At 41.6% G+C, this 57671-nt stretch carries 43 protein-coding genes and 1 pseudogene (2 of these 44 running past the window's edge); 11 read left to right on the top strand and 33 right to left on the bottom strand.

The genetic code is table 11. The features are described from left to right. Together EXA13_RS07380 and EXA13_RS07375 are read right to left on the bottom strand one after the other, a co-directional pair. Positions 1-194: the 5' end (the start) of an RNase H family protein gene (locus tag EXA13_RS07380; RefSeq protein WP_238132598.1), read on the bottom strand. 244 nt of this gene lie to the left of the window's left edge; only the first 194 of its 438 coding nucleotides appear in the window; its start codon is at positions 192-194; its stop codon lies beyond the left edge, outside the window. 115 nt (positions 195-309) lie between these two features. Further along, on the bottom strand, positions 310-963 hold the full coding sequence (locus EXA13_RS07375) for an inovirus Gp2 family protein (protein WP_238132597.1): 654 nt from the start codon (positions 961-963) through the stop codon (positions 310-312). A gap of 368 nt (positions 964-1331) precedes the next feature. Between EXA13_RS07375 and EXA13_RS07370 the strand changes: the two genes are divergently transcribed. Continuing rightward, a complete protein-coding gene (locus EXA13_RS07370) occupies positions 1332-2327 on the top strand; it encodes a hypothetical protein (protein WP_238132596.1) in 996 nt (331 codons plus the stop codon). 508 nt (positions 2328-2835) lie between these two features. Here the strand turns inward: EXA13_RS07370 and EXA13_RS07365 are convergent. The 5 genes from EXA13_RS07365 to EXA13_RS07345 all read right to left on the bottom strand — a co-directional run bounded on the left by EXA13_RS07365 (position 2836) and on the right by EXA13_RS07345 (position 8598). Continuing rightward, positions 2836-4206, bottom strand: a complete 1371-nt coding sequence (locus EXA13_RS07365; RefSeq protein ID WP_238132595.1) for a Fic family protein — start codon at positions 4204-4206, stop codon at positions 2836-2838. A 339-nt stretch (positions 4207-4545) separates the two neighbouring features. Further along, complete coding sequence (locus EXA13_RS07360; RefSeq protein ID WP_238132594.1) at positions 4546-5703, bottom strand: glycoside hydrolase family 5 protein; 1158 nt, start codon at positions 5701-5703, stop codon at positions 4546-4548. Between the two features lie 151 nt (positions 5704-5854). Beyond that, the gene (locus tag EXA13_RS07355; RefSeq protein WP_238132593.1) at positions 5855-7045 is read right to left on the bottom strand and encodes a carbohydrate porin; all 1191 of its coding nucleotides are present in this window, start codon (positions 7043-7045) and stop codon (positions 5855-5857) included. A 164-nt stretch (positions 7046-7209) separates the two neighbouring features. Further along, positions 7210-7857 carry a hypothetical protein gene (locus EXA13_RS07350; RefSeq protein WP_238132592.1) on the bottom strand — a complete coding sequence of 216 codons (648 nt, stop codon included), beginning with the start codon at positions 7855-7857 and terminating at the stop codon, positions 7210-7212. 42 nt (positions 7858-7899) lie between these two features. Beyond that, complete coding sequence (locus tag EXA13_RS07345; protein WP_238132591.1) at positions 7900-8598, bottom strand: family 16 glycosylhydrolase; 699 nt, start codon at positions 8596-8598, stop codon at positions 7900-7902. Positions 8599-9052: 454 nt separating this feature from the next. Here EXA13_RS07345 and EXA13_RS07340 point away from each other — a divergent pair, with 454 nt between their 5' ends. Next, the gene (locus EXA13_RS07340; protein WP_238132590.1) at positions 9053-11383 is read left to right on the top strand and encodes a glycoside hydrolase family 9 protein; all 2331 of its coding nucleotides are present in this window, start codon (positions 9053-9055) and stop codon (positions 11381-11383) included. A gap of 58 nt (positions 11384-11441) precedes the next feature. On the opposite strand, the gene EXA13_RS07335 is transcribed toward EXA13_RS07340, so the two are convergent. Both EXA13_RS07335 and EXA13_RS07330 read right to left on the bottom strand, forming a co-directional pair. Beyond that, entirely contained in the window at positions 11442-12461 is a 1020-nt protein-coding gene (locus tag EXA13_RS07335; RefSeq protein ID WP_238132677.1) for a LacI family DNA-binding transcriptional regulator, read from the bottom strand. A gap of 112 nt (positions 12462-12573) precedes the next feature. Further along, the gene (locus EXA13_RS07330) at positions 12574-15654 is read right to left on the bottom strand and encodes a GH116 family glycosyl hydrolase (protein WP_238132589.1); all 3081 of its coding nucleotides are present in this window, start codon (positions 15652-15654) and stop codon (positions 12574-12576) included. 67 nt (positions 15655-15721) lie between these two features. Here EXA13_RS07330 and EXA13_RS07325 point away from each other — a divergent pair, with 67 nt between their 5' ends. Next, positions 15722-16666 (top strand): aldose 1-epimerase, encoded by a 945-nt coding sequence (locus EXA13_RS07325; RefSeq protein ID WP_238132588.1) that lies wholly within the window; start codon positions 15722-15724, stop codon positions 16664-16666. A gap of 35 nt (positions 16667-16701) precedes the next feature. Here EXA13_RS07325 and EXA13_RS07320 read toward each other — a convergent pair whose 3' ends face one another. From EXA13_RS07320 to EXA13_RS07285, 8 genes are all read right to left on the bottom strand, one after another. Further along, positions 16702-19119 carry a GH36-type glycosyl hydrolase domain-containing protein gene (locus EXA13_RS07320; RefSeq protein WP_238132587.1) on the bottom strand — a complete coding sequence of 806 codons (2418 nt, stop codon included), beginning with the start codon at positions 19117-19119 and terminating at the stop codon, positions 16702-16704. A 79-nt stretch (positions 19120-19198) separates the two neighbouring features. Further along, positions 19199-20290 (bottom strand): ABC transporter ATP-binding protein, encoded by a 1092-nt coding sequence (locus EXA13_RS07315; protein ID WP_238132586.1) that lies wholly within the window; start codon positions 20288-20290, stop codon positions 19199-19201. Continuing rightward, positions 20290-21639, bottom strand: a complete 1350-nt coding sequence (locus EXA13_RS07310) for a GH1 family beta-glucosidase (protein ID WP_238132585.1) — start codon at positions 21637-21639, stop codon at positions 20290-20292. Before EXA13_RS07310 ends, EXA13_RS07315 begins: the two co-directional genes overlap by 1 nt. A gap of 20 nt (positions 21640-21659) precedes the next feature. Then, positions 21660-22556, bottom strand: coding sequence for a carbohydrate ABC transporter permease (locus EXA13_RS07305; RefSeq protein ID WP_238132584.1), 897 nt, complete (start codon positions 22554-22556; stop codon positions 21660-21662). 1 nt (position 22557) lies between these two features. Beyond that, positions 22558-23544, bottom strand: a complete 987-nt coding sequence (locus tag EXA13_RS07300; RefSeq protein ID WP_238132583.1) for a carbohydrate ABC transporter permease — start codon at positions 23542-23544, stop codon at positions 22558-22560. Positions 23545-23602: 58 nt separating this feature from the next. Continuing rightward, positions 23603-24847 (bottom strand): extracellular solute-binding protein, encoded by a 1245-nt coding sequence (locus EXA13_RS07295; RefSeq protein ID WP_238132676.1) that lies wholly within the window; start codon positions 24845-24847, stop codon positions 23603-23605. A gap of 17 nt (positions 24848-24864) precedes the next feature. Beyond that, complete coding sequence (locus EXA13_RS07290; RefSeq protein ID WP_238132582.1) at positions 24865-25872, bottom strand: LacI family DNA-binding transcriptional regulator; 1008 nt, start codon at positions 25870-25872, stop codon at positions 24865-24867. A gap of 293 nt (positions 25873-26165) precedes the next feature. Next, positions 26166-28175, bottom strand: coding sequence for a methyl-accepting chemotaxis protein (locus tag EXA13_RS07285; protein WP_238132581.1), 2010 nt, complete (start codon positions 28173-28175; stop codon positions 26166-26168). A 596-nt stretch (positions 28176-28771) separates the two neighbouring features. On the opposite strand from EXA13_RS07285, the gene EXA13_RS07280 reads away from it, so the two are divergent. The 3 genes from EXA13_RS07280 to EXA13_RS07270 all read left to right on the top strand — a co-directional run bounded on the left by EXA13_RS07280 (position 28772) and on the right by EXA13_RS07270 (position 33209). After that, positions 28772-30655: a beta-glucoside-specific PTS transporter subunit IIABC gene (locus EXA13_RS07280; RefSeq protein ID WP_238132580.1), complete on the top strand. Its 1884-nt coding sequence runs from the start codon at positions 28772-28774 to the stop codon at positions 30653-30655. An 8-nt stretch (positions 30656-30663) separates the two neighbouring features. After that, positions 30664-32109, top strand: coding sequence for a 6-phospho-beta-glucosidase (locus EXA13_RS07275; protein WP_238132579.1), 1446 nt, complete (start codon positions 30664-30666; stop codon positions 32107-32109). Positions 32110-32192: 83 nt separating this feature from the next. Then, positions 32193-33209 (top strand): LacI family DNA-binding transcriptional regulator, encoded by a 1017-nt coding sequence (locus EXA13_RS07270; protein WP_238132578.1) that lies wholly within the window; start codon positions 32193-32195, stop codon positions 33207-33209. Between the two features lie 47 nt (positions 33210-33256). On the opposite strand, the gene EXA13_RS07265 is transcribed toward EXA13_RS07270, so the two are convergent. The 6 genes from EXA13_RS07265 to EXA13_RS07240 all read right to left on the bottom strand — a co-directional run bounded on the left by EXA13_RS07265 (position 33257) and on the right by EXA13_RS07240 (position 40207). Further along, a complete protein-coding gene (locus tag EXA13_RS07265) occupies positions 33257-34396 on the bottom strand; it encodes a glycerate kinase (protein ID WP_238132577.1) in 1140 nt (379 codons plus the stop codon). 28 nt (positions 34397-34424) lie between these two features. Then, the gene (gene dmsD / locus EXA13_RS07260) at positions 34425-35006 is read right to left on the bottom strand and encodes a Tat proofreading chaperone DmsD (protein WP_238115559.1); all 582 of its coding nucleotides are present in this window, start codon (positions 35004-35006) and stop codon (positions 34425-34427) included. 68 nt (positions 35007-35074) lie between these two features. Then, on the bottom strand, positions 35075-35920 hold the full coding sequence (locus EXA13_RS07255; RefSeq protein WP_238132576.1) for a dimethyl sulfoxide reductase anchor subunit family protein: 846 nt from the start codon (positions 35918-35920) through the stop codon (positions 35075-35077). A gap of 1 nt (position 35921) precedes the next feature. Continuing rightward, on the bottom strand, positions 35922-36536 hold the full coding sequence (locus tag EXA13_RS07250) for a DMSO/selenate family reductase complex B subunit (RefSeq protein WP_078925723.1): 615 nt from the start codon (positions 36534-36536) through the stop codon (positions 35922-35924). 15 nt (positions 36537-36551) lie between these two features. Beyond that, the gene (locus tag EXA13_RS07245) at positions 36552-38999 is read right to left on the bottom strand and encodes a DmsA/YnfE/YnfF family dimethyl sulfoxide reductase (protein WP_238132575.1); all 2448 of its coding nucleotides are present in this window, start codon (positions 38997-38999) and stop codon (positions 36552-36554) included. A gap of 404 nt (positions 39000-39403) precedes the next feature. Further along, entirely contained in the window at positions 39404-40207 is an 804-nt protein-coding gene (locus EXA13_RS07240) for a MetQ/NlpA family ABC transporter substrate-binding protein (protein WP_430794474.1), read from the bottom strand. A gap of 228 nt (positions 40208-40435) precedes the next feature. Here EXA13_RS07240 and EXA13_RS07235 point away from each other — a divergent pair, with 228 nt between their 5' ends. Then, positions 40436-40777 carry a carboxymuconolactone decarboxylase family protein gene (locus EXA13_RS07235; protein ID WP_238105604.1) on the top strand — a complete coding sequence of 114 codons (342 nt, stop codon included), beginning with the start codon at positions 40436-40438 and terminating at the stop codon, positions 40775-40777. Between the two features lie 261 nt (positions 40778-41038). Continuing rightward, the gene (locus EXA13_RS07230; RefSeq protein ID WP_238132573.1) at positions 41039-42640 is read left to right on the top strand and encodes a BCCT family transporter; all 1602 of its coding nucleotides are present in this window, start codon (positions 41039-41041) and stop codon (positions 42638-42640) included. A 43-nt stretch (positions 42641-42683) separates the two neighbouring features. On the opposite strand, the gene EXA13_RS07225 is transcribed toward EXA13_RS07230, so the two are convergent. The 6 genes and pseudogenes from EXA13_RS07225 to EXA13_RS07200 all read right to left on the bottom strand — a co-directional run bounded on the left by EXA13_RS07225 (position 42684) and on the right by EXA13_RS07200 (position 49731). Further along, on the bottom strand, positions 42684-44561 hold the full coding sequence (locus EXA13_RS07225; RefSeq protein WP_238132572.1) for a methyl-accepting chemotaxis protein: 1878 nt from the start codon (positions 44559-44561) through the stop codon (positions 42684-42686). A 243-nt stretch (positions 44562-44804) separates the two neighbouring features. Then, positions 44805-46286, bottom strand: a complete 1482-nt coding sequence (locus EXA13_RS07220; protein ID WP_430794477.1) for an AGE family epimerase/isomerase — start codon at positions 46284-46286, stop codon at positions 44805-44807. A gap of 145 nt (positions 46287-46431) precedes the next feature. Next, the gene (locus EXA13_RS07215; RefSeq protein ID WP_078925717.1) at positions 46432-46845 is read right to left on the bottom strand and encodes a VF530 family DNA-binding protein; all 414 of its coding nucleotides are present in this window, start codon (positions 46843-46845) and stop codon (positions 46432-46434) included. A gap of 110 nt (positions 46846-46955) precedes the next feature. Then, entirely contained in the window at positions 46956-48326 is a 1371-nt protein-coding gene (gene mgtE / locus EXA13_RS07210) for a magnesium transporter (protein ID WP_238132571.1), read from the bottom strand. A gap of 18 nt (positions 48327-48344) precedes the next feature. After that, positions 48345-48845, bottom strand: a complete 501-nt coding sequence (locus EXA13_RS07205) for a hypothetical protein (RefSeq protein ID WP_238132570.1) — start codon at positions 48843-48845, stop codon at positions 48345-48347. A 562-nt stretch (positions 48846-49407) separates the two neighbouring features. Then, positions 49408-49731 (bottom strand): annotated as a pseudogene (locus tag EXA13_RS07200) (DOPA 4,5-dioxygenase family protein). Between the two features lie 257 nt (positions 49732-49988). Between EXA13_RS07200 and EXA13_RS07195 the strand changes: the two are divergent. Next, positions 49989-51497, top strand: coding sequence for an alanine/glycine:cation symporter family protein (locus tag EXA13_RS07195; RefSeq protein ID WP_238132569.1), 1509 nt, complete (start codon positions 49989-49991; stop codon positions 51495-51497). Between the two features lie 57 nt (positions 51498-51554). Here EXA13_RS07195 and EXA13_RS07190 read toward each other — a convergent pair whose 3' ends face one another. From EXA13_RS07190 to EXA13_RS07175, 4 genes are all read right to left on the bottom strand, one after another. Beyond that, positions 51555-52151 (bottom strand): acetate uptake transporter, encoded by a 597-nt coding sequence (locus tag EXA13_RS07190; protein WP_238132568.1) that lies wholly within the window; start codon positions 52149-52151, stop codon positions 51555-51557. Positions 52152-52356: 205 nt separating this feature from the next. Further along, a complete protein-coding gene (locus EXA13_RS07185; protein WP_430794473.1) occupies positions 52357-53808 on the bottom strand; it encodes a chitinase in 1452 nt (483 codons plus the stop codon). Positions 53809-54061: 253 nt separating this feature from the next. Next, a complete protein-coding gene (locus tag EXA13_RS07180) occupies positions 54062-55120 on the bottom strand; it encodes an ATP-binding protein (protein WP_238132567.1) in 1059 nt (352 codons plus the stop codon). Further along, complete coding sequence (locus tag EXA13_RS07175; RefSeq protein WP_238132566.1) at positions 55120-55881, bottom strand: response regulator; 762 nt, start codon at positions 55879-55881, stop codon at positions 55120-55122. Before EXA13_RS07175 ends, EXA13_RS07180 begins: the two co-directional genes overlap by 1 nt. Positions 55882-55982: 101 nt before the next feature. On the opposite strand from EXA13_RS07175, the gene EXA13_RS07170 reads away from it, so the two are divergent. Both EXA13_RS07170 and EXA13_RS07165 read left to right on the top strand, forming a co-directional pair. Then, positions 55983-57149, top strand: coding sequence for an efflux RND transporter periplasmic adaptor subunit (locus EXA13_RS07170; protein ID WP_346346946.1), 1167 nt, complete (start codon positions 55983-55985; stop codon positions 57147-57149). A gap of 21 nt (positions 57150-57170) precedes the next feature. Further along, positions 57171-57671, top strand: the beginning of a protein-coding gene (locus EXA13_RS07165; RefSeq protein WP_238132565.1) for an efflux RND transporter permease subunit. The gene runs 2613 nt beyond the window's last position; 501 of the gene's 3114 nt are visible here — the first part of the coding sequence; the start codon lies at positions 57171-57173; the stop codon falls past the right edge of the window.

The following is a 57671-nucleotide window of genomic DNA, read 5'->3' as shown; positions in this document are numbered from 1 at the left end:
TCAAATGCGTAGCGTAAAGCCTCGACAATAGCAGTAAGCTCTAACTCCGTACTATCAACGTTACGATCCACCAGCACAGTATAACTATCAGCTAATTGATGTTCCTCATCGTAAATAGCCACTCCGACTGCTCCTTGAGTTTTATCTTTATTGACTGAAACACCAATATAAAGCGTGTAATGTGATTGAATCATGACATGTACCTTCTTAACTTAATGAGTCACGTTATTGCTTCTCTTCAACAGATAAGAACCTGAGGTAAAAAAAGAAGGTACTGAATGTTTGAACTGGGATATTTGATAGGATTATTTATCGTAGCGAGTAACCAAAATTTCTTCGTCTATCTCCGATCTTTTTGGTATCGGTTTTTGCGAAATAACTGAGACGTTTAAATACTTGGTTAAAAACATCATCAAAGTTATTAGCTCGGCGATCCAACCAATATTTACTATTATCAGGAAAATGAACCAAGGCCCCACCTTCATCAACATCTAAATCAAGGGCACTACACCATGCTCTTTTAATCCGATAAGCTAGGTTATTAGTATTCGTAAAACGGCCGAGATACATATACACATCCTTATTAAAGAATAGTGCTACATGATAATGGTCATTAAGCGAAAGGTTATTTTCTCTTGCCCACACATAACGAACGTTACAATCGGGAGTTCTTTTCCCTTCTTTACGTTTTTTTTTGATGTCTGCATTAATTTGTGCAGATAGAGAGCTAATAAAGCGTTTCATGACTTGGGCAATTTCATACTTAATCGTACAAGGAAATTTAAGATCTACTCGAATAACTGTTGTTCTTGGATGGTCACTGATAGCTTTATCCATCACATCATCAATTCTATCTAAGTACTCTTTAAACATGTCTAAGGTTTTATTACGTTTACCCTTACACAATTCTCTTCCCAAGTAAGTCGATTTAGCAATCGTTGTAAGATGTTTGGTTTGTTTCATTATCTATACCTCTTAGTTATTTAGGTATAGGAAGGGAGTGTGATGTTAATTAAAATATAAGATCAATATAACTATAACCAAAACTTAATTTTACAACATCTAGTTACTTTTTAAAGTAATATAGTGTTTTCATGAAAAAATAAGACATCCCACCCCCAAAGAAACTGGTTATTAATAGAAAATCTCGAACCAGTACAGACAACAAACTAAGACATTAACTACTACCACTCTAAGTTAATGCCAATAAAATTGATAAAAACCCATAAAACCAGCTTGGAATCACATAAAATCAAACCAGTATACTCTATGATAAGTCGACATAAACAACACTAAAAACAAACATAAAACCAACCATGTAGATAATATAAATGAATAATGAAATAAATGACACTTTGAAAAAGATATCATCTTATAACAATAATAAAAAACAACATATTATATCAATGTTACACAAACATTATTACATCTCAGAAATTGATAGTTACAGCATTAAAGACCAACATATTAACGAAAAAATTCTATCTGCACTTACAAATAGACATAAAGATGACATCAAAGAAATAAATAATACTCTAGATAAATTCGTAATGACTTTAATTGATAATTATTACATTTCTCTACTTTTAAATGATAAAGTATTTTCAATATTTTGTTATATCCACCTTTCCAACAATGATGTTTTCAACGTAAATGAAAAATATATATTTAATAAATCAGAAAAAGTAATGCACACTATTTATAGATTCAACAGTTATTCATCATTATCACAAACCTATACTATTTTAAAAGCCACTAATGATATTATAGATTTTTTAAATAATATTGAATGCTCAAATATAGATAAAGAAAATTATCTAAAATACTTGTTAAATAAATATAATCAATCCAAAAAAGAAAACTCATTCAATTGGCTACAAACTAAAGACAAAGGATTGGATAGATGGTGTATTGACTATTATAGTAAAAATGAAACTATAGAGAATAAATGTAAACGCATACCAAGTTTATTTAGAGATGAAAGAAACTTTAATGTAACCATTCCTGCCATATTTCATGCTCTTGAAATAAGTAATGCTGAAAAACAACTATTCTTAATCAATATGAAAAAAGCTTGGGGGCAAAAAAAATATAGAGAAAAAATAAAACAGGATAATAAAAAGACCTTGAACTTGGTTGTTGATGGAATAATAGATAAAAAGCTCAAGCATTTATCGAAAGAGTTTGATGAACCTGTCAATAAAATCGTATCGATGATGACCATTTACTTGGCTGATAAATATGAAGAAATAAAAGAGTTAGAAAAAGAAAATAAAAAGAAAAAAAGAAAAATATTAAAAAGTTATGTGAATGATGAGCCGTACTAATGCAAGCCCGACTTTGTTGCTTACTTGAAATAGTCTGAATGCAATCTGTTAGTTTTGTTACCTCTACTCGACTAGATCTAACAGGTTGCCTTAAACGGTTCTGTCGAGTAGACGACACCTGTTACCAAATGATCCGCACCACCAGTTTTGGACAATGAGTTAAGTGGGTACAATTACTAACGAGGTGAACCATGACAAATAGGCTTTGTTGCGTAAAAGAATAATCCACTTCACCAGTCATTCCTCAAGAGAGGATAAGCCCACTAAAACCTTATGACTTGGTAGATAGATGAAGTGACCTAAGAATTTTATTCTAAATGTAGGTAACAATTCTGCGTGAAATCACTATTACGCAACAAAGCCTGACAAATAAAAAGAAACGTATTATCCATTCCCCTGAATTTAAAGCCGAAGCTCTGAAGCTAGCAGAGAAAGTGGGAGTCGCTGCGGCAGCAAGGCAGCTCTCCTTACAACTAACGAACACGGTGCCTTGTTCAAATTTCAATTTTCACGCTAAGAAATATTCTGTGGATTTACCAATTTTTGCAGATTTTAGTATTCCTGCTGTAACCATATCGTCAAGTTTTTTCTTCGCGCTGTTGTAGCTAATACCTATCAAATTCTCGACTTCCCTCGCTGTTACCGTTGGCTTTTTACGGTAACGAGGCTCACCAGACACAAACCCGATGATCTTTCTCTCGATATCTTCTAAGCCTGAATAACGCTCTTCTAGCTCCAACATTCGTTGTGCCGCTCGTTCATAAACTGCAACAAATTCATCAATAGCGCGGCTGATCACCTTTAGCTGATATTTAATGAAGTAAGTCAGATCTAAGTTATCGTGCTCCGTATCTAAATAGCTAATACCATATTGAACTGGCGCTTTCTTGAGCAATGCTGATATCGCAATATATCTGAAGCCGGTATAGCCGGATTTAAACATATACCAGTAGAATAGAACCCTAGCGACTCTTCCGTTACCATCTCGAAACGGGTGCACATAACCAATAACAAAATGAAGTGTGATAGCTTGGATAACCGGATGAACACCACTGTCATTGGAATTAAGCCACTTAACGACGCGAGTAAGTAGTCTCTCAATGGTATCGTGTTTGGGGGGCTGATGGACAATCTCACCTTCCGCATCGACAACCGCAACATCATCCGTCGTTCTGAATGCGCCTGACGTGTATTTTTCTTGCTCTAATGTTTTCGTACCGGCGCTATGCAAGTTTCTGATTAGTTCCACGCTAAACGGCTCATCCCTAAGCTCCCATGCACTTTTCATTAGATCGAAGTTACCAAAAATCATCCGCTCATCGTCAGTGCGAGGCTTTCTTTTTTTTCGGATCATCTCTTTCGCAAGGATGGTCGTCGTAGCAGCTCCTTCTAATTGACTACTCGATATCGCCTCATCATCCACTAGATTATTTGCTAAGTGCTCAAAATGCTCCCGTTCACCAATTTGCTCTAAGATACCCAGCATAGCACTGTGCGTGGTGTAGCGATCGATTTGCGACAGCACACGACCAAATTCATGCAAATTATTAAATCTGCAATATTGTATATATTCAGGGGAGTTCAACAGAGCTTGGATTATTTGCTCAGGCAAGTCTGGAGGCAAAAGTTTATCTTCTAAGGGCGTAAGATCGATTAAGGTACTATCCCGAGACAGGCGAGTTAGCCACCAGCAATATTTGACGTCTAAGCCCGACTTAACCCTGCGCCTAAACTCGTTGAATGAGTGGTACTCGTCAGTAAATGGGACGACATAATCTTTATAGTCATTAGGATCAAACCCCTGACTGCCAATCTCGAACAATACGTCACCGATTGTGCTGAATGGGCATGCTGGTGGGGACAAATACTTACCTGACATCACTTTCATCTCAAAAACTAACGATTATGAGATCAGATTAATCAATATTGTGTGCTTTGGCTAGCTTTTTACCAGTATCGATTCAAGATCTGCAATATGACCAGTATGAACACTGAAAATAGACAAGCTTTTGTTTTTAGGAACCATCTTAGGAACCAAAAACAAAATCAAGTTAAAACAAATATATATAATTCAACCAATTAACAAACAAGATCAACTTACGCCAGCCCACCAATCACTAGTAACGGGACGTCTCAGGACGTCTTTTTCTTGCCTGTAATAACCAAAAATCTATGACACTAAATGGCAATCACGCCAGATGATGGGTAACGCTTTACTCTAGTGGTCTGTGCTTTCAGGTATAAGCCCTTCAAGCAATGCCGTTCTCCATTTTTCTGCATAGGGATCATAAGCGCCAAAACCGGAACTGTATTCCCAATAATGCCAGCTAAACCCTCGTTTTTCAGCTTCTCTTGCAATAAAGGCTGTCCATGCACGCTGATCTTCTGGGCTAGAATGCTTACTGTATACACCAAACTCACCGATATTAATTTCAAACCCATGACCAATCTGAGTATTCCACGCCTCAACAGCATCCAAATAATCAAATAAGACTTGTTGCTCTGACTCTGAACCAACCCAGCGCGTACCAATCCATGCTTTAGCACCATCAACCCATGATGCGCCCTGATGAGTAAATTTAAATGGTTCATAAAAATGTACTGTAATAATGGTATTTCGCGTATTGACACTGTTGGGTAAAACTAATTCAGGTAACTTAGATGGCCCTCCCCAATCAGCGGTCCCTATCATTATTTTCCGTTGTCCTAACGAATTGTTTTGTGTATTCGCATTTTTATTCCATAGTAGATCCGTCAATTCAGAAACTAAATGGTTCCATTCAGTAACACTAACGTTTTCATGAGGTTCATTAAGGAGTTCGAAAACCAGTTGTTCTTCATCATATTGACTGAGAGGAAAATGTTTAGATATTTGATCCCAAAATTTCAACAGGCGTAAACGATGAAACTCAAAATTTTTATTATCGTAAAATAATTCATCAAAATGATGTGCGTTAATAATGACTTTTAAATCTTCTTGAATCGCTTGATCAACGATTTCTTGAACTCGATCCATGAAAGCCTCTTCAATCGTGTAAGGATCATTTAATAAAGTATGTGCATTCCAGCGAACAGGAATTCTGACGCTAGCAAAACCTGATTGGCTTATGTTTTTAAAATCATTAGCTTGAATAGTGAGACCATTATTCCACTCCCCCTCATAAGTCGGGGACTCAAGAAAATTTCCCATATTAATTCCACGACCAAATAGACTAAAACTAAGTCCTTTACTCATATTCCAGTGATAGATATCCTTGTAATATTGGCTATCTAAAGTGATGGAATCCTTATTTTCAGAATAGCCAGAACCACAAGCAACAGTTAAAATAATATTAAGCATTACCACACAACGCAAAATAATTTTACGAAAAACCATAAGATTACCTTTATCAGCCTCACTGGTAATAAATAGAAAAATTTATTATTATCAAAAAATCAACCTCACTTCTTAATAAAGAAACAAGGTTGATTTTATTATTTTTAACGATTAAAAGGATAAAAACATCTCTTAAACTATATAGTAAAGATTACCACCAAGCTTCGAACATCGCTCCAAATGTAAGAGTATCTAATCGATTTGATTGCATTTCACCGGTTGAAGAATCAAAACCAACATATTCATTATCTGCGCTACCAGCTGTGGCATAAAAGCGTAACATTGGACGAGCCCACGTCTGTGAACCAATTGCAATATTCTGTGAAAGTGTCACTTTCCATGAACTGTTTTTTGCATCAACATCTTTATAATCAACAAGGCTATATCCCGCCTCTAACCAAGTTGAATTAATACTATCCCATGCATAAGTTGGACGAATAATGACATTATAGTTAGCTCGATCATTGTGGTCAGCGACATCTAAAAATTGATATGCCGCTAAATATTGTATACCTGCTTTCTCAGAAAAGTTTTTAGCACCATTAAAACTTACTAACCAAGCTTCTTGATCTTCAACTAAATCAAAGACACTGTCTTTTGAATTATTTGCATAACGGAACAATAATTGGTGTCCACTCATAGAAAGTTCAGCTGCAACCTGATAAGCATCCGTATCATAATACGATTGCTCTTTAGCCTTATCTGAAGCAAAACCATAGTTGGCATACAAAGAAAGATTAGCTTTATCAAATAATGTCATACCATGCAATTTAGAGGTAATCGCATATTTACCATTATCTCCAACCATATCACCTTGAACTTGAGCGATACCACTCAGGTCAAGTTTAACCCCACCTAGATCAAGGTTATAAAATCCGCCACCTTGACCATCATGGGTCATCCAGAAATAGTCATTCAGATCCGTTTGTGGCCGTTGATGGAAATCTCGCCCAGCCCAAACACGCAGTTCTGGTTGAGAAGAAAGAAAATTTGTCACACTTGCATAAGCTTTTTTCAGCTTAACTCCGCCATTCGTTGCCCAAGACTCATCAGAATAATGATCAAACATCGCCACAACATCCCATTTAGCCCCTTGATCACTGGTAAATGTTCTCGAAAAACTGAATTCTCCACCATTATTCTCATTACCTAAACGCCCAGTCGCATTTCCATTTAATGCCCCTGCTGTATTTACATTTTTTTCATCACTGCTTTGAAATGCTGCACCATATCGAGCATATCCTGTAAAATTGAACCCTTCTATATTTGCAGCAAGAGTGGTGGTAGAAAAAAGAGGAGTACTCATTGCAATACAAGCAGGAATTAATTTTATTGCTTTCATTTTTTGTCCCTATTATTGGAAAGTTATTTTATATAGCAGCAAGGTTGTTTATTAATTAATAAACCAACCACACTAGTATAATGAACAGGCAGCATCGACTAACTTTATGAATTTAAAGTTATTGGTATTATTTATTATTACTTCCTGTAAAAAACGATTAATATTTACAACTTAATACAAGGAGATGTAGGGGTATAGTTATCACCTTCCTTTTTTATAGCCACATTAGAGAATGAAAATTCCAATTTATTCATACTATCCCATGGCCCAGATAGATATAATGCCTTTTTAACAAAATTTAAATTTTTGATAGGAATTAATGATTGGATAGGAAATTGACAGCGATACCATTCATTTTCTGCTGGTAATATATGATTATCTACTTTAAAAAACAGGCCAAAATCTTCAGTTTTACCGTCCATGCGAACTTGAATACCATCGGTCTCCCCATAACTTTTTACTTTTAAATCTAGAGTTATAAGATCATCTTTATACTCAGAAAAATCTTTATCTGAATCATCATTTCCAAGAAAAACCCCTCCATTACCAGAAGAAAATACGTTCACCACTTGATCCACTTCTTCGACAACAAAGTCAAAAGAATTAATGGGGTAAGATGACGTATAATCTTGTGCCTGAATGCTATCGCCGGAGTAATATAATGCTAGGTTTCCCTCTTCTAAAGGAGGTGCTTGATTCACACCAAGATCTGCTCTTGTATCAAGCTGTTTTATCTCTTTATCAAAATTACACCCTGCGATTATTATCGGTAGCAAAGAGATAACAATAGATATTTTATTTATTCGTTTCATAATAGTTTGACACTCTCATTTTCTAATAAAACATTAACAATACTATTCATAAGGAATAAACCGAACCATTCGATATTTAGCATAAGCAGGATGGCCATTATAATTACTTGGTGGAAAGTGAGGATTAGCGCTTATCCAATTATTAATAAATAACTGCATATAACTAACCACATTTTTATTGACTCGTCTTACCTGTACCCAACGATTATGGTATCGACTAAATACTTCCCATGTCACACCATATTCATCGATTGAAAATGCATATTTCTCCATACTCCAAATCGACATTCCATATTGACCTAAATCGATATCTAGCGGAAACTGCTGGCCTTTTATCCATATATTCGTATGTAATAAATTCGTTCCACCCAGCAATTCAATATCAACTTCATAATGGCTGTCTGAACTGGCCTCTCCTGTATAAGTAAAAAATGAGCTAATGGTTCCAGGCACTGCCGCAGCCTGCATTTCAACCTCATAGCGTCCTTGTCGAACGTATTGATGAGATCGAATTTCAGAACAACTCTTACCATAAACCTCTGATTTAGCATGCATAATTAATAAGTTAGCTTCTTGCCAAACATTTTGAGATTGCCATGAACAATCAAATTCATTACCTTCGTTTTTCCATCCATCAGAAACAAGCCAGTTCATTCCACTCCAATCCAAAGCAAAACTGGAAGAAACAAACAAAATATTGAGTAATGTGGCATAAAAACTGAACCGAAGAGTAGTGACCATTCTTAACCTCTTATCCTGAATAATGTATACCCTGCGTATACGTTGAACGTTCTCAATAACAAAGTATGAACATCAAAATCTCTTTGTTTCCCCATTGGCTTCATGAATAAACTTTAATGACATTTATAAAATTTTGTCTATATCCATACCTAGAAAGCATTTTTTAATTAATTGCAAAAAAATGAAAAAAAGAATTCAATCACACTTCCATAATCACCATGAAATAATTTCTTGGAATCAACATTCATTTAAAAAATCAATTTCATGCCAATAATATAAATAGTAATCACCTTCACATTTTATAAAATACCGCTTGCATTACGAATCAACATATCGTTTTATCAAAATGTTCTATTCATACAATTTCAAATAAATTCGCAACCTTTCATTTTCAGGGAGCGACAATCATTACAAAAAAAATCTATCTATATATTTGTAAATTCAAGAGGTTAAAATGAATAAAAAACGGTTAAGCATTGTTGCTATTTTTAGTTGTGGTTTTATTGGACTCAGTGGTTGTACAGGAAACTCGGTAACGCCTAGTCATGCCAATAAATATCAAGAAAATTTACTCACCAATGGCAACTTTTCACAAGGAACAGACGGATGGTGGGCAGCCGGAGCTACAGTACAGTATACGGATGAAATGGGTTGTATAACCTTTACCGAAAAGGGTAACAATTCATGGGATGTGATCCTCGGACAATCGGGCCTTGCAGTAAAAAAAGGGGAAGACTACCATCTACAATTTCATGCGCTTGCACACCAGCCAACAAACGTCAAAACTCTCGTTCAGCATAATGGAGCGCCTTACACAAACCATTTGATCAAGGATATTTCTCTTAATCAAGAACTTAAACCATTTCAGTTTTCATTTAAGCCTTCAAATAATGATGATAACGTTCAATTACAGTTTCAAATGGGAACCGAAGCTCCAACAACGGTATGTGTAAAAGATATTATTTTATCCGGCCCTGAATATATAAAAGATGCCAATCTCGCAACCATCCGGGTTAATCAAGTCGGCTACTTTATCAATGCCACGAAACATGCAACAGTAGCGACCCAAGCAGTATCGCCTGTAGGTTGGAAGCTATTCGATACCAACCAGAACATAGTGGCTGAAGGTCAAACTATTCCATTTGGTTTGAATAAATCATCCGGTGAGAATGTCCAACTCATTGATTTTAGCCATGTCAAAACACCAATGACGAAAGCCACTCTGGAAGTAGAAGGCAATCGAAGTCATCCATTTGCGATTAATGATACTATTTATAGCAAAATGAAATATGACGCTCTTTCTTTCTTCTATCAGCAACGAAGTGGCATTGATATTCTTCCTGAATATGTGCAAAGAGCCGACCTAGCCCGACCCGCGGGGCATCAACCAGAAATAGTTACCTGCTTTAATCAAACTGATGCGAAAGGGAATTCATGGCCTGGGTGCGAGCTCACTTTAGATGTGACTGGTGGCTGGTATGACGCGGGAGATCATGGAAAATATGTTGTCAATGGTGGGATCTCCGTATGGACACTTACCAACTATTACGAAAGAGAGAAGCAAGCAAACTCAAATCGTTCAAGTGCATTTGCGGATGGCAAAGTAGCCATCCCAGAAAATAAAAATCAATTCAATGATTTACTTGATGAAGCTCGTTGGATGATGGACTTTTTGATGGCCATGCAAGTCCCTGAAAATAACCATATTTGGGTACCTGAGGGGGATCAATCCAATCAATTAGATAACTTAAATCTGACTCAAATTGATGCAAGTGGAATGGCTTTCCATAAAGTTGCAGATGATGCTTGGACAGGAATGCCTTTACCTCCGCACAAAGACCCTCGTGATCGATTTTTAAGCTACCCAACAACCGCCGCAACACTGAACTTAGCAGCAACGGCCGCTCAATGTGCAAGGGTTTGGAAGGAATTGGACCCCAGTTATGCTCAGCGTTGTTTAACCTCTGCAGAAAAAGCATGGAAAGCCGCGAATCAACATAACAATATTTATGCATATGATAACTTTGTCGGATCCGGCCCATATGATGATACCGAGCTGGATGATGAGTTTTACTGGGCAGCCGCTGAATTATTTACCACGACAGGAAAAGAAGAATACAAGCAAGTGATTCAAGCTTCACCTTACTATTTAGCAACACCGAAAGGCGATATTAATGCGACAGGAGATGTGTACTGGCAAGGTGTGAGCGGAGCTGGAACATTAACGCTTGCTATTGTTCCCAATAAGTTACCAGCCAAAGAGATAGAAAAAGCACGAGCCAATATTATTCAAACTGCGGATAACTATTATCAGTCTATAGCAAACGAAGGTTATCGCATTCCCTACACAACAGAAGAATACCCATGGGGTTCAAATTCCAATTTAATGAATCGCAGTATCTTCTTAGGCGTTGCTTATGATTTCACAAAGAACCCTAAATATGTACAAGGTATCATTGATGCTATGGACTATATTTTAGGACGTAACCCCCTCGATCAATCTTATGTTTCTGGTTATGGAAGCCGTCCACTACTTAACCCTCATCACCGTTTCTGGGCACATCCCGTTGATAGTGAGTCGCCATTGGTGGCTCCCGGTGTGATGTCAGGAGGCCCGAACTCTATCAACTTCAGTGACCCAGTTGCCTCATCAATGAAAGGAAAATGCATTGGACAAACTTGCTGGAAAGATGATATTGGAGCATGGACACTCAATGAAATTACCATCAACTGGAACGCTCCCTTCTTTTGGGCTGTTAGCTTCTTAGATGAAACCGTTCAATAGTTAAATAACATTAAGTAAAACAAGCCGAAAATAGAATCTATTTTCGGCTTTATTATCATTATCGATAACGAGATTTTGTGGATTCTCTCGCAATTAAACTAATAGGAGGAAGCCGAACCATTTCGACTTCTCCGCATAGCAATTTTAAAATACATTGAGCACTAATGGCCCCTATTTCATCAAGAGGCTGCCGTAATGTAGTCAATGACGGAGTAAAATAAGTAGATGTAGGGAGATCATCAAAACCAATTACCGAAATATCTTCAGGTACTTTATACCCATGGTCATGTAATGCTTTTATTGCGCCATAGGCAGTGAGATCATTTGCCGCAAATATGGCCGAAAAATAGACTTGAGATTGAATGAGCTCTACCGTTCTCTCATAACCCGTCTTGATACTAAAGTCACCTTCTAATACAAGTTTTTTCTTGAATACGATCCCCGCTTCAGAAAGGGCTTTTTGATAACCATGAAAACGAGAAATAGCATCCTCATGATTTGGCAACCCTTTTAAATGCGCAATATTTACATGCCCTAACTGAATTAAGTGTAATGTTGCAAGATACCCGCCCATAGTATTATCCAGTGCGATTGATTGTATATTATCACCAACAATATTATACCCAACAGCAACAATCGGTATTTTCTCTGCACATTTAAAAATCAGTTTTTTATCCACATTCCCCGAAATAATAATGATGGCATCCACATCGCTCTTGAGCAAATAGTCCAAAGAATAGGATACTAATCTTGCTTGCCAGCTATTAACCGACATTAATAAAGAATAACCATGCTCAGCGAGCACCTTTTCCATATCAATTAAGATACTACTGGTATAGGGGCTATCAGGGTTTTGAACCAGAACACCAATCGTCATTGAACGTGTTTTGGCTAATTTATCAACATAAACTTGTGGTTTATATCCTAGTGAGCGGATAGCATCCTCTATCTTTTCCGTTTTATCATGGGAGACATAGGACGTTCGGTTAAAATAGCGAGAAACCGTACTGGGGGAAACATTGGCAAGCTTAGCCACTTCGTAAGCGGTAGGCGCTTTATTTTTATTCGTTTTATCCATATAACGACCTAATGCATTAATCACGTTGATATCGATTAATTCTTCTAGCATAACACTGTGAATTAGTGAAGAAAAAAGGGCTGATAAAAATCAACCTCTTATGCTATTAAAATTAACAATAAAGATAAGAAAAAATCATTCCTGGCCTAAAATAGCGCCCTGCAGTGTACTTCATACTATTTTGGATTAACCACTGATATAGCTTTTCAATCAAAAGGTTATCTAACTCATCATTAATAAAATTACTGATAAATACTTTTTTAGTAAAACGTAGATCTGGATTAACACGTCCATCTTCTCTCAGGGCATTGGCCGCTTTTAACGCATGTAAACATGTTTTTGCCGCCTCATCATTTAGTGATAACAGAGCCTGTAAATCACGTTCTGTTACTTGGGCAGAGCCATTAAATCCTTCCGGAGCAGCAAAAGGAATTTTGGCAGAATGATAAAGCGTGTCATAGACCGTATTGAGTAAGCGCTCAGCTTGCTGTTGTTTACCTGCCAATTTTAAAGCACTCGCAACACTAAATTGCACGCCACCCCAAACATCTTGTGCCTGAAAAGCATCATGGGGAGCCCCATCGGCCAGCGTCATATTGGCAACCCCAAGATGTGGGCTATTGTTTAAGAAATTGATTTGATAGATAAAGTCTAACGTTCTACTGACTCGCTCAGCAGAAAATAGCCCCTTTAACCCCATAAGTTTTAAGTAAGTATCCGCCACTAAAGCATCACCAAAACTATTATCAGAATCGAGTACCATCACCTGATATTCACGGCTAAAAGCTAATGGTGCGGTTGCTAATAAGCGCTGTTTCTTTTCCAATCTCTGCTCGAATTTTGACAAGGTACTTTTTTCATCGATAACATTGAGATAGTCATTCAATAACTGCTTATCAGCGACTTTCTCTCCCGACAAAGAAAGCCCTAACTGCTTTAATGGTTGAAAATCCGTTCCCGTGAGATGGTTAGCTTGAATCGGTGTCGCATAAAAATGGTAGTACCCTTGCTGCTCATCCCAAAGATGTTTCTCTAAGGTAGTTAAAGCTGCTCTTGCTCGCTGTTGATATTCAGTAGATAGGGCATTTTCTCCCATGATATCAGCTAACTGTCCAGCAACTTGGAGAGCGGCAACCCATAAACTCGCACAATAAATGGCAATGCCATGAGAGGCGAGATTATCAAACGTATCATCGGTTCCATGAACTAAAGGCAAAGTATCCCCTTCTTCAATCAAAGAGGATAAATAATGGAGGCTTTCTTTCACCGCAGACCAGCAAACCTCAACAACATGTTTATTGCCTGTGTGTTGATAATGTCGGTAAACCATTAAAACAAATTTAGGCGCAAGATCTTTCCACTCTTTGACATTGTGCCAATTATACGCATCTGGATTAATATCAAAGGGGCTCCCTAAGTCATGGATCACGGCACCATACACGGCTCGAACTCCCGCATATTTTTTATCCATCAGGTCTGCAAAAGGCTTATCCGCATATTCCCAATAACGCCGAGGGGTATTGTCGGAAGACAAAATCGCCTGAGAAAAAGCTTGCATCACCTGCCCATCAAGCTCAGGCAATAGGTAAAGAATGGCAAATGACCCATAAAAATAGACATCTAAAGAGTTGAAGAAAGGGTAATCCACACACTCTTTGACTAAAAAACGATCGTCTCGATCCCAAACCGTCGATTCAGCAAGAAAAGAGAGAGTATTCATCGCCATCGTAGCAAAGTGCTGGGCACATGATTTGTCACTAAACTGCTGATTCGCTGAATCTAAAAAATCGACTTGCTGCTGAGTTATTTTATCTTCAATCATTTCAAGTTGAGGCAGGATCGATTCTACTATGCTGGTCGCTCGATGAGCCTCAGCAAAAAACTGGCTATAGGCTTTTTCTGACCACCAATCATCCAGCCAGATTTTACTGTGATCCATCACTTGTAAAAAACGTAAGTCTAGTGATTCTCCGGGTTGTAATTCAATTTGAACTACCACCAAAGAAGTTAAAGGCTCTCGCCCACTATAAGTGCCTGCATCAAAATGAGTATTGGTTCGCCCCGTATTTAAGGCCGAAAGTAGCTCTTGCTCTAGTTTCTCTTTATACAAAGAAGGTTTAACCGTGATGGTGGCTCTACCGGCTTGTAAGTCTTCTTTTTTCACAACAATGCCATACAACACCTCCCCTTCAATATCAGAAGAATAAGGCGAATCACTCCGTAAGCTCACCCCCACAAACTGAGCATCATTACTCTTTATTTGTTTTAGATTGTGTTGCTGCTTTATCGTATTGCGCACTAAGGAACAAGCGGAATCCTGAACGCCTTGACGATGCTTTTGATACGTCGAGCCAATCAGGTTTTCGAAAGGCTGGGCTAAGGTGATTAACTGAGTTTTCGTAGAGCGATTTTCAAATGCAAACTGGTTCCAATGCAAAGGCAAAGAACACAGTTTTTTATCTCCTTTAACAATAGGAGAAACGACTTTTCGCTCAACTCGTATCTCATCAAAATGTTGATAGTCATACAGTGCTGTTGGGTATAAGGCTTGGTAGTGAATCTCTTCGGCGCTCAAGGCCTCAATGGCTCCCAATGATTGAGTCGTTAGTGATGAAGCCTTTGCTGAATTATTGATAAGCCGCCCACTAAAGAAATCGATGGCGACCCACAGTTGAGTGTTAAGAGAGCGAGGGTTCTCATGAATCAATCGTTGTGTTTTCTCAGTAAATTCTATATTCCAGCGTTCAAATTCAGCTTGATTGTCAATATAGAAGTTCAAATTCTTCAATCCTGACTTAATTCTTTCTAGTGTTTTTTCTTCATCATCAATACGTAATCTAACACCATCAAATGTGACAGGATAAAAACTAAGAAACCGCTCTAATTCGATTAGGTTATGAATACTAAGATGCTCAAGCTCTAACTCATCCATAACCGAGATATAAAAATCGTTAAAATTAATATCTTGTTCTGAGCAGTCAATATAAATACCAGGAATAAAGCTAAAATTGGGAGTTTCCCCTTTTGGAGTTAGCGTAAATGTAGAACCGATCCCCCCGACGGCCATACCTGTATTATTAGGCGTTGTTGATATAGGGGTATACCAAGGTTGAATGAATTCAGCCGCTTCTCCTTGGCTACACAGTTCACTGGCTAAACCATAATAACTTGTATAGGGAATTTTATTTATCATAATCAAAATCCAATATTGAATAATTAATTTCACTTGTTACTATCTAGAAAAAATGGAGATACTAACAATGTTTAAAATTAAAAAAGGAAAATTTGGATTGTTTGACAACATCATAATAACCAATCCAATTTATGGTATAGAACTGCATATAATTAATGGGTTTGGCGCAATAGTGAATAAATTCACAGTAAATCATAGTCCATTCTCATTTATATCTGGTTATCAAAATAGTGATGAATTACTTAATTTTCATCCCTATTATTCACGCAGTGCTAAACTCTTTCCTTTTCCCAATCGCCTCAATCAAGGCCACTATCATTACGCGGGGGTTCATTATCAATTACCCGCTAACTTCCCTTGGTCTGAACATGCCGTGCATGGGTTACTCTACAATCAACCCTTTACACTGATACATTCAAATGCCACACAGCAAGATGCTGAAATCACACTTCGTTTCACTACCCCTTGTCTGCACCCGGGATATCCCTTTGCCTTTCAGTTAGATATAAGGTTCCATATCACGGCCAATGGTTTATTAAGCTGCACAACGACTATTAAAAACCAAGGGCAATCATCCTTACCTTTTGGTGATGCTTGGCATCCTTACTTTTCATTGGGTGTTTCTCTGGCTCAGTGCACTCTAACCATGCCAGCGTGCAATGAGGTAAAGCATGTTAACGATCTTCCCAATGGAGAGTTTCAACCTTACTGCCAATTTGCTCATGGGGCGTCTCTCAAGAATGTCGCTTTAAATCACTGTTTTTCATTCGATAGCCATCAACCGATTCCATTAACTTTCCATCGAAACGATCACTCTGCCGTACTGCTTTATCAACAAGATCCTCGCTATCCTTATCTTCAGCTCTATACACCAAATAGCGAAGCCTCTATTGCGATTGAACCCATGACATGCCCTGCTGATGCCTTTAATAATCAACTCGGGTTATTAGAGCTTGCGCCACATCAGCAACAAACATTTCATTGGCAATGCCAAGCCATATACCGAGCTTGATTTGGGCGTCGTAAGGGCACCTTCGTGCCCTTTTATTATTCTCCTAATGTAATCTCGATATGATGTTCGCCATCAGTAAATACGGGAGCTTTATTTCCTTTGATCACCACCCCGTTGACGCGCATCTCAAATACCCCTTTACTCACGCGATTAGGGTTCACCACCTGAATGCAATACTGGGCACCACGAAATTGGCGGCGAACATTAAATTGAGGCCAATCACAGGGAATACACGGATCGATCACTAAGCCATCAATCTCAGGGCGAATCCCCAGTATCCATTGAGTGCCAGCGACGTATGTCCATGAAGACGTTCCTGATAACCATGCATTACGCCCAAGCCCAAATTGTGGATGTTCATCGCCCAATATATTTTGGGGGTAGCAATAAGGCTCTGATTCAAAAATATCTATTTGATCGTTTTTCGAAGCTGGATTTATTTGCCGATAATACTCATAGGCGCGATCTCCATTTCCCATTTTGGCTTCAGCGATCATGACCCATGGGTTCGCATGCAAGAAAATCCCCCCATTCTCTTTTGCTCCCGGTGGATAGGTAGAAACACCACCAAGGTCGGGATCAAAGCCTTTATAACCCGGTGTTGACAGCTTAATACCGTTCGCCGTATTTAATTTTGTATAGACAGAATTAAGCGCTTGTGTTGCCCGCTCTGGCGTAGCAAACCCTGAAATAACTGGCCAGCTTTGAGCATTCGTGTAGATCTGCCCTTGCTGATTACTATGAGAGCCAATAGGTGCGCCTTCTTCATCAAAATAGCGGATAAACCACGCACCATCCCAACCATATTGATTGACAAGACTCTGCATTTTTTCATATTGAGCCTGATAGTGTTGCGCGAGTGAAACCTCGCCACGAAGTTGACAAAGGTCGAACATGTCTAATAAGGCTTTACCATACATATTCGCGACCATTAATGATTCGGCCCCGGTAGGTAAGTTCACCGTATCGTTCCAATCGGCAAACCCCAACAAAGGGAGACCATGCTGCCCGGTATGGGTTTCAGTAAACAAAATGGCGCGGCATAAATGTTCCCATACGATCCCCGCTTCAATAGGATTGCCTTGTTTATCTTTCTGATAATAAGGAATGACTTTGTTCAAGAAATCCGCATTACCGGTTTCTTTTACATACTGGGTGACAGCGTAGATGATCCACAGGTGGTCATCACCATAATAATCGGGTCGATCTTCTTCCTCACGAGAGTCCCCCCCATTCGCCTCCATTGTGGAAGGAAAAAATTGGTGCATAGCAGAGCCATCGATATTTTGAACCGACAATAAGCGCTCAATAAACTCACGAGCTTCTTCTGGCATATGGGCTATCACACCGAGAATGTCTTGTGATGAGTCACGAAATCCAATGCCACGCGCCCCATACCCCAACTGATAGAGAGATAAATAGCGCGACCAGTTTTTGGTGGTATGACACTGACGAGGATTATGCACATTCAGCATGGAGTTCATCGCAGGATCGGGGGTTTCAACTTGAAGTGTCGATAAATACTCCTCCCAGAATATCGCAAGCTCTGCAAATGCCTTGTCGACCTCAGTATGGTTCCGATACTTGGCCAAGATAGGCTGCGCAGCCTCAAGACTTTCCATCTGTGTCAATTGCACAACCGTACGCTCAGTTTGTTGTGGTTCCATCCATCCTAAACGAAGGTTTAAAGCGCCGATATTATCACCACGTAAACATTCACTGTTCGTTAATTCAAGGTGATTCAAAGCTTCAGGAGCAGACCAACTCCCATATCCTCGATGACCAAGAAATGCCTGACGATCGCCATCAAATGAAGTGGCAGGGCGATCAGCCGTTAATAAATTCACCGCATAATCTCGCTTCATAAAAGCGTATTGCTCCAAAACCGTATGCCCACTTTCTTGCTGGTGAGCTTGTAAGATCATGGTCTGGGGAACCCAATCAGCATTGACCAATTGCTTTAATGCATCAAAATGGGTGAATTCAAAAACAGGCACTACATCAATATGTAATTCTTCCCCTGAGATATTGGTCACTTTAATATCTTGGAGCAAAACCGGATCATGTTTGGGTACAAAAAAGGTGCTTTCACATCGAATACCATAAGCCTCAGCAACGATAGTGGTATAAGACAGCCCTGTATGGTTTTCAAACTTATCCAACGATTTCAATGTCGGCGTATAAAATGGAGAGAAAACAGTGACCTTCCCTTCTTGAGTCCGTACTTTTAAATATAGGGTCGAGCCTTTAAAGTCAGAGTTTGGCAGTTGGGCGATATATTTGGTGATGCGATTAAGTGCGGGATCCCCCTTACACAACAACACTCCCCCATTACTATCGACCAAGCCACCAAAATTTAGCGTACCCACATAATTACACCATTTAATGGGTGTACATGGTGTAGTGGCTATATATTCTTTATTTTTATCGTCAAAATATCCAAATTTCATCATCACTATCCCTAGCTTCTTCCCGGAAGAAGAAGCCAAATGTTATTTAATCCATCGATATGATTGATCTAAATGAGTGTCACTAACTGGCTAAAGAGTTTTCACTTAATGCATCAAATAAATGAATCGCATCCAGATCTAAATAAAGTGTCAACGCATCCACCGTTACTTCTGCTGCCTGTGTTTCCACCATCAGAGGCTGACCTGCAATTTCTGTTTTCAGAAGAATACTCGCTCCCAATAATTCTTTATCTTTAATGTTTACCGGGAAAGGCAATACACGTTCATGGTCAATATGTTCTGCTCTCAAATGAATATCCGTTGGACGAATGCCTAAATGCAGCGCCAAATTTTTTGAAGCATGCGCTTTAAATCGCTCAGGAAGTGGAATATGAATATTGCCAAACTCAATATAAAATTCATTATCTTGATTAATGAGTTTGGCATCCAACATATTCATTGATGGGCTACCTATAAATTGGGCAACAAATTTATTGGCAGGTCTCTGAAATACATCTGTTGGCGTCCCAACTTGAGCAACATAACCATCTTTAAGGATCACGATTCGATCAGCCAATGTCATGGCTTCAATTTGATCATGAGTGACGTAAATCGTGGTGGTTTTTAATTCACGGTGAAGATGCTTAATTTCTTCACGCATTACACCACGCAGTTTGGCATCTAGGTTAGAAAGTGGTTCATCAAATAAAAAGACTTTTGGCGTCCGGACCATGGCTCGCCCCATTGCCACCCTTTGTCGCTGACCACCAGATAACTCTTTCGGTTTTCTATCCAGTAAAGGTTCCAACTCCAGCATTTTAGCTGCTCTGCGAACTTCAACATCAATATCCGTTTTTGCCATGCCTTTAAGTTTTAAAGCAAAAGCGATATTTTCATAGACGCTCATATGAGGATAAAGTGCATAACTTTGAAATACCATGGCTAAATCTCTGTCTTTCGCATCCACTTTATTGATTAACTTATCCCCGACATAAATATCACCAGAGGTAATCGTTTCAAGCCCGGCGAGCATACGTAATGTTGTCGATTTTCCGCAACCAGAAGGGCCAAGAAAGACCACAAATTCACCATCATTCACGGTAAAATTAAAGTGCTTAACGACATCAACCTTACCAAAGGATTTTTTAATATTTCTAAATTCAACTTTAGCCATTACTTATTCTCCTCTGCGCGCTCTAATAGCATATTCTGATAAGCAATAGCGCTATTTTTCAGTGTCCGTTCTTGTGTTTGATAGTCGACATAAACCATGCCAAAGCGTTGGCAATAGCCAAAAGCCCATTCAAAGTTATCCATTAAACTCCAAGCAAAATAGCCATCAACTCGAACTCCTGCTTCTATTGCCTTATCCACCGCATTGAGATGTGCTTGAAAATAACGAACACGTTGCTCATCATTTACTTTCCCATCAATACACTTATCATCATTCGCCGCACCATTTTCCGTAATATAAATAGGAGGCAAATTGTTATAACGCGCCTTTAAACGTACCAGAAGATCGGTTAAACCTTGCGGGTAAATTTCCCACCCAATATAAGTATGTTCATTCTCTGATTGTTTCACTGTTTCGATATCACCACTCTCGTTATAACGAACGACGTTACGTGTATAGTAATTAATACCGATATAGTCGACAGGTGCTGAAATAATGTCGAGATCGCCCTCCAAGATCATGGGCATATTGGTCTGTTGTCGCTCAACAACTAATGAGGGATATTTCCCTTTTAATACGGGATCAATAAACCAATGGTAATTTTCTGCATCGGAATAATTGGCCGCACCTTGGTCTTTCTCACGATGAGGGTAAGCCGGTGAAGCATTAAAAACGATGCCATGTTTTGATTTTGGTGCATTCTTACGCAAAATTGGCATAGCCAGACCATGGCCAAGCATCAAATGATGCGAAGCCAAAAAGCCTTCACGTTCACCTTTTATTCCTGGGGCATGAACGCCCCAACGATAGCCGAGAAAAGCCGCGACAAAAGGTTCATTCAGCGTGGTATAAACCTCTATTTTATTACCAAAATAACGGCTCACAATATCCGCATAATGGGCAAATTTATAGGCAGTTTCACGGTTAAGCCACCCTCCTTTATCTTCTAAATATTGAGGAAGATCCCAATGATAAAGGGTAACGTACACTTTCATACCACGAGCATGGCACTCATCAATAATCTGCTCATAGAAGTTTAATCCTTGCTGATTCACCACTCCATCCTCCGGCAGAATACGGGGCCAGGCGATAGATAAGCGATAAGCATCTACACCTAAATCACTAATCATTTTAATATCTTGCTTCCAAAGATGGTAATGATCACACGCAATATCACCATTATCGCCTTTATCAACGTTACCCGGTTTTTGGCAAAACGTATCCCAGATCGATGGTGTTCGCCCCCCTTCTGTAACGCCTCCTTCAATTTGATAAGAGGAAGTGGCAACACCGAATACAAATTCTCTGCTGCGTAATTGAGAAGTCTTAGGAAGTTCATATTTATTCATTATCATAACCTTTAAAAAATCTAACCTTTTACTGCACCAGAGGTGAGACCACTGATCATCTGTTTCGAAGCAAACAAGTAAGTCACCACTAAAGGTAAAATTGAAATTGTAGTACCCAGCATTACGGCGCCCCACGGGGTATTAGGGATCCCTTGTACACTGCGAAGTGCTTGAGTTATCACATAGTTTTCGGGCGTGGTTAATACCACCAATGGCTGCATAAACATGTTCCAAAAGAAAACAAATTGTACGATAGCCAAGGTAGCCAAAGCAGGTTTCATCAAGGGCAATACCACACTCCAGTATGTTCTTAGCTGACCAGCTCCATCTAACTTGGCCGCCTCTAAAAGCTCTTTAGGAATGGAAGCCACCACATGTTGACGCATAAGAAAGATGCCAAAAGGCGTTGTAGTAAAGGGAAGCCAGACAGCAATATGGTTATCCAGTAAACCGATAAACTTAATAATCATAAAGTAAGGAATTAAGCTCAATACAGGAGGAATCATCATTGACCCAACCAACATTCCAAACAGTATCTTTTTCCCTTTAAATTGAAATACGCCAAAAGCGTACCCTCCCATACTACAAAACAGCAGTGAGATGGTTGTCCCTAGAAAAGCCACATAAATGGAATTAAACATGGCTTGCCAAAACGGCATGATCTCTTTTAATTTCGCGTAGTTGATGGCCAAGCTATCCCCTATCGCAAAGCTGATCCCTGTCCCAAAGATTTCCGTACGATCACGCGTTGACAATAATGCTGACCAAAGAAATGGAAAGACAGTTACAATGGCTGAAACAATGAGGATCACGGCTAAAATAACCATCAATACTTTCGTGAAAACTTCCACCGTTCGATCGCTTGGTTTTAACGCATTCAAAGGCCATGCTTTCGTCTTTATAGAATTCACCGACATCTTATTGCTCCCCTAAACCTTTCTTACCAAAGAAGAAGAATTGAACCATGGTACATGCCGCTATCAGGGCAAAGAGAAGCCAAGAAATCGCCGAAGCCGTTCCCATTTCTAACCACTCCCAACCCACTTTGTAGAGATACATAGAAATCGTTAAGCCAGATTGCCCCGTTCCACCGGTACCCCGAGTCAGTACAAAGGGTTCTTCGAATAACTGTAAGTTACCAATAATCGTCATCGTGACAGCGAAGAAAACAAAAGGGCGAATCATCGGGAGTGATACATTCCAGAAACGGCGAAGAGCATTTGCACCATCCATACGTGCCGCTTCTAAAATGTCTTTAGGAATGGTCATTAACCCCGTGGTATATAACACGATGTTAAAACCCGTATATTTCCAAAACACCATAATAGCGATAGAAGGTTTTACCAATGTCGCATCATCGAGCCATCGGATCGGTTGAAAGTCATTTACCCACGAAAATGCCCACCCCAATAAAGAACTATCCGCTAGTGCGATTAATGTTTGGTTAATAATCCCCGAATTGGGTGAGTACATATTGAAAAAGATCAGCGATGCAGCCACTGTTGAAGTGATGTAGGGTAAAAAATAAGCTGAGGTTAACCAATGACGTAAACGATCGCCCATAGAAACAAGAATATAAGCAACAGGAATCGCGATTAAGTGCTGAGCCACGCCAGAAGTAATGGCTAACCAAAAAGTATTTTTTAGTGAGCGCCAAAGCCATGGGTCGGTTAACGCAATGTGGTAGTTTTCAAACCCCACATAATTCATCGCTTCCAACCCTTCCACCGGATTCCATGAATGAAAAGAGAGATAGACTGAAAACAGTAAAGGAAAAATTCCAAAAATAGAAAAAATACACAAAAACGGCAGTAGAAAACCATACGGTGTAAGCGCTTTCAAATTAAATTGAAAAAAACGATTATCCACTAATTTTCCCATGCTATTACTTGCTAAAAACTTCATAATAACGACCTCTTAAGCAGGGAAGCCGATTGAATAAGCCTCCCTGAACCATCTATTTTTAAAGATTACGTGTACGACGCTTAATTAAACGTTCGGCTTCTTTAAGTGCTGTTTTAATATCCTTACCTTCATCAAGGACTTCCATCAGTGCATTTTCAAGAACGATAGACCGGGCCACGTGATCCCCTTTTGCAGGCTGTACTGGCTTAATATTTTTTGCGACATCAGCAAAAACAAGCCGAGCTTTTTGTCCACCAAGAAATGCCACTTCTTCTTCGAATAGGGCGTCATCATAGGTCGTTGTATTCGCAGGGAAGGCCGCTATCGTTTCAAAGTGTTTTAATTGAACTTCACGATCGGTTGTCATGTATTCGATCAATTTCCACGCTTCATCTTGGTGATCAGACTGAGTAGGAATCGAGAGAAAAGAGCCACCCCAACTGCCGTAGATACCATCTGGCAAATGTGATACGGCCCATTTACCGGCCGTATCTGGCGCAATCCAGTTATTTAAATGACCAAGCAACCAAGCGCCAGATAACTGAGTCGCAAAAGTGGCATTACGAAAACCTTCATACCATTCGTTAGACCAAGCAAGAATTCGACCATCCAGCCCTTTATCACGTATTTCTTTAGCCACTTCAAACGCATGAACAAAACGTTCTGAAGTCACCACCGGGTTGCCAGCTTTATCAAAATAAAGCCCTTCACCCTCAGGAACCGTTGTAAAAATAATCGCTTGAGCAACATCTGCCGCCGATGGAATTAACTGAATATTTAACGCTTTCAACTTCTCGCCTGCGGCAATATAAGAGTCCCAGCTTTTAATCACTTCATTAATATCGATTCCGGCTTGTTTAAAAACATCCGTTCGGTAATACATAACTCCGGGCCCTAAATCCACCGGAATACCGTACATATCACCATCTGCACCTTTACCTTGAGCCCATGCATAAGGGGCAAAACGTTCTTCATATTTATCGGCTCCATATTGTTTAGATAAATTGACAAGGCCACCAGAAGCAACGAAAGGTCCAATTTTTTCTACATCTACAACAATCACATCTCCAGCCCCAGAACCTGTAGCGAGGTTAGTGGTTAACTTTGTATGATGATCACCATGATTATTCATTAAGTAATCCACCTTTATTCCGGTCTTCTTTTCAAAATCCGGTAATAATACTTTTAGGCTACTGTCAAAATCAGGGAACCCGTCAAAACGAATGGATTGATTTGCCGCCGTCGCGGTTGCAGCAAGCCCTAAGGCAACGGCACTGGATAGCACGAGAGTCTTAAGTTTCATCATTTATCCTTAAATATTTATAGAGTTTTAAGTAAGTCCTTGACGGAATTTCTCACCACTAAAGCGGGTGAAAGTTTAAAATTCACATCACATTTATTTTTATTAAGTTTTTGAATGGTTAACTGCACAGCTTCTGTACTCATTTCTTCAATAGGAAAATTAACCGTGGTTAATCCTGGTGTGAGGTAACGAGTAAACAGAATATTGTCAAAGCCAACTAAAGAAATATCCTCAGGAACTGAAAATCCTTCTCTTTTCAGTACTTCAAAGGCGCCAAATGCCATGTGATCGTTTGAAGCAAACACCGCCGTAAACTTTCCCCCTCGTTTAAGCAGTTTTTTCATGGCACTGACGCCCGTTTCTTCAGTAAAGCCCGCTTCTGAGACTAATGCCTCGCTATATTCCAGCTCAGCCTCTTCTAAAGCTCGTCGATAACCTTGTAACCGCCCCCGCGCATCGGACTTATCAAGAGGCCCAGTAATACAAGCAATGTGCGTATGCCCCATTTGTAATAGATATTGAGTGGCCAACTTCCCTCCCGCCTCATTATCAATATCAATACAGCTGGTGAGCATCTCTGGAATAACCCGATTAATCAGAACAACCGGAATGCCCTGCTCCTCTAACGCAATTAAATAGTCATCACAAAGCTGCTGAGTATGAAGGATCAACGCATCCACTCGGCGTCCTAATAAAAATTCTACCGATTCACGTTGACCTTGTTCGGTATTTGAACCAGCGGTAACAACAGCGTGATAGCCCAAACGACGCAGGTGCCCTTCAATACTGTGTAAAATGCCTGAAAAAAACGGCCCCCCCAGTTCAGGAACAACAATGCCCACACTGCCTGTACGGCTAGACGCTAATGCCTGAGCGATTGAATTGGGGCGATAACCCAATTCTTTAATGGCTTTTTCAACCTTCAATTTCCTATCATGACTAACACGGGTTGTTCCATTCACCACTCTTGAGACCGTCGCTTGGGATACCCCTGCGAGCTCTGCTACATGCTTAATTGTGACCAAAAGAACCTCATACTTGAAATCGCTTACAAGGTAAGTATTCAAGATCCACGATCAATCGAGTGTGAGGTTCATCACGGGGAAATCTGGCCTAACTTTGATGATTCCGCAAAAATTGAAAAACCTTGCAGTTTCATTTCACGCCATGAAAGAGTTTCATGGCATACCGTTCATCGATAAACATAGCCACTCATCCAGTCAGAAATGTTCGTATAAAAGTCCATTAATAAATAGTTGATAAAAATAAATAAACCACAAAATCATCACACAAAGCAATGAATATAAATAACATTTCCCTACTCGACACACTCAGGTAACGTAAATAATTCAGTAAGTTGCGCTTGATGATCAGCCATCTTTTCAAGGTGTTGGCTGTGTGCAGTTAATTGTTTAGAACGGAGTAAGTTTTGATTGGCGAGCACCTGTATATGGTTCACATTGTGCGTCACTTCTTCAGCTACCGATTGATGCTGGGTCGTTGCCGAGGCAATTTGATGGCTGCGATCTTCTATTTGATTCAGTTGTGCATGTACGTGACTCAGCGATACGCTGACATCATTAGTGTGGGTAATACAATTAGCCATATCACTAACACAGGTGGTGATTTGCTTAACGGCTAAAGCCGCACAATGTTGTAACTGTTCAATTTTAAGTTGAATTTCTTGGGTACTTGCGGTTGTTTTAGCGGCTAACACTCTGACTTCATCCGCCACCACAGAAAAACCTCGACCTTGCTCTCCGGCCCTCGCCGCTTCGATGGCGGCATTCAGCGCTAACAAATTGGTTTGCTCAGAAATACCAGAAATAACATCAAGAATCGATTCTATCCCCACGCTCTCACTTTCTAGCTGGTGGATGGTTTGGGTTGAGTCATTAAGGCGCTGTGATAACTGGTTCAATAGTTGAACATTTTTCTGCATCATGGCCTGCCCAGAAGTGGAATCCCCCACAGCGGCAGTCACTATGGCTAATGTTTGATTGGCTGAACAAGCGATGTTGTTTACCGCTGATTCAATTTCTTCCATTGCTGTTGCTATCAATGCCGTTTGCGATGTTTGTTCAGCGATGGTGAGATTTAACGCCTCGCTCGTTTGCTGGTTCTCTAATGAGGCACCATTTAACTGAGTCGCTGATCCTCGTATTTGCCTGATGATATGAGACAAATCATCAATGACTAAGTTGACTTTGGTTGATACCCTACCGAGTTCATTATTTGTGGATAATTGGATTCTTTGAGTCAAATCCTTCGAGGCTACTTTATCAAGAACCTCTTGCAAGCGTTGACTTGGCTTACGGATCATATTGGCAATACTGAGCCCAATCAATAACGCCATGACGACTGAAACTAATGATACAATAATGAGAGTCATCAATGTTTTTTCTGCTTGGGAGGACGATTCAAGATAGCGCAGCTCAGCAGTTTGGGCCGCATAGGCTGACAAGGCATCAATATTTTTCAATTGAGTGTCAATATCCTGTTTTATGCTTTCTCGTTGATGCTGTAACTGGTCATAAAGCTCAACAACCTCGACATGTTGAGCCAATGTTCCACTTGGAGAAAAAATTTGCTGTTCCAACAGTGTTAACGATGCTTCACTTTGCTGAAAAAATGCTGGCGATGAAGATTTAAACTGTAAGATAGCCTCATCAAATCGCTCTTTTCGGCCATTAAAACGGCGTTCTATCGCCCGAGTTTCCATGACATCTTGTAATGAAAAGGCCTCATTGACTTCTCCAAGTAGTAGCCCAACTTGTGTAAGAAGTGCTTCCACCACTTCACGTTCTTCATCATGCGTTGTTTTTGCAAGGTTACCGAGTAAATTACTATTTAACTGAATAGCGAGAGATTGAAACAACGTTTGTTGGTAACTATTTTCTTCTCTCAATTCAAGATAACGTGCATAATTCTCTAAGATCTGAGTAATATTCCTAAAACTTTCATTTGTTTTCTCTTTTATTTTTATTAGAAAATCAGGAATTCCCGGATCCTGACTTGCTTTCGTTTCAAACCAGTCAAGCTGTTTTTTATAACGTTGCACACTCAAATTCACCTCGTCTTTTAAAGGCTCAAGCTCATCGATATACATGGCAGACAAGTATGAATTCAAGCTTCGATTAATATTTAAAAAACGAATGGTCAGCTCACCTGAATGTAGCATCAGAGGAGTAGACTCTTGTGTCATAAATTCTATATTAGATGTTAACTTCTCATTACCACTAAATAAAACCACAGCAGAAAATAACATCATAAAAATAATAACAAAAAATCCCAAATAAACTCTAGAAACAATCAAATTAAGCGACATATCATAACTCTTTATTATTTTAATGATAAAAAAATGGCACTTACGTGCCAAAATTACAAAGAAGAGAAAAAGTTAACAACGATAATATCCCCCTAACACTATTTCTCAAATCATCAAAACCTCATAACGTAAATTGTATATAATGAAAAAAATGAAAAGTAAGTGATATTTCACATTTAAAACATCAAAAAGACATGAAAGAAATAAAATCAAAAATTAAAACAATAAAATCATAACGTTAAATTAAATATTTATAATTAATCCCCATAGAATTAAAATTTAATTCCATATACATATGTGAAGATAATCACACAAAACAATTAAAAAGAGACAATACGGGAATGAAATTTTTCAAATAAATGAAATCATTCAAAAGGAGTTCTATCAGAATCACCACCTCAAAGCGAAAATCCCCTCATCGTGAGAAAATCATGATCGTCATCGTAGCAGTCCGCCCCACCATTAGCTTATGAGCGAGCTTTTATCTCAACACGATTTTTATCGTGATCTAACGCACGGAACGCAAAAAGGCAAATGGCTGAAACTGGTTTCAGAAATAACCATCACCTCATACCCTACAACCTGAGGTGAAACTAATGGCAAAAATAAGAGATTATCAAAAGCTCGCCAATGACATCCTGAACCATGTCGGTGGGCAAGAGAATGTTGTCAGCTTTACACGTTGTGCAACACGTCTTCGAATGGTGCTCAAAAACACCCCCGAAAATGCAAAAGATAAAGTAGAAAAATTAACGGGAGTTATCACGGTTGTTGAGAGTGGAGGGCAATTTCAAGTCGTCATCGGTACACATGTTTCCGATGTTTACGAACATATGGTTGGCTTAGTTGACCCGAGTAAACTCAATAGTGATGGCCAAAAAGTTCGAATCTTAGATGCCGTTATCGCATCGATGTCTGCGATTTTTGCCCCTATCGTGTACATTCTTGCCGCAGCAGGTTTACTGCAAGGTTTCTTGATTGTGGTTAAATATTTTGTCCCCACATTTACCTCAACAGGTACATTTGCGGTACTTAATTTTATGTCATGGACCCCTTTTGCATTTTTACCTGTGTTCATCGCCATTACGGCTTCTAAACACTTTAATTGCAATCCTTTTATTGCCGTGTTCTGTAGCTGCGTACTCATAAACCCAGATTGGGCTGCCATTGCTGCCCAAATTAGCAACGGAGAAGTGATCACTTTTCTCTCTTTTCCATTAGCCAAAACGGTTTATACCTCATCAGTGCTGCCACCAATATTTATGATCTGGGGATTATCATACGTTGAAAGATATGCCAAACGCGTGATTCCCGCTATGGTAAGTGAACTGCTGACGCCACTCGTGTGTGTCATTATTGTGGTACCCTTAACTCTTGTTCTGATTGGCCCGGTCTCTAGTACCGCTGCAGAAGGGGTGGCTCATGGCTATAACTGGCTATTTGAAGCTTTCCCTCCTCTTGCGGCGGCACTGATTGGTGGCATTTGGCAGATGGTGGTGGTGTTTGGCGTTCACTGGGGAATTACTCCTGTGATCATGGCTAACTTTGATATGTACGGTCGAGATTCTTTCCAAGCGTTCCAGTCTATGGCAGTCATTGCTCAAATGGCGGCGGCTTTTGCCGTTGCATTTAAGTCCCGTAATCAAGCGCTTAAAACTACCTCGTTTTCTGCGGGTATCACTGCGATATTTGGTATCACAGAGCCAACACTGTATGGGGTGACGCTGCGTCTTAAAAAACCCTTTATTTGTGGTTGTGTAGGAGGAGCGGCTGGCGCTCTTGTTGCAAGCTTATTTGGTACATATTACTACGCGTATGCTGGGTTACCCGGCCTTTTAACCGCGATGAATGCAATCAATGTGGATAACCCTCAATCTTTCATCGGTATGGCGTTAGGTGTTGGTGTCACCATTGTCACGACTTTCATCCTAATCAATATTATTGGTTTTCAAGATGCTATTGCTGAAGATGACGCGCAGAAAACACCCGCGCCATCATCAGAGGCAACTGTAACACCTAAAGTCACGATGACCCTGATTAGCCCAGCAAAAGGCGAGTTAATCGCACTAGAAGAGGTCAATGATCCTAGCTTCTCTTCTAAGTTACTTGGAGATGGTGTAGCGATAAAACCCGTGGATGGGGTAATTAAAGCCCCCTGTGATGCCATCATCTCCTCGGTGATTGACAGTCACCATGCAGTAGGAATGACCTGTGAAAATGGTGCCAATATTCTGATTCACGTTGGGCTTGATACCGTTAACCTAAAAGGTCAATATTTTGAAACCAAAGTCGTTTTAAATCAGAAAGTGAAAGCTGGCGATCCTCTGATTCAATTTGATTGCCAAGCGATTAAAAATGCGGGTTATGACCTAACAACCCCCTTTATCGTACTGAACAGTGATGAATTTTCTTTGAATATCAATAAACAAGAAAGCAATCAAATTCAGTTCGGACAACCACTAATTCAGTTAACACAATGAGCAATAATATGAGTAATACATTTCCAGAAGATTTCCTATGGGGCGGCGCGGTCGCTGCACACCAACTAGAAGGCGGATGGGACGCTAACGGAAAAGGCGTCAGTGTTGTTGATGTTTTAACAGCTGGTGAACATGGTGTTCAGAGAAGAATTACCGACGGCGTGCTGGAGGGAGAAAATTATCCAAACCAAGTTGCGATTGATTTTTATCACCGTTACAAAGATGACATTAAACTTTTTGCTGAGATGGGCTTTAAGTGTTTTCGTACCAGCATTGCCTGGACGCGTATTTTCCCCAATGGCGATGAAATGGAGCCCTGTGAAGCCGGTTTAGCTTTCTATGATGATCTCTTTGATGAATTGCTAAAATATGGCATTGAACCCGTCATTACGTTGAGCCACTTTGAAATGCCATACCATCTAGCAAAACAGTATGGCGGCTGGATGAACCGCAAAGTGATCGATTTCTTCGTTCACTACTCAACGGTGGTGATGGAAAGATACAAAAATAAAGTTAAATATTGGATGACGTTTAACGAAATCAACAACCAAGCGAACGTATCAGCCGATATTTTTGGCTGGATGTGTTCTGGCGTTAAATTTTCCGATTTTGAGCGGCCTCAAGAAGCGATGTACCAAGTCGTGCACCACCAATTTGTGGCCAGCGCATTGGTCGTGAAAAAAGGGCATGAGATCAACCCTAATATGAAAATTGGCGCCATGTGTGCCATGGTTCCTTTTTATCCAAGAAGTTCAAAACCTGAAGATGTCATGTTAGCGCAATGCGCCATGCGCGATCGTTACCTATTTTCTGATGTTATGGTCCGTGGTCACTATCCGGCATACGCCAAACGTGATTGGGAATTGAAAGGTTACCGTATCGAAATGCATCCAGAGGATGAGCAAATCTTAAAAGAAGGCAAAGCGGATTACTTGGGTTTTAGTTACTACATGTCTAACACTCTAGATTCCACCGCTTCACAGTCAACGGAAGAAAGTATGGATGGTGGCCATGAAAATTCGGTTCCAAATCCTTATATCAAATCCAGCGATTGGGGGTGGCCTATCGACCCAACAGGCCTTCGTTATTGTTTAGCAGCACTGTATGAGAGATACGAAGTCCCTCTATTTATCGTTGAAAATGGCTTTGGTGCGGTCGATAACATCGAGCAAGATGGCTCTATCAATGATGATTATCGTATCGAATACCTCAAGGCGCACATTCATGAAATGAGCAAAGCGGTAAGTATTGATGGTGTCGACCTACTCGGATATACGCCATGGGGATGTATCGATTTGGTATCATTTACTACAGGTGAAATGAAAAAACGCTATGGCTTTATCTATGTCGATAAACATAATGATGGAAGCGGAACTCTAGAGCGCAAACGTAAGAAATCCTTTGACTGGTATAAACAAGTGATTTCAACCAATGGTGAAAAGATTGAGTTTTAGATAACCGTCTGAAAAGGGTGGCGCATTGGTTTTATTGCCAATGCGTCTTTCCGTAAGATGTCTTTTATAACTGAGGGTTTTCCATGGCAGTGACGATGTTAGATGTAGCAAATAAAGCCGGCGTCTCCAAATCAACGGTATCTAGAGTGCTAAATGGTAAAAACATTGTCCGCCCAGAGTTGGTAAGCCGAGTGTTTGAAGCCATTAAAGACACGGGATACAGGCCCAATATTTTAGCTCAAAGCCTCTCATCACGTCAGACGAACTTTATTGGTTTTGTGATTGCAAACGTACTCTTTGACGGGCCTTATTTTTCTTCATTGATGTACCATGCAGCCTCATTTTGTGAAGATTCAGGTCATCAACTGGTGATGACAGATGGAAAACACAGCAAGGTTGAAGAGCGGCACGCCATCAATTTTCTTTTGGATATGCGCTGCACTGGCATCATTATTTATCCCAAATATCTGAATGACAAAGAACTCGCCTCCATTATATCGAACGCTGATATACCGATCATGGTGATCAACCATGACATAGAAGAGCTGCCCCAATACGCCATCACCACCGATCACTATCAAAGCGCAGTAAAGATGATGGAATACATTGTTGGGCAAGGGCATAAACACATTGCAATTATTCGCGGTAATGTCTGCTCAGGTACAGATAAGCAGCGTTATCAAGCTTACCGAGATGTGCTGGCAAAATATCACTTACCGTATCAATGTGAGCGAGAACAGCAAGGAAACTGGACTCTAGAAGGGGGATATTTAGCGGCACAACGAATGCTAGAAACGTCGGTGCAAGTCACTGCGGTACTCGCTTGTAATGATGATATGGCGATTGGTGCAAGCAAAGCTTTCAAGAAGGCGGGATTGAACTTACCGGAAGATATCTCGATTACGGGGTTCGATAACAGTAATGTCGGTGAGTACCTTTCTCCTAGCTTAACCAGCGTGCATATTCCCCTTAAAGAAATGACGCAGAAAGCGATTCTCAACATTCTTGGTGAACACAAAAAAGCAGCGGCAATCGATACCTCAGCGTCGATCATCATTCGTGATTCAGTCCACCCAATGCTTCCCCCCATGACCACATAATCGCTAACACAATCAAAGGGGTATCATTACATATTCAATCGCGATTTTCAGTCTCTTCGAGAACGCTGCCATAAGCGGCCAATATTTTCAGCGGTATTGGTGAGGTTAACTTCTGCTTCAGCTAACGCTTCTAGTAAACTCATTGCTCGAGGCGTACAAGTAAACACTGCATCGATACCCTGTTGATAAACGGCTTGATAATTTTCTCCCGTGCAGCCTGCTACTGCGATTACAGGGAGGTTGAATGCTTTGGCAAGCTTAGCCACCCCGACTGGGGTTTTTCCATACATGGTTTGCTGATCGATGCGCCCTTCACCAGTGAACACCAAATCCGCATCTGGTAGTTTTTCCGCTAACCTGACGGTTTCAATAACAATATCAATCCCTGATTTTAATTTGGCAGGGGTATAAGCTATCCATGCCGCGCCCATTCCTCCTGCCGCTCCCGCCCCTTTTGCGAAAAGCACATGCTTTCCTGTCACTTGTTCACTTAATAAGCCAAAGTTGTATAGCGCTTGATCAAGCAAAACAACATCTTCCGCACTGGCTCCTTTCTGGGGACCAAAAACGGCGGAGGCTCCCTTGTCACCACAAAGTGGGTTATCCACATCACAAGCAATGGATATCTCACATTGAGCTAAACGAGGATCCAACTCAGAGAGATCTATTTGGGCTAATTCGCTCAAGGCTTGCCCCGAGGGAATGATGTCATGGCCATCATGATCATAAAATTTAACCCCTAAAGCGGCCAACATTCCGCTCCCAGCATCATTGGTGGCACTACCGCCTAAACCGATAATAAAACGTCTGATACCTGCATCTAATGCATGCTTAACCAACTGACCCGTGCCGTAACTGCTGGTTCGTTTTGGATCCCGCCATTCATTCGGGACTAAATGTAAACCACTTGCTTGTGCCATTTCGATGACGGCTGTTTGACCATCCCCCAGCACCCCATAAATCGCTTCGACCGAATGACCTAAAGGGCCATTGACCGTCGTAGTAATAGCCTGCCCCTCAGTAGCATCAACAAGAGCTTGAACCGTACCTTCTCCCCCATCGGCAACCGGTATACAAACAAATTCCGCGTTTGGCCAAACTCGTTGTAACCCCGTTTTAATGGCTTGACTCACTTGTTTGGCGGTTAAACTCTCTTTAAATGAATCTGGAGCGATCACAATTTTCATTCGTTGATCCTAAATAAAAATGCCCATACTAACGATACACTTTCATTTCCACTGGCTGCACTGAAAAGGCTTGTTGTAAATATTCTAGCCACTGCTGAGCTATATCGGCTAAACATTGATATGTTTGGGTGGTTGCAGACTGTTTTAATAAGGTGAGATAACGATAACCCCAAGGTAAAAGATGGTGAGAGAGTAGCACCTTACCGCTGTTTTGGCTTTGAGCATCACTGAGTAACTGGCTAAGAGACATCAACATTAAGCCGAAGTGATCTTCCGGCTCACGTAACCCAGTATCGATTTCAATTTGATGTTGGCGTAAAAAAGCGCGCAGAGCTAACGTGGATTCACCAAAAATCACCTGATCTTTATCGAGATACACCGATCCCCATGGTGGCGCTGGCATACTTTCTCGCCCTTCAAAAAGCTGTTGGTAGTCTTCGAGCACAGAATCCTCTGCATCTTGCTGTTGCGCTTCCAGTAAACCTAAAAACGGGTGTTCAGCCTCCGTCCATTCCGTTAGCTGCTGTAAAATAGCCTGATTATGTTCATGAGAAAGTGGGTAATACAACAAACTGCCCAAAACCGAACTTAAGGTAATAATTTCATTCATAATAAACACTCTTAATGAACAAAGAAGGAGGCATTAGCCCCCTTCTTATTAATTGAGTCGAGTTACGTTTATAAACCGACAGTCATGTGCAAGCTATAGAAAATACCACGCCCCAAAAACTCCGCCAAGAACACACAGAGGGTTCCCGCTAAAATAGGAAGTAATGCACGTTGAGAGCGATGCCAAGTTGGCCACCACCATAAGACCAGTGCAACCACGAGTAGCAGCCATTGTACGCCCTTAAGCATACCAATGTTTGGCAATAGATCTTGTGCTGACACGATCGCGGAATGAATATTGGCAAGCTCATATAGTTGGATAAAGCTAGCAAGAACACTGACCACAACGCCAACCGTTCCCAATACAGGAAGCTGTTTTTCAACAACTTGAGTGCGATATCCTGCCCCCGTTAATAGGGCACAAGCCACTAAACTCCCGCCAATCACTGCTGTTAACACAAAGCTTAGCGGAGTATAAGCTGTATCCCAAGTCGGTACGGTCTCAATCATATACAAACGAGACATGGCATACATAAAGACCACGCCCATCACCATCGCAGTCACCATCAAGCCTTTGCGCAATGTGGCTGAAGCCAGGTTAAGTACACTCATTAACCAGAAAAATCCACCCAACGCAAAAAATAGGCTACCAGTTAAGATTTCATTGGATAACCAAGAGTGCCCGACTCGATTAAAGGCATTAAAAGCACGCAGTGGGCTACCTAAATGGAAGGTCGATGCCGCAAAGCCGATTCCCATCAAAACCCAAACAAAGAATAGGCTTTTCACCATATTCGATTGTTGCAGTTTCGTTGGGCGCCCAAATAAAAGTGTTAAGCTCACCAGTAGAAATGCACCCACCGCCGTTTGAGCAAAAACAGTAAAGATCACCAGTGGAAATTCATGCCAAGCCATCTTATACCTCCTTCGGATTTGCTAAGAAACCCGTTTGATCACCCGTTGGACGAGCATTCTTATTAGGTTTAATCACAATATTTGGCTTCGTAATAAGAGAAGAAGGCAACGGTGCAACATCGGCATTGGTGCCATATTTTGCTCTTAACTCATCAATCGGTCCAAACTCCAAAGCTCGTAATGGGCAAGAGCCTACACAAATCGGTTCTAAACCTTGCTCGACTCGTTCATAACAGCCATCACACTTGGTCATGTGGCCTTTTTCTTCGTTGTATTGCGGTGCACCGTAAGGGCAAGACATCGCACACAACTTACAGCCAATACAAACACTTTCATCAACAATGACAAAACCATCTTCCCGTTTGTGCATCGCTCCCGATGGACAAACCTTAGTACACGCTGGCTCATCACAATGGTTACAAGCAATAGAAAGGTAGTAAGAGAAGACGTCTTGACGGAAAGTTTCCCCTTCAACGACCCAATTTCCCCCTTCATAGTCATACACTCGGCGAAAGTTCACACCAACGCCTAAATCTTTATTGTCTTTACAAGAGAGCTGACACGTTTTACAGCCCGTACATTTGCTGGAATCAATATAAAAACCATACTGTTTCATAAGTTAATCCTTGGGTTATACGCGCTGAACTTGAACAAGGTTAGTGTGCTGAGGGTTACCTTTCGCCAATGGACTTGGTCGTTGAGTCGTCAGCACATTAATTGAGCCAGATTGATCGACTTTACGACCATCGGGGGTGTACCAAGCGCCTTCCCCTAATGCCACAACACCAGGAATAATGCGTGGTGTCACTTTGGCATGAATACGCGTTTCTCCACGGTCATTAAAAATACGCACACGATCACCGTTTTTAATCCCACGAGCTTGGGCGTCAATCGGGTTAATCCACATCTCTTGCCGTGCCGCTTCTTTAAGGATGTCCACATTGCCATAAGTCGAATGGACACGAGCTTTAAAGTGGAACCCGGTTAATTGCAGTGGGTATTCTGAACGCTTAGGATCATCCCACCCTTCAAATGTTGAGGTATAAACAGGTAGCGGATGAATCACATCTCCTTCAGGAAGCTCCCAGGTTGCAGCGATTTCTGCCAACCGTTCTGAATAAATTTCAATTTTTCCAGAAGGTGTCGACAACGGATTATTCTGTGGATCTTCACGGAAAGCTTTATACGCAACATAATGACCGTTCGGGTCAGTACGCTTCACAATGCCTTGCTGACGAACCGTTTCAAAATCAGGTAAGCTAGAGTCCAATTTTCGAGTTTCTGAATACAGATGACGTAACCAACCTTCTTGATCTCGCCCTTCGGTAAAGGCTTTTTCCACACCAAGGCGTTTAGCTAGCTCAGAACAAATCTCATAAATCCCCCGCGCTTCAAATTGCGGTTTAATCGCTTGGTCAGCATAAATGAAATACGGCATATTGGCCGCTTTACCATCCATACAGAAATCGGCTTGTTCAGAAGTGGTCAAATCTGGCAATACGATATCAGCGTATTTAGCAGAAGAGGTCATATGGTTATCAATCACCACAATCATTTCACAAGCCGTGTCGTCTTGCAGAATGTCATGGGTACGGTTGATATCCGCATGTTGGTTAATTAAACAGTTACTGGCATAGTTCCAAATAAACTTAATCGGCACATCCAACTTGTCTTTACCGCGAACACCATCTTTCAATGCCGTCATTTCCGGACCACGCACAATGGCATCGGTCCATAAGAACATGGAAATAGAGGTTTTCACTGGGTTTTCTAAGGTTGGGAAACGTACAAATGGAATGCTGTAATCCGACTCACGAGCCCCCGTTCCACCACCATTAACCCCAATGTTCCCGGTTAAAATAGCCAACATTGCAACCGCACGAGAGGCAATTTCCCCTCCGGCCGTACGTTGTAATCCCCAACCTTGGTGAATCGCACAAGGTTTGGTCGAACCAATTTCACGGGCCGTTTTAATAATAATGTCAGCCGGAATTCCGGTAATGGCTGCAGCCCATTCCGGAGTTTTTGGGGTTTTATCGTCACCGAGGCCTAAAATATACGATTTATAATCACTGTTCGCTGGAGCCGATGCTGGCAATGTTTTTTCATCGTAACCCACACAGTATTTATCTAAGAAAGGTTGATCGACCAACTCTTCTTTGATCATCACATACGCCATTGCAGAGATAAATGCGGTGTCTGTACCGGGACGAATCGGAATCCACTCATCTTCTCGGCCACCTGCCGTATCGGTATAACGCGGATCGATAATGATCGTCCGCGCCTGAGATTTGGCTTTACTCTCCACATAGTGGTGAATTAACCCACCACCAGACATACGAGTTTCTGCGGGGTTATTCCCAAATTGCACAATCAATTTGGCATTTTCTAAGTCGGAGAACGAGTTACCATTCGCCCAACCACCATAGGTGTAATTGAGCCCTTCGGCAATTTGTGCGGTCGAGTAATCTCCATAGTGGTTTAAATACCCACCTTTTAAATTCATTAACCGAGCAAGTAAGGTGTTACCGGGAGGCCAAGAACGAGTCACCGTACCGCCTAATGTCCCGGTACCATAATTGAGGTAGACGGCTTCATTGCCGTAATTTTCGATGATGCGTTGTAAATGGTTGGCGATTTCGTCGTACGCTTCTTCCCAGCTAATACGTTTAAATTTCCCTTCTCCTCGTTTTCCGACTCGTTTTAATGGATATTTGAGACGGTCAGGATTGTAAACTCGACGACGCATTGAGCGGCCACGCAAACAAGCCCGAACCTGTACGTCTTTCGCCGCATAGTTATCCGTTCCCGTATTATCGGTTTCTACCCATTTTATCTCCCCATCCACCACGTGCATGCGCAGTGGACAACGGCTACCACAGTTAACCGTACAGGCACTCCAAACCACTTTTTCATCCGCTTTAGGCGGTGTTTCTTTGGCTTGAGCAAGCGTCGATTTAAAAGGAAGAGAAAGAGAACTGGTGACGGCCGCAAGTCCACCGAGCATCGAGCTGGATTTAATAAATCCGCGTCGCGTGACATCCGGTGACAGTAAGGCTTTAAATCGGTTTTTGATCATATTGACATTACCCACGCAGTATAACTGTACAAACACAGTGATAGAGAGGTTGCCAAACAAGCTATGGATTTCCTGAGATGATGCCGAAAGGAATTACCCCTCCTTTCGATCTTTTCCTTAAGTGAAACCTGAATTCGGTTTCATTTCCTATATCTGAGGTGGCTTGGGGAAGCTTCTTTCACACCCTCGTTTATTTATGAGTAATCATAGTTATTTTGTGGTTATTCTGTTTAATGAAAATTAGTGATTAAATTGATCCATATCTATAAAACAATAAATAAAAATTCGTAATAAAAATCACTATCAAAAAGAAAATAAATAGAAGGTTTCACCAAGAAGTGAAAATATAATAGAGATAAATAAAAGAACCACGCTGGGTTAATTTCGTGGTTCTTTTATCAATGCTATTGAGCGGGTTCGATGGTTCCATTAAACGTTTGAGCAATAAAGTCACGAATGGCTTGCGAATGATAGATTTTGACAAACTTTTGATAAGCCTCGTTGTCTTTATCCTTTTCTCGCGTAGCTATCACCATTACCGCTAAAGGGGCTTGTTTCGATTCTAAATAAATGCCCTGCTGTTTTGGGTCAAGCCCGGCTGACATCACATAGTTCATCGTAATCGCTGCCGCATCAACCTCATCTAACGTGCGTGGCAATTGCGCGGCATCGACTTCGATAAACTGAAACCCTTTGGGGTTCTCAACAATGTCATTCAGTGTTGCGTTAAACCCCGTTCCATCACGTAAGGTGATGATATTTGCGTCAGCAAATAATAATAAACCTCGCCCACCATTAGTGGGATCATTCGGGATGGCAATACGAGCTTGATCCGGTAGCTGTTCAATTGAGCGATACTTATTAGAGTAGATACCCATCCGCATCAAGATGGATTCACCTATCGAGACGAGGTTAGCCCCATGATTACGGTTGTAGTTGTCTAAAAATGGTTGGTGTTGATAGCTATTGATATCAATGCTGCCATCGTCCAGTGCAGCGTTCGGGGTAATATAATCGGAAAATTCGACAACTTTTACCGTTAAACCTTGCTTTGCGGCTTCTTTAGCTACCGCTTCTACTATTTGTGCATGTGGACCAACCGTTGCGCCCACTTTAATTTCCGTGTGATCTTTCTGGCCACAAGCAGTTAACCCCACAAGTAGTACGCCCCCTAATACCCACTGGCTAAACTTTTTCATTCTTGGCATCCTTTCTTTTTAAAATTAGACATCTAGATGTCTATAATAAGAATAAAATTTCATTACGCAAGCGGTGATTGATCCAATATCCGTCTCGTGGGGAATTTTCCACCCTAAGAAGGATTCCCCAAAAGTGGGCATAATCGTATTTTAGAGGGCAAACGATATTTGCTTTTTTTAAACACACTTATTATATTAGCTAAAACTTATTTAGATATGCCTAACAAAGAGGTTTTCATGAAATCTTATTCAGAACTACTGAAAGATCAAAACACCCTCGGCAAAGCGTATAAACAGCAAAGCCCAGATACTCTTGCCGCCTTTATGCAGCTTCATAAAGCCGCCATGGCTCCCGGTGAGCTTGATCTAAAAACAAAAGAGATGATTGCACTGGGTATTGGTATTGCAGCACGCTGTGATGGCTGCATTGCCGCTCACGTGTTTGCCGCCCTCAAAGCAGGAGCAACCAAAGCAGAGTTAGTAGAAGTAATTAACGTTGCGGTACTGATGGGTGGCGGCCCTTCCTTTACTTACGGCACTCAAGCCTTAGGAGCGATTGAAGAGTTTGACGCTAAGTAAATAATAATCAAGGCAAGTCCCAGCTTGCTTAATGATGGGGGTTCTCCCTCATCATTAAGTGGCTAGCTTCAAAATTCTTCAGCCCAACCTACACTCAAGAATAAGAACCAATCAGAACGTGGCATACATTGATCGCTTAGCAAGACCGATGCATTATCAATCTAATTTATGTTAGTATGCCCCGTTTTATGATGCATATCACAATTTATGCATTGAATGTTCACACGCCACCTGAGTATTCAGGGGCAAAAGCGAGTTCTTATGTCTAAAGTTTACCTGAGTGCCGAAACGTCTTGTATGACACCATCGGATTACTCTGCCACACATCCCCCACAAACCCGTTCCCTTTCATTACAGCAAAAACTTGAGCTTAATAATCCTGTCTTATGGCTCAGTGGTAGCTTTCTCTCCCTGTTCGTTTTATTGGCGCTTGTTAATCCTTCTCTTCTTACTTCTCTGATTGACTCAGGTTTTCACTATGCAACCCAAGGGTTTGGCGCTTTTTGGCAACTGTTACTTTTAGCAAATTTTGTCATCGGATTAACGCTTGCTGTCACACAAACGGGGTCTGTTCGTTTAGGAGGGCTAAAAGCACCTGAAATGGACAACTTCAAGTGGCTATCTATCATTCTTTGTACATTACTTGCTGGTGGGGGCGTTTTCTGGGCCGCCGCAGAACCGATTGCTCACTTTATTAGTGCCCCTCCTATCTTTGGCACGGCATCCCCTCAAAAGATGGCCATTAATGCGCTCTCGCAATCATTTATGCATTGGGGCTTTTTGGCTTGGGCGATTTTAGGCTGTCTTTCATCCGTGGTATTGATGCACCTACACTACGATAAAGGACTGCCGCTCAAACCACGTACATTACTTTACCCAATTCTTGGACAACGAGCCGTTCAAGGATGGGTTGCGAATACTATTGATGCGCTAAGTATTATTGCTGTTGCTGCCGGTACAATTGGTCCAATCGGCTTTCTCGGCTTACAAATCAGCTACGCCCTTAATGTGCTCTTTGCTATTCCGGATAGCTTCACGACACAAATTATTGTAATTTTATTTGCTATGGCGATGTACACCTTTTCGGCCTTAAGTGGTTTAAGTAAAGGTATTCAAATAATTAGCCGCTATAACATTATTCTCTCGGTAGCATTAGTGCTGTTTATTCTTATTGTCGGCCCCACTCACTTCATTATTGATGGTTATATGCAGGGTGTGGCCTCTATGGTGGATAATTTTGTCCCTATGGCTATGTTTCGAGCTGATACGGATTGGCTAAGTTGGTGGACTGTCTTTTTCTGGGGATGGTTTATTGGTTATGGCCCCATGATGGCCGTTTTTATTGCTCGAATTTCTCGCGGGCGCACACTGCGTCAATTAATTTTAGCTATCAGCATTGCTGCTCCATTAATCACCTGTTTCTGGTTTAGTATTGTCGGTGGCAGTGGTTTAGCTTTTGAATTAGCAAACCCCGGTGTTATTGCAGATGGTTTTGAAGGCTTTAACCTACCCGGAGCTTTACTCGCTATCACCGCTCAATTGCCTTTTCCACTGTTGGTTTCTTTGTTATTTCTCGTATTAACGACAACGTTTATTGTGACGACTGGCGATTCAATGACTTATACCATTAGTGTCGTGATCAGCGGTGATGCTAACCCTAATGCTGCTATTCGAGCTTTTTGGGGAATGGTCATGGGTGCGATGGCTATCGTACTCATTTCTATGGGAGAAGGCGGAATTTCAGCTCTGCAATCTTTTATTGTCATTACAGCGGTTCCAGCTTCGCTGATTTTGCTTCCTTGCTTATGGCAAGCACCGAAAATGGCCAACCAAATGGCAAAAGATCAAGGGATTATTCACTAATCAAGAAAGGGGCATTAAGCCCCTTTCTTGATATTTATCTCAGTTAAATTTTAAATTGCGATACCTGATCGTGCAGTTGATTCGCCTGAGCAGTCAATGACTGTGTGGCATCCATTAAATGATGGGAAGCCTGCTCTGTCTGTGAAGAAAGATCATTGATATTGACGACATTTTGGTTAATCAACTCAGCAACGGAAGATTGCTCTTCAGCGGCGGTCGCAATTTGTAAATTCATATCGGCAATCAAGGTAACAGCTTGATTAATTTGCTCTAAACGTGCCGCCATGTCTTCAGCTTTTGTGACGGTTGTTTGCGCAGCAGAGCGGCTTTGTGACATAACAGCTACCACATTTTCAGTTTGTTTGAAGAGTCGATCCACCACCTCTTGGATTTTCTGAGTGCTTTCCTGTGTCCGCCCTGCAAGGCCTCGAACTTCATCAGCAACTACAGCAAATCCTCGTCCATGCTCTCCCGCTCGCGCAGCTTCAATGGCCGCATTCAAAGCCAATAAATTGGTTTGCTCAGACACGGTGCTGATCACATCCAGCATTCCAACAATATCTTGTGTTCCACTTTGTAGTTCTGCAATGGTTGTACTGCTGCCTTGCAAGGTGTCATCTAAATGCTTTAGTTGTTGCAACGTTTCACGTAACAAGGTTTGTCCATGCTTTGTTTGTGTATCCGCTTCGGATGCCTGACTTGCTGCTTCACTGGCATGGCTTGCTACCTCTTGTACGGTTGCCGTCATTTCATTCATCGCTGTCGCAACTTGCTCAGTTTCAGAACTTTGCTGAGCAACAACACCAGCACTTTGTTGAGTCACCTCCGCTAATGTGGTTGATGCCGCAGAGACGGATTGAGCCGTATGATTCACTTCATTAACTAATCGATGAATTTTTTCCACAAAAGCATTAAATGCTTGAGCTATCGTCGCAATTTCATCCTCCCCTTGTACGGTAATTCGTTGGGTTAAATCGCCTTCACCTTGTCCAATATCTGTCATGGCTAAGCTGACTTCTTGTAGCCGTTTAAAGCCTGATGCACTGAAAAACCACATGATGCTAGCGGCAACAATACCGATGATCACCACGGCAATGACAGTCCAGCGAATCATGCTGTAGATCCCCGATAAGGCATCTTGTTTATCTAACGCAATATTGAGCGACCAGTCTGTCCCTGGAATGGCTTGACTGGTGAGATAAATAGTTTGACCTTGCAAACTCAGTTCACGCTCTCCTTGATGTTGAATCTCGGTCAAGACAGCCTGCGTTAAACCGCTATTAAGATCGCGTAAATGCCTGAAGGTCATTTCAGGTTTTGGGTGGGCAATAATTTTCCCTGTCTTATCCGTTAAAAAAGCAAAACTATTATGAGTTGGAGCGATGTCACGTACAGTTTCAATGATAAACGTTAAAGGAACATCACCGGCAATCACCCCTCGGCTCGCCTTTGTCCCTAAACCATGAGTAAAGGTCACCACCAAGCGATTCTCTCCGTCCGCATCAAGATAAGGAGCCGTGGTAGCCACCCCACTTTGTTTTACTGCTAATTGATACCATTCCCTAGAAAGAGGGTCATAATCACTAGGAGGCAACCACTCATCAGAAAAGATGGCTGTCCCATCCGGCCTCGCTAAGTAAGTAGCTAAAAAACTGCCCCCTTCACTTAATTGTTTTAAAGCTGAAAAAGGATCGGTTTGCTCTATCACCTTGCCTGTTGCCGTGATCATGGCTTTACGTTCACTCATCCAGTTGGAAATTGAATTTGACTGAGTTTGCAACTGCTGCTGTAAATTACGTGTAATTTGCATTCGAAAAGTGTCAGAACTAACTCGAATACTCAACACTGCGGTGACAATCAGTGAAATGACGATTAACCCAACACTTATTGCGGTAATTTTTGCACGAAATGATTTAAACATCCCTGACTCCCTATCCTAATGGTCCATTCGCTATCCGAATATTTTGGTAACGGCTATCTTTCATAATCTTGATGACCAAAAAGTGAATGGTGGTCTATCCCTGTCCTTTATTGTAGAACATAAGCTTTTTATTCGAGCAAAATCACGCTATCTGAAATGAGCTTAGATCTCCAACGGTCTGACTGGCATGCACTGAGGCTCTTTATTGAGTCAATGGTGAGTCAAACCGTCGAAGTCATATAGCTATGGTTGAATGGAGGTAAATACAACTTGCCAGCGTGGCAACCCATTGGCGGAGGGTAATCGCTGCTGATTTTTTACTTTCCCTTGAAAATAATAAGGCGACAAGGGGTGTGACTGAGCATGATCAATAGCAAAATAGAGTGTCGCGGGCTGTTGATTTAATTGCTGAGCCGTTAAATAGCCCACTAACGCATGTTCAAACTGATGGTAAGCATTACCCCAATGAAACGCTTTGGTTGATTTTGGGTTCAGCCCGACGCCACCATATTGTTCATCTACCCATACATCCATAAAGGCTTGAGCGGTAGAAAGGAGTACAGGCTTTGCTGCTCCCTCTAACAAAGACAGTGTCATGGCAGCTTGATCAAGCTCTGCCCATTCCCAAGATGAAATTCCATCACTAAATGGTCGATTACGCCATACTTTGATCGAATTGGCTTGCCACTGCGCCTCTGTCATCTCTGGGACAAAGGCTTGAATATCCAAATAGTTAGGAACATATTGTGCATGTTCAATAATGTGTTGCATCCCTTGTTTAGCCAGCTGTTTCCAATCCTCTTGCTGCAATAAAGCCCCGGTGAGATAAGTCATCCAATAGGCTTTAATGGTGTGCCCAAAGTCGTTATGTTTGGCTTGTTGTGTCATCACCGCGGGGTGGTGAATTGCCCCATAGAAACGTTGTTCTTGCGGGGAGTAATAATGCGTCAGCATAACTTCGGTTAACCATGATAAATCGGCTAACCAGCGGCTTTTATGTGGTTCTGGTAATAAAGGGGCCACCAATAATAAATACCCATTAATTTGATCTAGCTGCGCCACCAGCTCTCGCTGTTTGGTACTTTCGCCATCACCATCATTTAGTACCCAAGCTAACCCTTTACCATCAGCAAGCCGATACTGGTCAAAAATAAAACGTTGCTGCTTAATCAGTACCTGTTCTACTTGTGGATCACGCGTGAGATAATAATACATCGCCAACCCAACCAAAGCGTACGCTTGGTCTTGTGAGGTCCGTTGTTGCCATTCGAGCCCAACCTGACCATGTTTGGTAAAACTGATAAAGCCACCATGTTCTTTATCTTGTAAATGATGAATTAAATACTCCGCCCCTGCCCGAGCCAATTGCAAAGCTTGAGGATCGCCCGTTAAGTGATAAAGCACACCATAAGCATACGTTTGCCGTGATTTCATTCGGGTATACTCTCGGCCAAAATGCGGTGTAATCCAACTTTTATTGAGTTCTTGGCATACTTTGGTTACATCCAGAACTTGTCCATTATCACAGCGAAAGGTTGGAAAGTTACCTACCGGACGTCCTTGGGCGCTCTCCATCATCCAATAGGGCGCTAACCCTTGCTGCGCATGAGTAAGCCATGCTTGACCATCAGGAAAACTCGGTGGTGGAAGTGGTTTGGCATTCATTCCTGAACAAAGCAGCGCAGCACTCAGAGCAAACAAACGGATTGGCGTCGATTTTTTCATCATGTAAGACCTTAAAACAAATGATTTAAGAACTATACAAAAGAGCAGTCACACATTTCGTTGAGGAAATCACAGTTGTTTGGCCCTAAAAAGAAAAAGCCCAATATGGACGGCATATTGAGCTTTTCATTCATAAACCATATTTTCAACGCCGAAAGTGACGTTCTCGAGCCGCTCGCTCTTTGTGTGCTGAGGCCGCCTTGGCTTGAGATTTTAAAATCGAATCAACCGTCAGTTCCATCGGTTCTTTGGGTTGAAGCCCATGGGGAAACGTTCGAGCACGAGGGGATAAATCATACTCTTCACCAGAGGCTCTTGGCATACGTTTAAAACGATACAGGTAAAAGTTCTCTAACTTCTCTCTTGCCCAATCCGTTTTCTTCAAATATTTCACACTACTCGCAATTGATGGGTTGGTATGAAAGCAGTTAAAGCGCATCGCCGTATCTAAAATATCCCAACCATAAAAATCCACCAGTTCTTGCAATAATGTTTCTAACTTCAGGCCATGGAGTGGATTATTTTGTTGCAACTCAATTCTTTCTTCATCAGTCATCATTATGAGTTCCTTATATGAAGGTGGCAGGGCGCGGGATTCTAGCAGAGTTCATCAAGCTTCCCTATGATTTTCATCATCGCCCATTTGTATTTGTTCAGCCTTGTGTGCCTTTAAGCGGCCACTGGAAAATCCAGTATGCTGGTTGCAACCGTGAAATAGATGATCACACCGACTGCATCAGCAATCGTGGTCACTAATGGCGCACTGGCCGATGCAGGATCAAACTTAAGTTTGCTCAGAACAAAAGGTAACGACATACCTATCACTGAGCCAACCACCACCACAATTTGCATCGTTAAAGCAACCACCAGAGCAATTTCAGGACCACCTCGCCACCAACCGAGTAATGAAACCGCCACCGCCATCGTTATTCCTAATAGGCCTGCGATAAACAGTTCTTTAGCCAACATTTTTGCCCAATCTTTGCCGATCACTTCCCCTGTAGCGATGGCGCGCACCATCAAGGTTGCCGATTGCGCCCCCGCATTCCCACTACTTCCGATCAATAGCGGCAAAAAGAATACCAGTGCTACATAGGCTTGGATGGTATCTTCAAAATAGGCAATACCGGCACCAGAGAACAGGTTACCAAACACCAATAATACTAGCCAAAATACCCGTTTTCGGTACATTAACCCAACAGAGGCTTCTTTTAAGTTACCCGCAAAATCCACAGCGGCCGATTTATGAATATGGCGATCGGCTTCTTCTTCTGCCACGTCCATCGCATCATCATAAGTCACAATACCGACCATTCGATTTTGATGATCTAACACGGGCAGTGCTAATAAGTCATATTTACTGATCGCTTGTGCTGCCACATTTTGAGCCTCATCTACTCGAACAAAGATCAACACTTGTGTCATGATCTCAGCAACCGTTGCACTTGGTTCAGACACCACAAGATCGCGCAATGATACTGTCCCTTGTAAACGCTGCTGCGTATCCACAACGTAAGCCAAATAGATGGTTTCCCGCTCTCTGGCAATACTGCGCAGCTGACGTATCGCTTCTTCAACCGTATGGTGTGCTTCTAAGGTGGCGAAATCGGATGTCATCACCGCACCCACACAATCTTCAGGATAGGAAACTAAACGTTCAATATCTAAACGTTCTTCACTGTCCATTTGATCCAAAACTTCGCTTTGAAATTCAGGTTCCAATTGAGTCAGTAGGTCAGCACGTTCATCATGTGGCATCAACTCGGTCAGTTGTGCAACCTCTTGTGCATCTAACTGTTCAGCCAGTTTTTCTTGCCATCCTAAAGAAAAGTAACCAAATAAAGCAGCCTGCTTTTCTAAAGGCAATAAGAGTAATAACTGACACACTTCTTTACTGGTGAGTTTTTGTTGGGTTAATAATTGAGTGAAGGCTTCGGCGCAATCCGCTAGCGGATATTGCTGAATAAACTGCTGCATCTCTTCTTGATTTTGGCTGATATGCAGCGCCATCAAAGCTTGGGTCATGATAGTAATGGGCATCGAAATTTCCTCGTACGATTAGTTCCAAAAATGAACAAACCGTTTCCAGCCTGATGATGGCTCCCCTTTAGGAGCATGAAGCTCAGCTTGACGATGAATAATGGCACGGGCTGATGGTAAGTCTAACATTCCAACGACACGATGTCGGCTATCAAGCACAGGCAATACTGGCCAACGACTTTGGCGTAACTGTAATGCTGCGGGATAATCTTCATTTAATGCAAAACTGTAATGATGCTTTCCCTGGCATAAGGACGCGACAGGCTCTGATGGCTCAGCAAACAGTAAGCTTTCCATCGAGACAAGGCCTTGATATTCACTCTGACTATTAATTAATACAACAACATGTAGTGTTGCTGAAAACAGTGGACAGTCTTTCAACATGGCGATGACTTCACCAACCGTTAAGTCAATACTTACCCCAAAAAACTCACGTTTGATGTGACTTTGTACTGCATGCTGCACAGGTTTGCGTGCTTTTTTAACCTCAGAAATACGGTTAATACGAAATGTTGTCATCTTTGTTTCTCCTGAGTTGAGCTCAGGACAAAGAAACCAATGGTCAAACAAACTAAGCTTGGATCTGCTTGTATTCTTGTTATGACCACGACGTGTCGGCTCAAAATAATGAGCATCAGTCATAGGTTACGCATGACACTAATGGCCTTGATGCGCAAAGTATTAACGTATGGAATTAACGATGGAAGGAAAAGAAGTGTTCGCTTTGCCAAGGTTTTTTTTCACCTGACACAAGCTAAAAAGTTAGCGGCAGGTTAGCAAGAAACCATTGGTATTTTCGAACCATCGAAAAGACCATACTGTGATATTCGACTACTCGACGAGTCCATAGGTTTCTGTTGTACCTCAAAAAATTAACGGGAATCGGTAGATTAGTAAAAAGGTGAGCGTTGAAAAAATCAAACAAAACAACCTACCGCGTTTAAGCGAGCGAAATGGTATTGCTCAACTGATTGAAAGTCAACCTAGTATTGAGTTGCCCACCCATTTTTTACACCTTGTTGACACAATAAAATCATGCTCGCTCACAAGGGGTTATTACTGGCCAAATTGCTGTCCACAACTAGTGAAGCTTATCTAGGTTGACACCGATGTCTTCACCTAACCATCGTACTTGTGACTCACTATGGTCATAAACATCATTCCCAGAAACAGGGTGAATCAATACACTGAGTTCACCACGAGCTTTATCTAACCAATCAATAAAAGCGGACTGCTGATCGGAAAAATGAATTTCAAACATCGGTTTACGATGAGGACCAACTAACCGAGGGACTAATGAAAATAGGCGAAGGATCTGCTCCGATTACTCAGTTAAAATTTTTTTCTGCAATGCTTGGGCTTGATGTTGTTCGGACAAGTCAAAATAGACATGAGCGTGATACATGATTCTCTCCTTTCTCTGTTTTCATCATTATACCCTGCTATCCCCATGCCCCCATCCTCCGTTTTTTGTTCAACTTGATTGAAGTTTTTGAATGATCTATCAGGCAAATGGATAACACGCTCACATTTGCTCACTCTTTTTGTGTTAAACATCACGCCACCATACATAACCCTAATGAATGCGTTAACAAAAAACTTACAAATAGCCTACTATGTTTAAGCAAAACACACATAACACGGATTAACAGGGATACATCTATGCAGTCATTTGTTGATTTTATTAATGGAATAATTTGGAGCCCGGCCTTGGTATATTTATGCCTTGGTGCGGGCTTATTTTATTCTGTGCTTACACGCTTTGTTCAAATTCGCCACTTTTTTGAAATGTGGCGGCTTCTGCTTTCGGGAAAAAGCTCATCCAAGGGGATCTCCTCCTTCCAAGCGCTCGCCGTTTCATTATCAGGGCGAGTGGGTACAGGTAACATTGCAGGGGTAGCTGCCGCCATCGGTTTTGGTGGCCCAGGTGCTGTATTTTGGATGTGGATGGTCGCCTTCTTTGGCGCAGCCACCGCTTATGCAGAATCCACATTGGCACAGATTTATAAAGAGGAAGATGAGGGTGAATTTCGTGGTGGACCCGCTTATTACATAGAAAAAGCCACGGGACAAAAATGGTATGCATGGCTATTTGCTATATCAACCATTTTTGCCTGTGGCTTATTGCTGCCCGGTGTTCAGTCCAACAGTATCGGTAATGCTGTAGAGGCCGCTTTTGGTTCAGGCCCGATGATTGAAACTACGATGGGGACATTCAGTTTTGCAAAAATTCTCACGGGCACTCTTCTTTCCGTCATGATGGCTTTTATTATCTTTGGTGGCGTGAAACGCATTGCGCACTTTACTCAAGTGGTAGTGCCCTTTATGGCTCTCGCTTACATCATCATTGCCTTTGTGATTATCTTACTTAATCTTGATGAAGTACCGCGCATCTTTATGATGATTATTTCGGATGCGTTTACCCCCATGGCTGGCTTTGGTGCCGCGATTGGTTGGGGAGTAAAGCGTGGAGTTTATTCAAATGAAGCAGGTCAAGGAACAGGACCTCATGCGGCGGCGGCAGCCAATGTAGAACACCCGGTGCAACAAGGTTTAGTCCAGTCTTTCTCTATTTATATCGATACATTATTAGTCTGCTCAGCTACCGCGTTTATGATTTTAATAACCGGAGCCTATAATGTGCAAGGGGGCGATGGCATGATGCTGATACAAAACCTTCCGATGGAAGTGGCGGCCAATAGTCCAGAATTTACTCAATTTGCCATCGAAACCGCTCTGCCCGGGATCGGTAAGCCTTTTGTGGCTTTCGCCCTGTTTTTCTTTGCCTTTACCACCATCTTAGCCTACTACTACATAGCCGAAACCAATGTTGCCTATATTCGCCGCACATTGAGAGTTGAAGGGCTGATGTTTATTCTAAAGTTGGCTATTATCACGGTGGTTTTTTACGGCACAGTCAAAACCGCTAACCTTGCTTGGGCCTTTGGTGATATCGGGGTAGGATTGATGGCTTGGCTCAATATTATTGGGATTTTAATAATTTTTTTCTTAGCTAAACCAACCATGATTGCTTTGAAAGATTATGAAGCGCAGCAAAAACAAGGGGTTGATGAGTATATTTTTAACCCCGTTCAGCTCGGGATTAAAAATGCAACTTATTGGGAAGAAAGATATAAACGAAAAATAAGCTCATCTCAAGATATAACATAACTCGAAATGACCACCGCCAAAGGCGGTGGTTTGATGTATCTAAAAAGAAAAGAGATATTAAGCGGCGACTTCCTGAGCCACAGGTGCGACCACTTTTTTCTTCGCGCCAATAGGTAACACAGTACGACCATATTCATTATTGATCACCTGTGCCATAGCAAAGTAGATCGCACTTGCACCACAAAAAATGCCTTCAAAACCAGCAATCATGCCAATCAATTCACTGCCCGTAAAATCACGAAGAGCCAGCAAAGCAAAAAGAAGGGTTAAAGAACCAAACACCACTTGCTTTGCCACTGGGTAGCAAAGTGAACCAATAAACATAAAGCCAGTAAAGATTCCCCACAGAGCTAAATACCATCCCATAAAGTTGGCTGGGCTAGCAGGTAACCCCATGTATGGCATGACGATCAGCCCAACTAATGTTAACCAAAATAATCCATAAGAGGTAAAAGCGGTGGTACCAAAAGTGTCACCTCGTTTAAAACACATGATGCCAACAATGACTTGGCTTAAACCACCATAAAAAATCCCCATGGCTAAAATCATTGAATCGATCGGAAAGAATCCTGCATTATGGATATTAAGCAGAATGGTCGTCATACCGAACCCCATCAAACCTAACGGTGCTGGGTTGGCTAATTGAGTAGACATTCAAGTTACCTTACAAAATGTTAATAAAAAGACGCGCGGATTCTATTGAACAAGTAGTGAAAAAGGAAAAATCATTACTGGAAACTTAGATTCCAAAAATAACAGTCAAATTGTATAGGATAACGAGCAAGAAAACAGAAGAAGTTTTCGCCCTATTCCTCAAACAAACGATAAAAAAATAGGGCGAACGAGGTAAATTGATAGCTTAGGATTGAACAGCTACCCAAGGATCACCTTGAGTGGGCAAGTTTCCCTGAGACCACCATTTCGCCTGATAGACAATCCCCTGATAAGCGACTTTATCGCCACCATAGTACACTTTGCTTATATCCCAAGCTTCTACACCATCAATAGGCGGCTCCCCCGGCTGCTCAGGCTCGGTTGGCGTTAACGACTCAACCACGCGAATCTTCGGCCAACTTGCGTGCGATTGGTATAAATTTGTTACGCACTTTTCATAATCCCCTTCCACTAATGCGGAATAAGCCGTCTGAAATCCCACTAAATTACATTCAAATGAGTACCCTCCCGGACGGTCAGGATAATAACTCCAGTTACCATCCCAGTTAGTATACAGAACGTCGGTCGCACCATTGAGGTTTAAACTGCCATAAGGCATTTGTTGCCAACAAGTGTTTTGTTCATCCGCTTCAATCGGAATTTGATAATGTTCAGCTAAGCCTTCCCAATAACGAATACGGTTCACAGGTTGGCCTTTATCTTTATTCTGCTCACCACATTCGATTCCACCATTAATGACATTGATGGTCGTCCCAAATCCATAGCCGATGCCCGCATCCAGTTCCCGTTGTGAGGGAACCCAAGTGCGATCAATAACATGTAACATTGCAGGCTTAGGCGCTTGTGGTGTCAAAAAAAACCAAATAGCAGAGGCTAAATTGAGCCAAGAGTCAGCAACCAACCCCGGGTTATTGAGCAATACTGTCGCATCTCCCTCAAACATAACCTCAGAAAAGGCACCATAATTAAAGTGATATGAAAGTTGTTTAGCCCCACGCCCAAAATAACCTTGTCCATCACCGCAAGGCCATTTACGATTTTGCCAATCATTTTGTCCACACCCTGTGGTATAACCCAGTTGACCTTCTGACCACCCCATTTCTCGCACATGCACCAGTGCTTGCTGCCACTCCTCAAGCCCAAGTGGATTATCGGAAGTGTTTTCTTTCGCAATGTGTCCTCCTGTTTCTTGTGCAAAATGCGCAAAGGCAGTCACAATCGATTTTTTACAAATCGCATCGGCATCTCGCCCATCGCTATAATCACCACAAAAAGCAGGGAATTTTCCTATTGCTCGTAAAATGCGAGTATAGGTATATTCAGGAGCCGCCATATGAGTGAGGAAATCCCATTCGTGTTCAGGAAAAACCCGCTCAACCCGTTTGACGTTATCCGGGTTTGACGCTAATCCCGGTTCAATCGCTTCAACAATGAGGTTAGATGTAGTTCTCAAAGCTTGAGCCCAAACCTCATACATCGGGTTCGCTGTTTTCGCTTTCTCTACTGCTTGCAGTTCTGCCCTTGATACCACATAACCAGAACTGTCTTGAGGGTCGACTTGAATCGTCATTGCTGCATGAACAGGGAGAGCAAACACAAGGCTCATCCCACTAATGATGATGTTACGTTTAAACATGGAAAAGTCCTTTCTTACAAGCTAAATAGCTCCGTGAGCATAGGCTTCTCTATTTATAAATCGGCTTGAAAAACGTAAATTTGCGACTCATTCCTGAATGTTCTCCATACATCCCTTCCTATACACTCATGATCTGCGGATCAAATCATTCTTAACCGGCAGGCTATAAAAAAACTCAGGGGATACCGGAGGTTTTTGATTAAAGAAATGGAAAACAATACCTAACATGACTCATTGAGGATCCATTCAATTGTTATGATATTAATGATGGCCAGCATAACTCAATAATCGTTCCGCCCTCTTCACTGATACGGCAAGTCGCATTCCCTTGATGCGCATGTGCAATTGCCGAAACTACTGCTAGCCCTAACCCACTACCACTATGAGGAATCTCTTTTGTTCGATGAAACGCCTTAAAGACATTAGGAATAAGCTCCGGTGATATTCCCGGCCCATCATCTTCTACACTCAGATAGTAAAAGCCACCATGAAACCTTGTTTTTACTCTCACAGAACCAGACACTGCATATTTACTTACATTGTCTAATATGGCGAGTAAAGCTTGCCTAATTCTAATCGGGTCACATAAAACAAGCGGCGTCTGTAGATCCAGCACAATATGCTGTCCCGCCGCTTGGAGCATATTCTCGGCAAAATCAGCCACCGACTTGATTTCCGTCGATAAATCCACCGCCTTCATACTGATATTGAGTTCACCGCTCTCCATAAGGCTAACAACTCGTAAATCTTCGATTAAACGAGATAGCCCATCAATTTGTGCTAACAGTTTTACAAACTGTGCTTCATCTGGGGTAAAAACCCCCTCCGCTAACCCTTGTAGTCGACCGCGCAATATCGTAACAGGCGTTCTTAATTCATGCGCAATCGCAGCATTCCAAAAAGCTTGCTCTTCCGTCATTCGCTGTAATTTTTCAGCTAAAAGATTGAAATCATCAGCCAATAATGCCGCTTCACCTAATGAACGATCCCCCACAGTGGCTCGCACATTCAGATCGCCTTTGGCGATTTGACGTATCCCTTCTGCAACTGAATTTAAAGGCTCTAAAATACGTCGAGATAACTTAATGGCAACACTGACCGACAGCAAAGTCACCACAACAAAGGTTAATATAATCCAAACCCATTCCGGGGCTGAAGGAGTCAGGTAATTATCACTGGGCATATCATTGGGCCAATACTTATCCCAAAGATAGTAAAAAACAAAGGAGCCTAAAATAACGAGTAATGCTGTCCCTATGGCTATTTTCATCATTGATAAGGCAATCTGACGACTCAAACCCGCTAATTTCATTATTCTCCCCTAAATCGATAACCCACTCCACGAACACCAGCGGGAATGCCATGAATACCAACCGCCTCTAATTTTTTTCGAATTTTACTAATATGGCTATCAACAGTTCGTTCTAGTGCATCCCCTTCGGGTAAACATGCCTCTAATAACTCTCCTCGACTAAATACACGACGAGGAGAACGAATAAAATGAGTCAATAGCTTAAATTCCGTTAAAGTCAAAGAGAGTAAATGGCGCTCTCCGGCTACATCTATCCATATTTCATGACTTTCTAAGTCAACGTCGAAAGGCTCTACTCGTAAGATATGTTTATTATTTCGTTGGCTACTTTCCAATGTTCGTCTAAGAACGGCTTGAACTCTCGCAACCACTTCCGCTGGGTTGAACGGTTTAATGACGTAATCATCGGCACCAATTCTGAGAGCCATGACTTTATCGATATCTTGATCCATGGCGGTCAGCATGATGACGGGCGTATTACTTTTCTGGCGTAGCTCAGACAACACTTTCCATCCATCCATTTTGGGCATGTGAATATCAAGCAATATCAGATCGGGTTTCATTGATGAATGAAGCTCAAGCGTTCTTAATCCATCAGAAGCGTGTACCGTTTTCATACCACTACGAATTAAATAAGCAGACAAGATATCGGCAATTTCTAATTCATCCTCTGCGATCAAAATCAGTGCCTGATGGTTTCCCTCTTGGCATGAGTCCGAACTCAATCTCTGCTCTTCAATGCACAAATCTTTCATCTCCATCAAATCTCCACATTGGCTCAGCGGAACCTCCACATTCGGGCGTTAGACTTCATTTAACTCTACAGCGGTCAACCCGTTTTTATTACAAAAAGGATAACTCAGTGAAGGCAATAAATATATGTGTATATAGCGGCTTACATATATTGGTTCTTTTCTTTTTAGTGGGCTGTACACCACCGAATACAGATAAAAAAAACCATTCACTTTCCCCTGAACCTTTTGTATCAACAATGGTAATAAAGCCAAAACATTTAAATGTATTTGAAGAACTTCCAGGAAGAGTCATGGCGGTGCGTATAGCCGAGATTCGCCCACAAGTTGGTGGCATTGTCCAACAGCGATTCTTCAAGCAAGGCTCGAAAGTGAACGCTGGTCAACCCTTATTCCAAATTGACCCCGCACCTTTCAAAGCTGACGTTGATACCGCACGCGCCCATTTACAAAAAACGCAAGTGACCTTAAAACGCTATTTAGACAAGGAAGCTCGATTAAAACTGCTGGTAAAGTCTGATTCGATTAGTCACCAAGAATATGAAGATGTCGTTTCACTGCGCGATCAAGCTGCTGCGGAAGTCGCCCAAGCCCAAGCGACGCTTGCACGTCGTTTGCTTGATTTAAAATTTGCTAAAGTAGAAGCGCCCATATCAGGGCTTATAGAGCAAAGTCTCGTCACAGAAGGGGCGCTAGTCAGTAGCACTGATAGCACGCCAATGGCACGAATCCAACAAATTGACCAAGTTTTTGTAGATGTCCGCCAACCAGCGGCATCATTAGACACTTTACGCGAAACGCTATCGACCCATACCAATAATGCTAACGAGGCTAAAATCGACATTTTACGCAGTAATGGCGAGCCTTACTCTGTTAAAGGAACAATGCTCTTCTCTGGCATCAATGTAGATCCAAGCACTGGCGATGTTTTATTACGCCTCTTAGTGGATAACACACCACATGTATTGCTACCGGGCATGTTCGTAAAAGCACGAATACTTCACTCAAGCTACCCCCATGCCTTGACAGTACCACAGCAAGCGATCGTTCGCCTCGCTGGGCACCCTCATCTTTGGACGATTGATCCCGATAACCGCGCTCATTTGCAACCCGTAAATCTAGGGGCGCTGATAGATGGTCACTATCACATCAAATCCGGCATAACCCCGGGTGAAAAGATTGTGGTTGAAGGAAAAGAAAGGCTGCAAAACGGCGTCACCGTTCACCAACGCAAATGGAAAGAGTCTGAGGCTCTTTTCACATCCAACACCAAGTGATTCAGATTAGAGAGCCCTTTTATGTCTCAGTTTTTCATACAACGTCCGGTTTTTGCGTGGGTGATTGCACTCTTCATTATCTTATTTGGATGTATTTCTATTTCTAAATTACCCATATCTCGCTACCCATCCGTTGCCCCACCTACCGTCAATATCATGGCAACATACCCGGGAGCCAGCCCGAAAGCGATAAACGATGGCGTTCTTAGTTTAATCGAGGGTGAATTATCTAACGTAAAAAACTTGATGTATTTCGAATCATCGGCAGACACATCGGGTTCTGCCTCTATTACAGCAACGTTTAAACCGGGCACAAATCCCGATATGGCACAAGTTGATATTCAAAACCAACTCAAAGCTATTGAGTCACGTTTACCACAAGCAGTACGTCAAAATGGCTTAACGGTTGAGTCTGCCACATCAAATTTTCTAATGATTATCGGATTAAAGTCCGACGATCATCGCTTTGATGAAATCACACTCAACGACTATATGGCTCGTCACGTGGTCGAGGAACTACGC

Origin of the sequence: Vibrio cincinnatiensis (assembly GCF_022113815.1) — a bacterium.
Taxonomy (GTDB): domain Bacteria; phylum Pseudomonadota; class Gammaproteobacteria; order Enterobacterales; family Vibrionaceae; genus Vibrio; species Vibrio cincinnatiensis_A.
Note: the sequence above shows the minus strand (reverse complement) of the source record. Positions and strands in the feature narration are given on the sequence as shown.

Bases quoted from the DNA above. Each gene is read 5' to 3' on its own strand.
- EXA13_RS07375 (WP_238132597.1), bottom strand. From the start codon at position 963: ATGAAACAAACCAAACATCTTACAACGATTGCTAAATCGACTTACTTG.
- EXA13_RS07370 (WP_238132596.1), top strand. From the start codon at position 1,332: ATGAATAATGAAATAAATGACACTTTGAAAAAGATATCATCTTATAAC.
- EXA13_RS07365 (WP_238132595.1), bottom strand. From the start codon at position 4,206: ATGTCAGGTAAGTATTTGTCCCCACCAGCATGCCCATTCAGCACAATC.
- EXA13_RS07360 (WP_238132594.1), bottom strand. From the start codon at position 5,703: ATGGTTTTTCGTAAAATTATTTTGCGTTGTGTGGTAATGCTTAATATT.
- EXA13_RS07355 (WP_238132593.1), bottom strand. From the start codon at position 7,045: ATGAAAGCAATAAAATTAATTCCTGCTTGTATTGCAATGAGTACTCCT.
- EXA13_RS07350 (WP_238132592.1), bottom strand. From the start codon at position 7,857: ATGAAACGAATAAATAAAATATCTATTGTTATCTCTTTGCTACCGATA.
- EXA13_RS07345 (WP_238132591.1), bottom strand. From the start codon at position 8,598: ATGGTCACTACTCTTCGGTTCAGTTTTTATGCCACATTACTCAATATT.
- EXA13_RS07340 (WP_238132590.1), top strand. From the start codon at position 9,053: ATGAATAAAAAACGGTTAAGCATTGTTGCTATTTTTAGTTGTGGTTTT.
- EXA13_RS07335 (WP_238132677.1), bottom strand. From the start codon at position 12,461: ATGGATAAAACGAATAAAAATAAAGCGCCTACCGCTTACGAAGTGGCT.
- EXA13_RS07330 (WP_238132589.1), bottom strand. From the start codon at position 15,654: ATGATAAATAAAATTCCCTATACAAGTTATTATGGTTTAGCCAGTGAA.
- EXA13_RS07325 (WP_238132588.1), top strand. From the start codon at position 15,722: ATGTTTAAAATTAAAAAAGGAAAATTTGGATTGTTTGACAACATCATA.
- EXA13_RS07320 (WP_238132587.1), bottom strand. From the start codon at position 19,119: ATGATGAAATTTGGATATTTTGACGATAAAAATAAAGAATATATAGCC.
- EXA13_RS07315 (WP_238132586.1), bottom strand. From the start codon at position 20,290: ATGGCTAAAGTTGAATTTAGAAATATTAAAAAATCCTTTGGTAAGGTT.
- EXA13_RS07310 (WP_238132585.1), bottom strand. From the start codon at position 21,639: ATGAATAAATATGAACTTCCTAAGACTTCTCAATTACGCAGCAGAGAA.
- EXA13_RS07305 (WP_238132584.1), bottom strand. From the start codon at position 22,556: ATGTCGGTGAATTCTATAAAGACGAAAGCATGGCCTTTGAATGCGTTA.
- EXA13_RS07300 (WP_238132583.1), bottom strand. From the start codon at position 23,544: ATGAAGTTTTTAGCAAGTAATAGCATGGGAAAATTAGTGGATAATCGT.
- EXA13_RS07295 (WP_238132676.1), bottom strand. From the start codon at position 24,847: ATGAAACTTAAGACTCTCGTGCTATCCAGTGCCGTTGCCTTAGGGCTT.
- EXA13_RS07285 (WP_238132581.1), bottom strand. From the start codon at position 28,175: ATGTCGCTTAATTTGATTGTTTCTAGAGTTTATTTGGGATTTTTTGTT.
- EXA13_RS07280 (WP_238132580.1), top strand. From the start codon at position 28,772: ATGGCAAAAATAAGAGATTATCAAAAGCTCGCCAATGACATCCTGAAC.
- EXA13_RS07275 (WP_238132579.1), top strand. From the start codon at position 30,664: ATGAGTAATACATTTCCAGAAGATTTCCTATGGGGCGGCGCGGTCGCT.
- EXA13_RS07270 (WP_238132578.1), top strand. From the start codon at position 32,193: ATGGCAGTGACGATGTTAGATGTAGCAAATAAAGCCGGCGTCTCCAAA.
- EXA13_RS07265 (WP_238132577.1), bottom strand. From the start codon at position 34,396: ATGAAAATTGTGATCGCTCCAGATTCATTTAAAGAGAGTTTAACCGCC.
- dmsD (WP_238115559.1), bottom strand. From the start codon at position 35,006: ATGAATGAAATTATTACCTTAAGTTCGGTTTTGGGCAGTTTGTTGTAT.
- EXA13_RS07255 (WP_238132576.1), bottom strand. From the start codon at position 35,920: ATGGCTTGGCATGAATTTCCACTGGTGATCTTTACTGTTTTTGCTCAA.
- EXA13_RS07250 (WP_078925723.1), bottom strand. From the start codon at position 36,536: ATGAAACAGTATGGTTTTTATATTGATTCCAGCAAATGTACGGGCTGT.
- EXA13_RS07245 (WP_238132575.1), bottom strand. From the start codon at position 38,999: ATGATCAAAAACCGATTTAAAGCCTTACTGTCACCGGATGTCACGCGA.
- EXA13_RS07240 (WP_430794474.1), bottom strand. From the start codon at position 40,207: ATGCCAAGAATGAAAAAGTTTAGCCAGTGGGTATTAGGGGGCGTACTA.
- EXA13_RS07235 (WP_238105604.1), top strand. From the start codon at position 40,436: ATGAAATCTTATTCAGAACTACTGAAAGATCAAAACACCCTCGGCAAA.
- EXA13_RS07230 (WP_238132573.1), top strand. From the start codon at position 41,039: ATGTCTAAAGTTTACCTGAGTGCCGAAACGTCTTGTATGACACCATCG.
- EXA13_RS07225 (WP_238132572.1), bottom strand. From the start codon at position 44,561: ATGTTTAAATCATTTCGTGCAAAAATTACCGCAATAAGTGTTGGGTTA.
- EXA13_RS07220 (WP_430794477.1), bottom strand. From the start codon at position 46,286: ATGAAAAAATCGACGCCAATCCGTTTGTTTGCTCTGAGTGCTGCGCTG.
- EXA13_RS07215 (WP_078925717.1), bottom strand. From the start codon at position 46,845: ATGATGACTGATGAAGAAAGAATTGAGTTGCAACAAAATAATCCACTC.
- mgtE (WP_238132571.1), bottom strand. From the start codon at position 48,326: ATGCCCATTACTATCATGACCCAAGCTTTGATGGCGCTGCATATCAGC.
- EXA13_RS07205 (WP_238132570.1), bottom strand. From the start codon at position 48,845: ATGACAACATTTCGTATTAACCGTATTTCTGAGGTTAAAAAAGCACGC.
- EXA13_RS07195 (WP_238132569.1), top strand. From the start codon at position 49,989: ATGCAGTCATTTGTTGATTTTATTAATGGAATAATTTGGAGCCCGGCC.
- EXA13_RS07190 (WP_238132568.1), bottom strand. From the start codon at position 52,151: ATGTCTACTCAATTAGCCAACCCAGCACCGTTAGGTTTGATGGGGTTC.
- EXA13_RS07185 (WP_430794473.1), bottom strand. From the start codon at position 53,808: ATGTTTAAACGTAACATCATCATTAGTGGGATGAGCCTTGTGTTTGCT.
- EXA13_RS07180 (WP_238132567.1), bottom strand. From the start codon at position 55,120: ATGAAATTAGCGGGTTTGAGTCGTCAGATTGCCTTATCAATGATGAAA.
- EXA13_RS07175 (WP_238132566.1), bottom strand. From the start codon at position 55,881: ATGGAGATGAAAGATTTGTGCATTGAAGAGCAGAGATTGAGTTCGGAC.